Annotated in this window: 53 protein-coding genes and 1 tRNA gene; 23 read left to right on the forward strand and 31 right to left on the reverse strand. The window is 67.4% G+C overall.

What is annotated here, in order from left to right; genetic code table 11:
* Window positions 1-163: 163 nt before the first annotated feature.
* The gene (gene yccS / locus BM144_RS19935) at window positions 164-2,476 is read right to left on the reverse strand and encodes a YccS family putative transporter (RefSeq protein WP_092956590.1); all 2,313 of its coding nucleotides are present in this window, start codon (window positions 2,474-2,476) and stop codon (window positions 164-166) included.
* Between the two features lie 106 nt (window positions 2,477-2,582).
* Complete coding sequence (ppc, locus tag BM144_RS19940) at window positions 2,583-5,441, reverse strand: phosphoenolpyruvate carboxylase (protein WP_092956593.1); 2,859 nt, start codon at window positions 5,439-5,441, stop codon at window positions 2,583-2,585.
* A gap of 112 nt (window positions 5,442-5,553) precedes the next feature.
* On the opposite strand from ppc, the gene hemC reads away from it, so the two are divergent.
* The 4 genes from hemC to BM144_RS19960 all read left to right on the forward strand — a co-directional run bounded on the left by hemC (window position 5,554) and on the right by BM144_RS19960 (window position 9,753).
* Window positions 5,554-6,513, forward strand: coding sequence for a hydroxymethylbilane synthase (gene hemC / locus BM144_RS19945; protein WP_092956596.1), 960 nt, complete (start codon window positions 5,554-5,556; stop codon window positions 6,511-6,513).
* 87 nt (window positions 6,514-6,600) lie between these two features.
* On the forward strand, window positions 6,601-7,374 hold the full coding sequence (locus BM144_RS19950) for a uroporphyrinogen-III synthase (RefSeq protein ID WP_092956778.1): 774 nt from the start codon (window positions 6,601-6,603) through the stop codon (window positions 7,372-7,374).
* Window positions 7,371-8,450: a uroporphyrinogen-III C-methyltransferase gene (locus BM144_RS19955; protein ID WP_092956599.1), complete on the forward strand. Its 1,080-nt coding sequence runs from the start codon at window positions 7,371-7,373 to the stop codon at window positions 8,448-8,450. The genes BM144_RS19950 and BM144_RS19955 overlap by 4 nt, the downstream gene beginning before the upstream one ends.
* Window positions 8,451-8,475: 25 nt before the next feature.
* Entirely contained in the window at window positions 8,476-9,753 is a 1,278-nt protein-coding gene (locus tag BM144_RS19960; protein ID WP_092956602.1) for a heme biosynthesis HemY N-terminal domain-containing protein, read from the forward strand.
* A 50-nt stretch (window positions 9,754-9,803) separates the two neighbouring features.
* Here the strand turns inward: BM144_RS19960 and BM144_RS19965 are convergent, their stop codons facing one another.
* Complete coding sequence (locus BM144_RS19965) at window positions 9,804-11,507, reverse strand: ABC-F family ATP-binding cassette domain-containing protein (protein ID WP_092956605.1); 1,704 nt, start codon at window positions 11,505-11,507, stop codon at window positions 9,804-9,806.
* 253 nt (window positions 11,508-11,760) lie between these two features.
* Here BM144_RS19965 and BM144_RS19970 point away from each other — a divergent pair, with 253 nt between their 5' ends.
* From BM144_RS19970 to galU, 3 genes are all read left to right on the forward strand, one after another.
* Window positions 11,761-12,390, forward strand: a complete 630-nt coding sequence (locus BM144_RS19970; protein WP_092956608.1) for a VOC family protein — start codon at window positions 11,761-11,763, stop codon at window positions 12,388-12,390.
* A 144-nt stretch (window positions 12,391-12,534) separates the two neighbouring features.
* Complete coding sequence (locus BM144_RS19975) at window positions 12,535-15,420, forward strand: valine--tRNA ligase (RefSeq protein WP_092956611.1); 2,886 nt, start codon at window positions 12,535-12,537, stop codon at window positions 15,418-15,420.
* Between the two features lie 110 nt (window positions 15,421-15,530).
* A complete protein-coding gene (gene galU, locus BM144_RS19980) occupies window positions 15,531-16,418 on the forward strand; it encodes a UTP--glucose-1-phosphate uridylyltransferase GalU (RefSeq protein WP_092956615.1) in 888 nt (295 codons plus the stop codon).
* Window positions 16,419-16,611: 193 nt separating this feature from the next.
* On the opposite strand, the gene BM144_RS19985 is transcribed toward galU, so the two are convergent.
* The 3 genes from BM144_RS19985 to cysM form a co-directional block, all read right to left on the reverse strand.
* Window positions 16,612-16,839, reverse strand: a complete 228-nt coding sequence (locus BM144_RS19985) for a sulfurtransferase TusA family protein (protein WP_092956781.1) — start codon at window positions 16,837-16,839, stop codon at window positions 16,612-16,614.
* A gap of 32 nt (window positions 16,840-16,871) precedes the next feature.
* A complete protein-coding gene (locus BM144_RS19990) occupies window positions 16,872-17,417 on the reverse strand; it encodes an NUDIX hydrolase (protein WP_092956618.1) in 546 nt (181 codons plus the stop codon).
* A 91-nt stretch (window positions 17,418-17,508) separates the two neighbouring features.
* Window positions 17,509-18,420, reverse strand: coding sequence for a cysteine synthase CysM (cysM, locus tag BM144_RS19995; protein ID WP_092956621.1), 912 nt, complete (start codon window positions 18,418-18,420; stop codon window positions 17,509-17,511).
* Between the two features lie 43 nt (window positions 18,421-18,463).
* Here cysM and BM144_RS20000 point away from each other — a divergent pair.
* Window positions 18,464-18,548, forward strand: a tRNA-Leu gene (locus tag BM144_RS20000).
* A 91-nt stretch (window positions 18,549-18,639) separates the two neighbouring features.
* Here BM144_RS20000 and BM144_RS22955 read toward each other — a convergent pair.
* From BM144_RS22955 to BM144_RS22960, 4 genes are all read right to left on the reverse strand, one after another.
* Window positions 18,640-19,137: a hypothetical protein gene (locus BM144_RS22955; protein WP_139225784.1), complete on the reverse strand. Its 498-nt coding sequence runs from the start codon at window positions 19,135-19,137 to the stop codon at window positions 18,640-18,642.
* A 160-nt stretch (window positions 19,138-19,297) separates the two neighbouring features.
* Window positions 19,298-27,043, reverse strand: a complete 7,746-nt coding sequence (locus BM144_RS20005) for an LPD5 domain-containing protein (protein WP_139225785.1) — start codon at window positions 27,041-27,043, stop codon at window positions 19,298-19,300.
* Between the two features lie 145 nt (window positions 27,044-27,188).
* Window positions 27,189-27,626 (reverse strand): hypothetical protein, encoded by a 438-nt coding sequence (locus BM144_RS20010; RefSeq protein ID WP_139225786.1) that lies wholly within the window; start codon window positions 27,624-27,626, stop codon window positions 27,189-27,191.
* Window positions 27,623-27,820 carry a hypothetical protein gene (locus BM144_RS22960; protein WP_139225787.1) on the reverse strand — a complete coding sequence of 66 codons (198 nt, stop codon included), beginning with the start codon at window positions 27,818-27,820 and terminating at the stop codon, window positions 27,623-27,625. Before BM144_RS22960 ends, BM144_RS20010 begins: the two co-directional genes overlap by 4 nt.
* Before the next feature lie 290 nt (window positions 27,821-28,110).
* Here BM144_RS22960 and BM144_RS20015 point away from each other — a divergent pair, with 290 nt between their 5' ends.
* Window positions 28,111-28,362 carry a hypothetical protein gene (locus BM144_RS20015; protein ID WP_245783750.1) on the forward strand — a complete coding sequence of 84 codons (252 nt, stop codon included), beginning with the start codon at window positions 28,111-28,113 and terminating at the stop codon, window positions 28,360-28,362.
* A gap of 2 nt (window positions 28,363-28,364) precedes the next feature.
* On the opposite strand, the gene BM144_RS22965 is transcribed toward BM144_RS20015, so the two are convergent.
* From BM144_RS22965 to BM144_RS20100, 17 genes are all read right to left on the reverse strand, one after another.
* Window positions 28,365-30,662 carry a hypothetical protein gene (locus tag BM144_RS22965; protein ID WP_139225788.1) on the reverse strand — a complete coding sequence of 766 codons (2,298 nt, stop codon included), beginning with the start codon at window positions 30,660-30,662 and terminating at the stop codon, window positions 28,365-28,367.
* A 213-nt stretch (window positions 30,663-30,875) separates the two neighbouring features.
* Window positions 30,876-31,547, reverse strand: coding sequence for a phage adaptor protein (locus BM144_RS20030; protein WP_092956638.1), 672 nt, complete (start codon window positions 31,545-31,547; stop codon window positions 30,876-30,878).
* Between the two features lie 6 nt (window positions 31,548-31,553).
* Entirely contained in the window at window positions 31,554-31,904 is a 351-nt protein-coding gene (locus tag BM144_RS20035) for a hypothetical protein (protein ID WP_139225789.1), read from the reverse strand.
* Between the two features lie 74 nt (window positions 31,905-31,978).
* Entirely contained in the window at window positions 31,979-32,380 is a 402-nt protein-coding gene (locus BM144_RS20040; protein WP_092956645.1) for a hypothetical protein, read from the reverse strand.
* A gap of 65 nt (window positions 32,381-32,445) precedes the next feature.
* Window positions 32,446-33,549: a N4-gp56 family major capsid protein gene (locus BM144_RS20045; RefSeq protein WP_092956648.1), complete on the reverse strand. Its 1,104-nt coding sequence runs from the start codon at window positions 33,547-33,549 to the stop codon at window positions 32,446-32,448.
* A gap of 172 nt (window positions 33,550-33,721) precedes the next feature.
* Window positions 33,722-34,702: a hypothetical protein gene (locus BM144_RS20050; protein WP_092956651.1), complete on the reverse strand. Its 981-nt coding sequence runs from the start codon at window positions 34,700-34,702 to the stop codon at window positions 33,722-33,724.
* A 31-nt stretch (window positions 34,703-34,733) separates the two neighbouring features.
* Window positions 34,734-34,910, reverse strand: a complete 177-nt coding sequence (locus tag BM144_RS23240) for a hypothetical protein (protein ID WP_175526089.1) — start codon at window positions 34,908-34,910, stop codon at window positions 34,734-34,736.
* A gap of 16 nt (window positions 34,911-34,926) precedes the next feature.
* Complete coding sequence (locus BM144_RS20060) at window positions 34,927-37,026, reverse strand: portal protein (RefSeq protein WP_245783751.1); 2,100 nt, start codon at window positions 37,024-37,026, stop codon at window positions 34,927-34,929.
* A gap of 2 nt (window positions 37,027-37,028) precedes the next feature.
* Window positions 37,029-39,704, reverse strand: coding sequence for an LAGLIDADG family homing endonuclease (locus BM144_RS20065; protein WP_139225790.1), 2,676 nt, complete (start codon window positions 39,702-39,704; stop codon window positions 37,029-37,031).
* 5 nt (window positions 39,705-39,709) lie between these two features.
* Window positions 39,710-40,510 (reverse strand): terminase small subunit, encoded by an 801-nt coding sequence (locus BM144_RS20070; RefSeq protein ID WP_092956664.1) that lies wholly within the window; start codon window positions 40,508-40,510, stop codon window positions 39,710-39,712.
* A 413-nt stretch (window positions 40,511-40,923) separates the two neighbouring features.
* Window positions 40,924-41,418 carry a hypothetical protein gene (locus tag BM144_RS20075; RefSeq protein WP_092956667.1) on the reverse strand — a complete coding sequence of 165 codons (495 nt, stop codon included), beginning with the start codon at window positions 41,416-41,418 and terminating at the stop codon, window positions 40,924-40,926.
* A gap of 31 nt (window positions 41,419-41,449) precedes the next feature.
* Window positions 41,450-42,277: an ATP-binding protein gene (locus BM144_RS20080; RefSeq protein WP_175526090.1), complete on the reverse strand. Its 828-nt coding sequence runs from the start codon at window positions 42,275-42,277 to the stop codon at window positions 41,450-41,452.
* Entirely contained in the window at window positions 42,261-43,286 is a 1,026-nt protein-coding gene (locus BM144_RS23245; RefSeq protein ID WP_175526091.1) for an LvrA C-terminal domain-related protein, read from the reverse strand. Before BM144_RS23245 ends, BM144_RS20080 begins: the two co-directional genes overlap by 17 nt.
* A gap of 54 nt (window positions 43,287-43,340) precedes the next feature.
* Window positions 43,341-43,730: a hypothetical protein gene (locus BM144_RS20085; RefSeq protein ID WP_092956673.1), complete on the reverse strand. Its 390-nt coding sequence runs from the start codon at window positions 43,728-43,730 to the stop codon at window positions 43,341-43,343.
* An 8-nt stretch (window positions 43,731-43,738) separates the two neighbouring features.
* Window positions 43,739-44,128 (reverse strand): hypothetical protein, encoded by a 390-nt coding sequence (locus BM144_RS20090; protein ID WP_092956676.1) that lies wholly within the window; start codon window positions 44,126-44,128, stop codon window positions 43,739-43,741.
* A gap of 435 nt (window positions 44,129-44,563) precedes the next feature.
* Complete coding sequence (locus tag BM144_RS20095; protein WP_092956679.1) at window positions 44,564-45,058, reverse strand: hypothetical protein; 495 nt, start codon at window positions 45,056-45,058, stop codon at window positions 44,564-44,566.
* Window positions 45,051-45,299 (reverse strand): transcriptional regulator, encoded by a 249-nt coding sequence (locus BM144_RS20100; RefSeq protein ID WP_092956681.1) that lies wholly within the window; start codon window positions 45,297-45,299, stop codon window positions 45,051-45,053. Before BM144_RS20100 ends, BM144_RS20095 begins: the two co-directional genes overlap by 8 nt.
* A 107-nt stretch (window positions 45,300-45,406) precedes the next feature.
* Between BM144_RS20100 and BM144_RS20105 the strand changes: the two genes are divergently transcribed.
* The 6 genes from BM144_RS20105 (at window position 45,407) to BM144_RS23250 (ending at window position 47,786) form a co-directional block, all read left to right on the forward strand.
* Window positions 45,407-46,075 (forward strand): helix-turn-helix domain-containing protein, encoded by a 669-nt coding sequence (locus BM144_RS20105; RefSeq protein WP_092956684.1) that lies wholly within the window; start codon window positions 45,407-45,409, stop codon window positions 46,073-46,075.
* A 60-nt stretch (window positions 46,076-46,135) separates the two neighbouring features.
* Window positions 46,136-46,558 carry a hypothetical protein gene (locus BM144_RS20110; protein ID WP_139225791.1) on the forward strand — a complete coding sequence of 141 codons (423 nt, stop codon included), beginning with the start codon at window positions 46,136-46,138 and terminating at the stop codon, window positions 46,556-46,558.
* On the forward strand, window positions 46,555-46,794 hold the full coding sequence (locus BM144_RS22970) for a hypothetical protein (protein WP_139225792.1): 240 nt from the start codon (window positions 46,555-46,557) through the stop codon (window positions 46,792-46,794). The genes BM144_RS20110 and BM144_RS22970 overlap by 4 nt, the downstream gene beginning before the upstream one ends.
* Window positions 46,791-46,976, forward strand: a complete 186-nt coding sequence (locus tag BM144_RS20115; protein ID WP_092956690.1) for a hypothetical protein — start codon at window positions 46,791-46,793, stop codon at window positions 46,974-46,976. Before BM144_RS22970 ends, BM144_RS20115 begins: the two co-directional genes overlap by 4 nt.
* Before the next feature lie 64 nt (window positions 46,977-47,040).
* Complete coding sequence (locus BM144_RS20120) at window positions 47,041-47,646, forward strand: hypothetical protein (protein WP_092956693.1); 606 nt, start codon at window positions 47,041-47,043, stop codon at window positions 47,644-47,646.
* Entirely contained in the window at window positions 47,643-47,786 is a 144-nt protein-coding gene (locus BM144_RS23250) for a hypothetical protein (protein ID WP_175526092.1), read from the forward strand. The genes BM144_RS20120 and BM144_RS23250 overlap by 4 nt, the downstream gene beginning before the upstream one ends.
* Before the next feature lie 157 nt (window positions 47,787-47,943).
* Here the strand turns inward: BM144_RS23250 and BM144_RS20125 are convergent, their stop codons facing one another.
* Window positions 47,944-48,402 carry a toxin-antitoxin system HicB family antitoxin gene (locus BM144_RS20125; protein WP_139225793.1) on the reverse strand — a complete coding sequence of 153 codons (459 nt, stop codon included), beginning with the start codon at window positions 48,400-48,402 and terminating at the stop codon, window positions 47,944-47,946.
* Window positions 48,403-48,503: 101 nt separating this feature from the next.
* On the opposite strand from BM144_RS20125, the gene BM144_RS23745 reads away from it, so the two are divergent.
* From BM144_RS23745 to BM144_RS20165, 8 genes are all read left to right on the forward strand, one after another.
* Complete coding sequence (locus tag BM144_RS23745; protein WP_092956699.1) at window positions 48,504-48,692, forward strand: toxin-antitoxin system HicB family antitoxin; 189 nt, start codon at window positions 48,504-48,506, stop codon at window positions 48,690-48,692.
* A gap of 78 nt (window positions 48,693-48,770) precedes the next feature.
* Window positions 48,771-49,637, forward strand: a complete 867-nt coding sequence (locus tag BM144_RS20135; protein ID WP_139225794.1) for a hypothetical protein — start codon at window positions 48,771-48,773, stop codon at window positions 49,635-49,637.
* Window positions 49,638-49,828: 191 nt separating this feature from the next.
* A complete protein-coding gene (locus BM144_RS22975) occupies window positions 49,829-50,437 on the forward strand; it encodes a hypothetical protein (RefSeq protein ID WP_139225795.1) in 609 nt (202 codons plus the stop codon).
* A complete protein-coding gene (locus tag BM144_RS20145; RefSeq protein WP_092956708.1) occupies window positions 50,430-50,861 on the forward strand; it encodes a hypothetical protein in 432 nt (143 codons plus the stop codon). The genes BM144_RS22975 and BM144_RS20145 overlap by 8 nt, the downstream gene beginning before the upstream one ends.
* The gene (locus BM144_RS20150; RefSeq protein WP_092956712.1) at window positions 50,858-51,439 is read left to right on the forward strand and encodes a hypothetical protein; all 582 of its coding nucleotides are present in this window, start codon (window positions 50,858-50,860) and stop codon (window positions 51,437-51,439) included. The genes BM144_RS20145 and BM144_RS20150 overlap by 4 nt, the downstream gene beginning before the upstream one ends.
* Entirely contained in the window at window positions 51,436-51,786 is a 351-nt protein-coding gene (locus BM144_RS20155) for a hypothetical protein (protein WP_092956715.1), read from the forward strand. Before BM144_RS20150 ends, BM144_RS20155 begins: the two co-directional genes overlap by 4 nt.
* Window positions 51,783-52,007 (forward strand): DUF4224 domain-containing protein, encoded by a 225-nt coding sequence (locus tag BM144_RS20160; protein WP_092956718.1) that lies wholly within the window; start codon window positions 51,783-51,785, stop codon window positions 52,005-52,007. The genes BM144_RS20155 and BM144_RS20160 overlap by 4 nt, the downstream gene beginning before the upstream one ends.
* A complete protein-coding gene (locus tag BM144_RS20165) occupies window positions 52,004-53,029 on the forward strand; it encodes a site-specific integrase (protein ID WP_245783752.1) in 1,026 nt (341 codons plus the stop codon). Before BM144_RS20160 ends, BM144_RS20165 begins: the two co-directional genes overlap by 4 nt.
* A gap of 347 nt (window positions 53,030-53,376) precedes the next feature.
* On the opposite strand, the gene BM144_RS20170 is transcribed toward BM144_RS20165, so the two are convergent.
* The 3 genes from BM144_RS20170 to BM144_RS20180 form a co-directional block, all read right to left on the reverse strand.
* On the reverse strand, window positions 53,377-53,601 hold the full coding sequence (locus tag BM144_RS20170) for a hypothetical protein (RefSeq protein ID WP_092956721.1): 225 nt from the start codon (window positions 53,599-53,601) through the stop codon (window positions 53,377-53,379).
* Between the two features lie 727 nt (window positions 53,602-54,328).
* Window positions 54,329-54,559: a hypothetical protein gene (locus tag BM144_RS20175; protein WP_092956724.1), complete on the reverse strand. Its 231-nt coding sequence runs from the start codon at window positions 54,557-54,559 to the stop codon at window positions 54,329-54,331.
* A 146-nt stretch (window positions 54,560-54,705) separates the two neighbouring features.
* The gene (locus tag BM144_RS20180) at window positions 54,706-55,605 is read right to left on the reverse strand and encodes a LysR substrate-binding domain-containing protein (protein ID WP_092956727.1); all 900 of its coding nucleotides are present in this window, start codon (window positions 55,603-55,605) and stop codon (window positions 54,706-54,708) included.
* Window positions 55,606-55,658: the final 53 nt, after the last annotated feature.

Raw genomic sequence — 55,658 nt, forward strand, 5'->3', positions numbered from 1 at the left:
CCTCGGCCGCCGGGCCGAGACCCGGCCCCGGGAAACAAACCCAAAACAAAACTCCGCCATAGCGCAGAGCCAAAGAGCCCAACGTAACCAACAATCAACTACAAAAACAATAGCAAACTATCCAATGAATCCGGCGGCATGAGGCCAAAAACTCCATAACCCCTCACCCCACCTTCACCCCCCACTCCCCCACCACCCCCTCGATCACCCCCACCTGCCGGCACACCAACGCCACCTGCATCTGCAGCGTCCTCAACGTCTGCGCCGCCGCAGACTCCCCCTCCCCCACTGCATCCGCCGCCCGCTCCAGGGCCTGCGCCATGCCCTCGCCCCGCCCGGCCTCCGCAGCGATACCTTCTTCCACACCCGCCTCCCCCCGCAGCCCCGCGGCCAGGGCATCCAGCCGCCCGGCCGCGTGCGCCCCCGCCGTGTGCGCCAGGTCGGCCTCGGGCCCCGCCGGCCCGGCACGGTGCGCGCCCAATGCCGAGAGATAGTTCAGCAGCGTGTGCGATGCCACCAGCATGCGCATGCCGGCCAGCGAGTGCGAGCGCACGTGGCGCGGCTCCTGCAGCAGGTGCGATAGCGTGGTGGAGAGCGCCGCGTCGGCGTTGTGCGCGTTGCGCCGCGCGAGGCGGTAGTCCAGGTCGTCGGCCTTGCCGGTGGCGTACTGCGAGAGGATCTCGCGCAGGTAGTGGGCGTGCGCCGCGAGCGCCTGGGCCGCCACCGACGCGAGCCGGCGGCCCTGCCAGTCGGGCAGCACCCAGAGCATCGCCACGGCCGCGATGGCGCTGCCGATCAGGGTGTCGAGCAGGCGCGGCAGGATCAGCGCGTGCGCCTCGCCGGTGGCCTGGTTGAAGCACATGAGCACCAGCAGCGTGATGGCGGCCGTGGCCGTGAGGTAGCGCGTGGTGCGGGTCACGAAGAACAGCACGCCGGCCGCCACGGCGAAGAGCGCCTGCAGCGGCAGGCTCGGGAACAGCCGCAGCAGCGCCCAGCCCACCACCAGCCCCACGGCCGTGCCCGCGATGCGCTGCGCCACGCGGGCCAGCGTGGCGCCGTAGGTGGGCTGGCACACGAACAGCGTGGCGAGCGGGATCCAGTAGCCGTGCACCGGGTCGATGAGCTGCATCGCGCCATGGCCGGCCGCGAGCGCCAGCGACAGCCGCGCGGCGTGCCGGAAGAGCGGCGCGCCGGGCCGCAGTTGCGCACGCACACGCTCCCAGGCGTCGGCCAGCGAGCGCGGCGAGCGGTCCAGCAGGCTGCTGTCGCCGGCGCGCTCGCCGCCGCCCTCGGGGTGCGCGGCCGCGTCGAGCTGGGCATCGAGCGTGGCGAGGTTGCGCGCCAGCGCGCGCAGGCTGCGCAGCGGGCGCTGCCATTCGGCGCGGCCCTGGGCCTCCAGGTAGGCGATGGCGCCGCGCAGGTCGTCCATGGCGCGCGCCACGGAACCATCGCGCACGAACGGCTGGTGCCTCTGCAGCGCCTGCGCGATGCGCGCGCATTCGACGCCCTGCAACTGCAGCACGCGCTGGCAGCGGTAGAGCACGTCGCTGTGGAAGAGCACGTCGGCCCACTCGCTGTAGTGGTGGTGCGAGGAACTCGCGCGCTCGTGGATGTCCTGCGCGATGAAATACAGGTTCAGGTGCCGCAGCATGCGGCCCGCGGGCAGGGCCCGTGCCCTGCCGCCCGGGCCCGTGCCCCAGCGGCTGAAGATGCTTTCCTTGGTGGCGTTGAGGGCCGCCACCACGCGGCCGTTGGTCTGCGCGAGCGCGAGGCGGCGGCGCTCCACGTCCACGCCGCGCACGGGCTCGAACAGCCGGGCCTTCAGGCGCAGGTAGGTGCCGAGCTGGTCGTAGAGCTGCGCGAGGTTCTGGCGCACCGGCTGGTGCGGGAACAGCGCGCACCAGAGCAGCGAGAGCAGCGCATACCACGCCGCCCCCGCGAGCAGCAGCAGCGGCACCTGCCACGCGCCGCCGGGCGCCTCCTGCGCGGGCGTACCCGACGAAGCGCTGATCGCGGCATAGAGCGCCAGGATCACCGTGGCCGAGGCGATGGCGCGGTAGCGCTCGCCGAGGGCGCCCAGCATCGTGAAGCCGAAGGTGGAGAGCGCCAGGCCCGCCACGAACCACGCCGGGTGCGGCAGCAGCACCTGCACGGAGAACGCCGCCAGCGCGAAGCACGCGAGCATCACCAGCACCGCGCGCAGCCGGCCACGCCAGCTGTCGTCGGTCTCGGCCAGCGCGCTCGCGATGATGCCCAGGAAGAGCGGCGTCACGAGCGCCACCTGGTCGCGCCACCAGCACAGCGCCATGGCGCCGCTGAGCGCGATGAACACGCGCAGGCTGTAGACGAAGGCGTCCTGCGCCCAGAGCCGGCGCAGCCAGCCGGCGCCCTCCGGGCCCGGCAGCGCGGGGTCGGCCGCTGCCACCGCCGTCGTTGTCGTCTTCTTCGCCGTTTCCGTTGCCGTTGCCGTTTCCATCACCACGCTTTCAGGGCCGTTCGCTCCGCAGGCGGCGCACAGCGGCCGCCCGGCGTGGCCTGCAAGAAGCGGACCCGCCGGGCGTCCGGCCCGCTCCGGGCGCCGTTCATCCCGTGTTGCGCAGGCCCGCCGCGATGCCGTTGATGCAGATGTGGATACCGGTCTGCACGCGCTCGCTGCCCTCGCCCGCGCGCCAGCGGCGCACCAGCTCCACCTGCAGGTGGTGCAGCGGATCGATGTAGGGGAAGCGGTGGCGGATGGAGCGCGCCAGCGCCGTGTTGTGCGCCAGGCGCTGCCGGTCGCCGGTGATGCGCGCGAGCGCGTCCACCGTGCGCTGCCATTCGGCCTCGATCGCGCCGAACACCTTGCGGCGCAGGCGCGCGTCGGCCACGAGTTCGCTGTAGCGCGAGGCGAGCGCCAGGTCGCTCTTGGCCAGCACCATGTCCATGTTGGAGAGCAGCGTGCGGAAGAACGGCCACTGGCGGTACATCTTCTGCAAGAGCGCCATGCGCGCCTTGGCGTTCTCGCCGGGCGCCTTCACGAAGGCCTCCACGGCCGACCCGAAGCCGTACCAGCCCGGCAGCGTGAGCCGGCACTGGCCCCAACTGAAGCCCCAGGGGATGGCACGCAGGTCCTCGATCTTCTGGCTGGGCTTGCGCGACGCGGGGCGCGAGCCGATGTTCAGCTCGGCGATCTCGCGGATCGGCGTGGCGTTGAAGAAATAGTCGGCGAAGCCCGGTGTCTCGTACACCAGCGCACGGTACGCCGCCATGCTCGCCTCCGAGAGTTCGGCCGCGGCATCGTGGAAGGCGGGGGTGGCCGACTTGGTGGGCTGGAGCAGCGTGGCCTCCAGCGTGGCGGCCACCAGCGTCTCCAGGTTGCGCCGCCCGATCTCGGGGTTGGCGTACTTGGAGGCGATCACCTCCCCCTGCTCGGTGAGGCGGATCTGCCCGCGCACGGTGCCCGGGGGCTGCGCCAGGATGGCCTGGTAGCTCGGGCCGCCGCCACGCCCCACCGTGCCGCCGCGGCCGTGGAAGAGGCGCAGGCGGATGCGATGGCGCGACTCCAGCGTGTCGAACAGCTCCACCAGCGCGATCTCGGCGCGGTACAGCTCCCAGTTGCTCGTGAAGATGCCGCCGTCCTTGTTGCTGTCGGAGTAGCCGAGCATGATGTCCTGCTCGGCGCCGCTGCGCTGCACCAGGGCCGCGAAGCCCGGCACCTCGTAGAGCGCACGCATGATCGGCTGGGCGTTGCGCAGGTCGCCGATGGTCTCGAAGAGCGGCACCACGATCAGGTCGGCGCGCGCGTCGGGCGCATCGAGCGTGCCGTGCATCAGGCCCACTTCCTTTTGCAGCAGCAGCACCTCCAGCAGGTCGCTCACCGTCTCGGTGTGGCTGATGATGTAGTGGCGGATGGCCTGCGTGCCGTAGCGCTCGCGCATGCGGCGCGCGGTCTCGAAGATCGCGATCTCGCCGCGCGCGTGCTCGGAGTATTCGGCGCCCACCACGCGCAGCGGCCGCGCATCGCACAGCAGGCGCACCAGCAGAGCCTCGCGCTCGGGCTCGGGCAGAGCCGCGTAATCCTCTTCGAGCCGCGCCGTGGCCAGCAGCTCGGCCACCACGCGCTCGTGCTGGTCGGAGCTTTGCCGCAGGTCCACCGTGGCGAGGTGGAAGCCGAACACCTCCACCGCGCGCACCAGCGGGTGCAGCCGCTGCAGCGACAGCGCCGTGCCGCCGTGCGAGCGCAGCGATGCCTCGATCACGCGCAGATCGGCCAGGAACTCCTCGGACACCGCATAGGGGTTCTGCGGCGCCACCGCGTGGCGCGCGGCCTCGCCGCCGGTCAGCTCGCGCAGCGTGGCCGCCAGGCGCGCATAGATGCCCGTGAGCGCCCGCCGGTAGGGCTCGTCCTGGCGGTGCTCGCTGGTGTCGGGCGAGCGCTCGGCCAGCTGCTGCATCTCGGGCGAAACCTGCACGAGCCGCGCCGACAGCGACAGCTCGCCGCCCAGGTAGTGCACCTCGGTCAGGTAGTGGCGCAGCGCCACCTCGGCCTGCCGCCGGAGCGCGAGCGACAGCGTCTGCGCGCTCACGTTGGGGTTGCCGTCGCGGTCGCCGCCGATCCACTGGCCCATGCGCAGGAAGCTCGCCACGGGCTGGCTGCCCAGCGCACGCTCCAGGTCTTCGTACAGCCTGGGGATCTCGCGCAGGAAGGTCGATTCGTAATAGGAGAGCGCGTTCTCGATCTCGTCGGCCACGGTGAGCTTGGAATAGCGCAGCAGCCGCGTCTGCCAGAGCTGCGCCACGCGGGCGCGCAGGCGGGCCTCGTTGGCGGCCAGCTCGCGCGGCGAGAGCGCGTCGCGCGCGGCCTTGTAGAGCTGGGCGCGGGCCTGGATCTCGTCGCGCTCGGCCAGCAGCTCGGCGATGTCGCGCTCGGCGTCCAGGATGCTCTTGCGCTGCACCTCGGTGGGGTGGGCGGTGAGCACCGGCGCCACGTAGCTGCGCGCCAGCGTCTGCGCCACCGCGCGCGGCGCGATGCCGGCCCAGCGCAGGCGCGCCAGGGCCACCTCGATGCTGCCCTCCTGGGCGCTGCCGGCGCGCTCGTGCACGGTGCGGCGGCGGATGTGGTGCCGGTCCTCGGCCAGGTTGGCCAAGTGGCTGAAATACGTGAAGGCGCGGATCACGCTCACCGTCTGGTCGCCCGAGAGGCCCTTGAGCCGCTTCTTGAGCGCCTTGTCGGCCTCCTGGTCGGCATCGCGGCGGAAGGCCACCGAGAGCTTGCGCACCTGCTCGACGAGGTCGTAGGCCGCCACGCCCTCCTGCTCGCGGATCACGTCGCCCAGGATGCGCCCGAGCAGGCGGATGTCCTGGATCAGCGGCTGGTCCTTGTCGGTGCGGCGCCCGGCGGGCTGCGCGGGCGCGGCTTCGGGCGCGGGATCGGTCGTCTTGCGGGATGGCGTCGCATTCATGCGGAAGGGTCTCCTGGAGCGCTCGCGGACGAGGCGTGGGTGCTGCGGCGCAGCATGCTAGCATCCCCGCCAGGGCCGCAGAGCCTCTGCCCGGCCGGCCGCCAACACCGCGATGCAACCACCCGTCTCCCCCTCCCTCCCCCCCGCTTCTCCCGCCCTTCCCCCCATCGTCATCGCCACGCGCGAGAGCCGCCTGGCGCTCTGGCAGGCCGAGCACGTGCAGGCCCTGCTGCGCGCACGCGGCCACGACGTCGCCCTGCTGGGCATGACCACGCGCGGCGACCAGATCCTCGACCGCACGCTCTCCAAGGTGGGCGGCAAGGGCCTCTTCGTGAAGGAACTGGAAGTCGCCCTGCAGGAAGGCCGTGCGCACATCGCCGTCCACTCGCTCAAGGACGTGCCGATGGAGCTGCCCGAAGGCTTCGCGCTGGCCTGCGTGATGGAGCGCGAAGACCCGCGCGACGCCTTCGTCTCGTCCCGCTACGCGCGCCTGGCCGACCTGCCGCACGGCGCGGTGGTGGGCACCTCCAGCCTGCGCCGACAGGTGCTGCTGCAGGCCGAGCGCCCCGACCTCTCCATCCAGCCGCTGCGCGGCAACCTCGACACCCGGCTGCGCAAGCTGGACGAGGGCCAGTACGACGCCATCGTGCTCGCGGCCGCGGGCCTGAAGCGCCTGGGGATGGAGGACCGCATCCGCGCGCTGTTCGAGCCGGACGACATGCTGCCCGCCGCCGGCCAGGGCGCGCTGGGCCTGGAAGTGCGCACCGACCGGCACGACCTGATCGAGGCGCTCGCGCCCCTGGCCCACCTGCCCACCTGGCTCACCGTGGCCGCCGAACGCGCCGTGAGCCGCGCCTTGGGCGGCAGCTGCTCGGTGCCGCTGGCCGCCCACGGCCGCTGGACCGATGCCGCCACGCTCGCCCTCGACGGCGCCTGGGGCGATCCGCAAGGCCGCCTGCCGCTGGTGCGCGTGCGCGTCGCGGCCCCTGTCTCCACCCTGGCCGAGGCCGAGGCCCTGGGCACCGCCGTGGCCGCGCAGTTGCGCGCCGCCGGTGCGCAGGTGCCGGCCTGAAGCCCTGCGCCCTCCGCCGTGCTCCACATCGATCCGGACCCCGCCACGCCGCGCCGCGCCATCGTCACCCGGCCCGAGCGCGACGCCATGCAGTGGGTGGTCCACCTGCATGCGCGCGGCATAGACGCCCAGGCCCTGCCGCTCATCGCGATCCGCGCCTGCGCCCACCCCGAGGCCCGCGCCGCCCTGCAGGCCGCGCGCGACGGCTGGCGCCAATGGCGCGCGGTGATGTTCGTCAGCAGCAATGCCGTGCACCACTTCTTCGAGCCCCAGGGGCCCGATGCCGCCGTATTCATTGAAGAGTCTGCTATCAAAACGAGAGTATGGGCACCCGGCCCCGGCACGGCCCAGGCGCTGCGGCAGGCCGGCGTGCCGGCCGCATCGATCGACCGCCCGGCCGCCGACGCCACCCAGTTCGACTCCGAATCGCTCTGGGCACAGGTGGCGCCGCAGGTGCGCCCGGGCGACCGCATCCTGATCGTGCGCGGCGCCCAGGCCGAGAGCGGCGGCGCGGACGGCACGGCGGGCTCGGGCCGCGAATGGCTCGCGCAGCAGATCGCCGCCGCCGGCGGGCACACCGACTTCGTCGCCGCCTACGAGCGCGGCGCGCCGCAGCTCACCCCCGCGCAGGAGGCCCTGGCGCGCACCGCCGCCGCCGACGGCTCGCTCTGGCTGTTCAGCAGCTCCGAAGCCGTGGCCCACCTGCAGCAGGCGCTGCCGGACCAGGACTGGGCACAAGCGCGGGCGCTCGCCACCCACCCCCGCATCGCGCAGGCCGCGCAGGACGCGGGTTTCGGGGCCGTGCGGCAGTGCCGGCCCGCCCTGAGCGACGTGGTCGCATCGATAGAATCCCACCCATGAGTTCCGAGCCTTCCCTCGCACCCTCCGCGCCGCCCGCCGCCACCCCTTCCGGGGCCCCCGGCGTGCAGCGCGCCGTGATGCTCCTGCTGGGCGTGGTCGCCGTGGCGGGCCTCGCCACCAGCATCCTGCTGTGGCAGCGCCTGGGCAGCATCCAGGAGCAACTGGCGCGCCAGTCGGCCGATGCCGGCGCGCAGTCCATCGAGGCGCGCACGCTCGCCAACCAGGCCCTCGACATGTCGCGCGACGTGTCCGCCCGCATCGCCGTGAACGAGACCCGCGTGAGCGAAGTCGCGCTGCAGCGCAGCCAGCTCGAAGAACTCATGCAGAGCCTCTCGCGCTCCCGCGACGAGAACCTCGTGGTCGACATCGAATCCGCCCTGCGCCTCGCGCAGCAGCAGGCCCAGCTCACGGGCAGCCTGGAGCCCGTGGTGGCCGCACTCAAGAGCGCCAACCAGCGCATCGAGCGCGCCGCCCAGCCCCGGCTCGCTCCCGTGGCGCGTGCCATCGGCCGCGACATCGACCGCGTGGGCGCGGCACAGGTCACCGACACCGCCGGCCTGCTGGCCCGCCTGGACGACCTCATGCGCCAGGTGGACGAGCTGCCGCTGCAGAACGCCGTGGCGCAGGCCGCCGCCACGCGCCGCATGAACGCCGCCGGCAGCCGCGCGCCCGACGGCGGCGCTGCCGACACCGCGCCGATGCCCTGGTGGCAGGCGACGCTGCAGCGCGGCTGGGAAGTCGTGCGCGACGAGGCGCGGCAGCTGCTGCGCGTGACCCGCATCGACCGGCCCGAGGCCATCCTCATCGCGCCCGACCAGGCCTTCTTCCTGCGCGAGAACCTCAAGCTCCAGCTCATGAACGCGCGGCTGGCCATCCTGGCGCGCCAATACGAATCGGCGCGCGCCGACCTGGCCTCCGCGAGCAATGCGCTGGGCCGGTATTTCGACCCCGCCGCGCGCCGCACCCAGTCGGCCGCCACCGTGCTGCAGCAGGCGCAGATGCACCTGAAGGGCGCCGCGCTGCCGACGCTGGACGAGACCTTCGCCGCGCTGGCCACCGCCGCGGCGGGCCGCTGAGACCGCGCAGGAGGCACCCCGACCCATGCGCGCAGCACTCTGGTTCCTGGCACTTTTCGGCGTCGCCGTCGCGGCGGCGCTTTTCGCGGGCAACAACCAGGGCACCGTGACCCTGTTCTGGCCGCCCTACCGCGTCGATCTGTCGCTCAACTTCGTGCTGCTGCTGCTCATCGGCGGCTTCGCCACGGTCTATGCCGCACTGCGTGCGCTCTCGGCCCTGCTCGAACTGCCGGGGCAGGCGCGCCGCTGGCGCGTGCAGCAGAAGGAACGCGCCATGCACGCCGCGCTGCTCGACGCGCTCTCGCAGCTGCTGGCCGGGCGCTTCCTGCGCTCGCGCAAGGCCGCCATGGCCGCGCTCGCGCAGGAAACCGCGCTCGAGGCGGCCGGTGAAGCCGTGCCGCACGGCCGCCAGCTGCGCACGCTCTCGCACCTCGTGGCGGCCGAAAGCTCGCACGCGCTGCAGGACCGCGCCACGCGCGAGGCCCACCTGCGCAACGCGCTGGACAACATCCCCGCCCGCGCCCCCGTGAGCGAGCTGGAACTGCGCGAAGGCGCCCAGCTGCGCGCCGCGCGCTGGTCGCTCGACGAACGCGACGCCGCCACCGCGCTGGAACACCTCGCCGCGCTGCCGCAGGGCGCCGCCCGCCGCACCCTGGCGCTGCGCGCGCGGCTCAAGGCCACGCGCCTGTCGCACCAGACACAGGAGGCGCTGGAGACCGCGCGCCTGCTCGGCAAGCACCGCGCGTTCTCGCCCGCCGCGGCGCAGAGCATCGTGCGGGGCCTGGCCATCGAACTGCTGAACGGTGCGCACGACCCGGTGCAACTGCAGCAGGCGTGGATGTCGCTCGAGCCGGCCGAGCGGGCCATGCCCGAGCTGGCCATCCACGCGGCCCAGCGCCTCACGGCCCTGGGTGGCGACCACGGCCAGGTGCGCACCTGGCTGCTGCCGGCCTGGGAACGCATGGTGGGCGGCACCGATCCGCTCTCGGACGCCCAGGCGCTCAAGCTGGTGCGGGCGCTGGAGAGCAACCTCGACGCGCTCGACCCCGCGTGGCTGGCCCGCATCGAGGCCGCCCAGCAGGCCAACCCGCGCGATGCGCGGCTGCAGTACCTCTCGGGCATGGCCTGCCTGCGCCGCCAGCTCTGGGGCAAGGCCCAGCAACTCTTCACCCAGTCCACCCTGCAGCTGGACGACGGCACGCTGCGCTGCCGCGCCTGGCGCCACCTCGCCGAGCTGGCCGAGCAGCGCGGTGACGCCGAGGCCGCCGCGGCCGCCTGGAAGCACGCCGCGCTGGCCTCCTGAGGCCTGCGGCCCCTCCAGCGCCCCTCCCGCGCCGCGCCGCGCCGCGCCCGTCACGGCGGCAGCGCGGCCGCGAGATCCCATCGCTCCCCATCGCTGGTCCAGGCCACCTGCGGCGCCAGCGCCCGCAGGAAGGCCGGATCGTGCGACACCACGGCCAGCGCGCCCGTGAACGACGACAGCGCCTCCTGCAGCGCCAGCACGGCCGCCATGTCGAGATGGTTGGTCGGCTCGTCCAGCAACAGCATCTGCGCGGGCGCCCCGCCCCAGAGCGCGCAGGCCAGCGCGGCCTTGATGCGCTCGCCGCCGCTCAGGCCGCCGGACGGACGGTGCACGCACGCCGCGTCCAGGCCGAGCTGGGCCAGGCGTGTGCGCAGGGCCGCCGGGGCCAGCGGCGAGCCGGTCTGCGCCAGCCGCTCCAGCACGCTCAGCGCAGGCGGCAGCAGTTCCAGGCTGTCCTGGTCGAGCCATGCCGTGCGCACCGCGCATCGCACCCGCCCTGCCGACGGCGCCAGTTGCCCGGCCAGCAGGCGCAGCAGCGTGCTCTTGCCGCTGCCGTTCGGGCCGCTGACGGCGATGCGCACCGGGCCGCTCCACACCCCGTCCAGCGCCTGCCGCGGGCCCCACGGCGGCACCATGCCTTCCAGGCGCAGCACCGGCTTGCCGGCCGGGATGGCGCTCGCAGGCAGCGGCAGCGCGATGGTCCGCGGCGGCGGCGCCCGCTCGAACGCCTCGCGCACCGTGGCGTCCAGCCGCTCCCGCACCAGCCCGCGGCGCACGCTTTCGCGGCCGGCATGGGCCTCGGCCTGCTCCTTCTTGCGGTCCAGCAACAGCGGGGACTGGTTGGCACCCTCGCGGGCCGCGGTGCCACAGGCGGTCCGCCGGCCCTGCGCGTCCTGCTGCTGCCGCAGCGCGCGCAGCGTGCCGGAGCGCTCGGCGCGCGCGTGGCGCAGGGCCTCCCGGGCCGCGCCGGCCTCGGCGTCCCGCTGCGCCGCGAACGCGGTCCAGTGGCCGCCATGGAGGCGCAGGCCGCGCGGCGAGAGCTCGGCGATCCGGTCCGCCGCATCCAGCAGCGCCCGGTCGTGGCTGGCCACCAGCACCGCGCCCGGCCAGACCGAGAGCGCCTGCACGAGCCATTCCCGCGCGGGTGCATCGAGGTGGTTGGTGGGCTCGTCCAGCAGCAGCACCTCGGCCCCCGACAGGAAGGCACCGGCCAACGCGACGCGCGCCCGCTCGCCGCCGCTCAGGCATGCGGCATCGCGGCGCGCGGACAGATGGCCCAGCCCGATGCCCTGGAGGATGCGCTGCCACCGGGCCGGCCAATCCCAGCGCCCCTCGGCGCGCAGCAGATCGGCGGCATCGCCCTGGCCCGCCTCCAGGCGCCGCAGCGCCTCCAGCACATCGCCGATGCCCGCGACGTCCGCCACCGTGGCGCCGGGGCGGTGCTGGCCGACGAAGTGCAGGCGGCCGGCGCGCTCCACCACCCCGCAGGCGGGTATCGCTGCACCCGCGGCCAGGGAGAGCAGCATGCTCTTGCCGCTGCCGTTGTCCCCCACCAGGCCGGTGATGCCGGGCGCCAGGGTGAAATCCAGCGGCTCGGCCCAGAGGGGCTCGCCGCCGGGCCGCAACCATTGCAGTTGCCGCAGGCGCAGCGCGAAAGCCCCGGTGTCCGGGGGCGGAAAAGCGGAAAGAGAGGGAAAAGCGGCAGCGGCGGATGCGCTGCGGGGCGGACGGCGGTCCGCATTGAATGTCGCCATGGTCGAGCCGGCTCCTTGCCATCGTGATCGGCCGCACTGCCCCGGGGCTTGTCTCGGGCAAGGGTGCGGAACGGACGGGAGGGGGGCTCAGTGGCGCAAGGGTGAAGACTCTCCGAAGGGGATGGCAACGGGGCCGGGGCTGGCACGCCGTGGCGGCCAAGACTATAGACGCCGGGACTGGCCTGCGCAAATCTCCCTAAAAGAAATCGATTACGGATAGTACAATTTTCAGAACCATCCGAAGGAGACTCTCATGCCTGTCCTTTCCGCGCCGGAACACGCCGCCCTGCCCCAGCCCGCCGCCGTGCAGCAACTGCACCACTACGCCTACCGCGCGCGAGACGCCGAGGAAACCCGCCACTTCTACGAAGACATCCTGGGCCTGCCGCTCTACCACATCATCCAGAGCGACTACGTGCCCAGCACGGGCGAGTACTGCCCCTACACGCACTTCTTCTTCCGGCTGCAGGACGGCTCCTTCATCGCCTTCTTCGACCTGGGCGACGACGTGAAGGCCGAGCCCTCGCCCAACACGCCGGCCTGGGTGAACCACATCGCCTTCCGCGTGAACACGGTGGAGGAGCTTGCCAACACCAAGGCCCGCCTGGAAGCGCACGGCATCGAGGTGCTCGGGGTCACCGACCACCACATCTTCAAGAGCATCTATTTCTTCGACCCCAACGGCATCCGCCTCGAACTCGCCGCGCAGCTGGCCGACGAAGAGCACATGGCCCGCGACAGCCAGGTGGCCCACGAGCGCCTCGCGCAATGGACGGCGCGCAAGGAGCAGTGGCGCCGCGAGCGCGCCGAGGGCAAGGGCGCCGCGCCGCTCAAGCCCCAGGCCAACGACCGGCCGGAGTACGTGCCCGGTACGCGCGGCTGAGCCCGCGCCCACGGCCGGGCACTGCCTGCGGGGCGCGGGCAACGCCTGCGCGGGGCGGGTGCGCATGGCCCCGTAGAATCGGGCCATCCCCCTTCACTGCGACAGCGCCCCTGCAGGGCGCGGCACCTTCCTTTGTCCACGCCCATGAGCTCGCCCCTGTCCCAGCCCGGCCTTGAAAGCCTGTCCAAGTCCTTCGAACCCTCCGCCCTGGAAGCCCACTGGGGCCCCGAGTGGGAACGCCGGGGCTATGGTGTGGCGGGCTTCCGCGGCACCTCGGCCCCCGATGCCGCCGCCGCCGCCCGGCAAGAGAACTTCTCGATCCAGTTGCCGCCGCCCAACGTGACGGGCACGCTGCACATGGGCCATGCGTTCAACCAGACGATCATGGACAGCCTCACGCGTTACCACCGCATGCGGGGCTACAACACGGCCTGGATTCCGGGCACCGACCACGCCGGCATCGCCACGCAGATCGTGGTGGAGCGCCAACTGCAGGACCAGGGCGTGAGCCGCCACGACCTGGGCCGCGAGAACTTCGTGAAGAAGGTCTGGGAGTGGAAGGAAAAGAGCGGTAGCACCATCACCACGCAGATGCGCCGCCTGGGCGACAGCGTGGACTGGTCGCGCGAATACTTCACCATGGACGACAAGCTCTCGAAGGTGGTCACCGACACCTTCGTGCGCCTCTTCGAGCAGGGCCTGATCTACCGCGGCAAGCGCCTGGTCAACTGGGACCCGGTGCTGCAGTCCGCCGTGTCCGACCTGGAGGTCGAGAACGAAGAGAAGGACGGCTCGCTCTGGCACATCGCCTACCCGCTGACCGACGGCAGCGGCAGCCTCACGGTGGCCACCACGCGCCCGGAAACCATGCTGGGCGACGTGGCCGTGATGGTGCACCCCGAGGACGAGCGCTACACCCACCTGATCGGCAAGACGGTGACGCTGCCCCTGGTGGGCCGCGAGATCCCCATCATCGCCGACGACTACGTGGACAAGGAATTCGGCACCGGCGTGGTCAAGGTCACGCCCGCGCACGACCCCAACGACTACCAGGTGGGCCAGCGCCATGGCCTGCCGATGATCGTGGTGCTGACCCTGGCGGCCACCATCAACGACAACGCGCCGGAGAAGTACCGGGGCCTGGACCGCTTCGTGGCCCGCAAGGCCGTCGTGGCCGACCTGGAGGCTGTCGGCGCCCTGGTCGAGACCAAGAAGCACAAGCTCATGGTCCCCATCTGCACGCGCACGGGCCAGGTGGTCGAGCCCATGCTCACCGACCAGTGGTTCGTAGCGATGACGAAGGTGAGCGAGCAGGACCCCACGGGCAAGAGCATCGCGCAGAAGGCCATCGACGCCGTGGCCTCGAGCCAGGTGGAGTTCGTGCCCGAGAACTGGGTCAACACCTACAACCAGTGGATGAACAACATCCAGGACTGGTGCATCAGCCGCCAGCTCTGGTGGGGCCACCAGATCCCTGCGTGGTACGACGAGGCCGGCAACGTGTACGTGGCCCGCGACGAGGCCGAGGCCCGGGCGAAGGCCGGCGCGGGCGCGAAGCTCACGCGCGATGCGGACGTGCTGGACACCTGGTATTCCGCCGCGCTGGTGCCGTTCTCGTCGCTCGGCTGGCCCCAGGCGCTGGATGACGGCTCCGCCACCAAGGACTACGACCTCTACCTGCCTTCCTCGGTGCTGGTGACGGGCTACGACATCATCTTCTTCTGGGTCGCCCGGATGATCATGATGGGCACGCACTTCACGGGCCGCGTGCCGTTCAGGCACGTGTACATCCACGGCCTGGTGCGCGACGCGCAGGGCAAGAAGATGAGCAAGTCCGAGGGCAACGTGCTCGACCCGGTCGACCTCATCGACGGCATCGCCCTCGAACCCCTGCTGGAAAAGCGCGCCACGGGCCTGCGCCGCCCCGAGACCGCGCCGCAGGTGCGCAAGAACACGCAGAAGGAATTCCCCGAGGGCATTCCCGCCTATGGCGCCGATGCGCTGCGCTTCACCTTCGCGGCGCTCGCGAGCCTGGGCCGCAGCATCAATTTCGACTCCAAGCGCTGCGAGGGCTACCGCAACTTCTGCAACAAGCTCTGGAACGCCAGCCGCTTCGTGCTGATGAACTGCGAGGGGCACGACTGCGGCCTCTCCGACCACACGCAGGCCGACTGCGACGGCGGATACCTCGACTTCAGCCAGCCCGACCGCTGGATCGTCTCCGCCCTGCAGAAGGTCGAGGCCGAAGTCGCCAAGGGCTTCGAGGAGTTCCGCCTCGACCACGTGGCGCAGGCGATCTACGAATTCGTCTGGAACGAGTTCTGCGACTGGTACCTGGAGATCGCCAAGGTGCAGATCCAGACGGGCACCGAGGCGCAGCAGCGCGCCACGCGCCGCACGCTGATCCGCACGCTCGAGACCATCCTGCGCCTGGCCCATCCGCTGATCCCCTTCATCACCGAAGCGCTGTGGCAGAAGGTGGCGCCCGTGGCCGGCCGCGGGGGTGCTTCGGTCAGCATCGCCGCCTACCCGCAGGCCCAGCCCGAGCGCATCGACGAGGCCGCGGTGGCCCATGTCGGCCGCCTGAAGGCCGTGGTCGATGCCTGCCGCACGCTGCGCGGCGAGATGAACGTCTCGCCCGCCACGCGCCTGCCGCTCTATGCCGTGGGCGATGCCGATTTCCTGCGCACCGCCGCTCCGGCGCTGCAGGCCCTGGCCAAGCTCAGCGAGGTCAGGGTGTTCGACGACGAGGCCGCCTGGGCCGCTGCCGCGCAGGCCGCGCCCGTGGCCGTGGTGGGCGACGCCCGCCTGTGCCTGCACATGGAGATCGACGTGGCGGCCGAGAAAGCCCGCCTGTCCAAGGAGATCGCCCGCATCGAGGGCGAGATCGCGAAGGCGCGCGGCAAGCTGGGCAACGAGGCCTTCGTCGCCAAGGCTCCCGCGGCCGTCATCGAGCAGGAGCAGAAGCGCGTGGCGGATTTCGGCAGCACGATCGAGCGCCTGCGCGACCAGCTGGCCCGGCTCGGCTGAGGCCGTAGGACGGTGGCGCGCCCGTGTGTAAGCAGGTGCACTTTCGGTTGAATGCCCGCGTCCGCGCCCCCACCATGCTCCGATAACGATCAACTCCTCCGAGGAACTTCATGAGCGATAACTCCGCGATCCGCAAAGCCGTCTTCCCCGTGGCCGGTCTGGGAACCCGATTCCTGCCCGCCACGAAAGCATCCCCCAAGGAGATGCTGCCGGTCGTGGACAAGCCGCTGATCCAGTACGCCGTCGAGGAGGCCTATTCGGCCGGCATCCGGCACATGATCTTCGTCACGGGCCGCAGCAAGCGCGCCATCGAAGACCACTTCGACACCGCCTACGAACTCGAGAACGAGCTGGAAGCGGCAGGCAAACAGGAATTGCTGCAACTGGTGCGCTCGGTCGCCCCGAACGACATGGACTGCGCCTTCGTGCGCCAGCCGCGCTCGCTGGGCCTGGGCCATGCCGTGCTGTGCGCCGAGCCGCTCGTGGGGCGCGAGCCCTTCGCCGTGCTGCTGGCCGACGACCTCATGGTCGGCGCGCCCGGCGGCCAGCCCGTCATGGCGCAGATGGCGGCCGCCTTTCGCAAGCAGGGGCGTTCGCTGCTGGCCGTGCAGGAAGTCCCGCAGGACCAGGTGCGCCGCTACGGCATCGTGGCGGGCGAGCCCGCCGGCGGCCCGCTGATCCGCATCGACCGCATCGTGGAGAAGCCCGCGCCGGAAGACGCGCCCTCGCGCATGGGCGTGGCCGGCCGCTACATCCTCACGCCGGGCGTGTTCGACGAGATCCGCAACCAGCCCCAGGGCGTGGGCGGCGAGATCCAGCTCACCGACGCGATCGCCCGGCTCATGGGCCGCGAGGCGGTCTACGCCTTCCGCTACGAAGGCAAGCGCTACGACTGCGGCAGCAAGGAAGGCTTCCTGGAAGCCACGGTGGAACTCGCGCTGCAGCATCCCCAAGTGGGTACCGCATTCCGCGAGTACCTCAAGACCGTCGAGATCTGAGCCCGGCTCCAACCCTCCGTGCCCACTGGGGCCGGCCGCTCCTGAACGACAAAGGCGCCCCGATGGGGCGCCTTTTTCATGGGGGGCTCCGTGCGCTGGCGCTACGGTTGCCGCCGCCGCTGGCCAGCGACGAGCGCAGGGCGATCCGGGTGGTGTTGCCTGCCGGGCGTGGCGCCGGGCAGCCGGCTTGGTGTCAGCGGCGCCGCAGCACGTGGATGAATTCCTCGCCTTCGGTCGCCTGCTCCAGCAGTTCGTTGCCGGTCTGCTTGGCGAACGCCTGGAAGTCGCGCAGCGAGCCGTTGTCGGTGGACACCACCTTCAGCACCTCTCCGCTGGCCATCGCAGACAGCGCCTTCTTGGCTTTGAGGATGGGCAGCGGGCAGTTCAGACCGCGGGTGTCGATTTCCTGGTGGATGTGCATCGTCGTCGGCTTCTGGAGCGAAGAGGAGGATTCTACGCAGCGGGCGACGCGCTGCGCCCCGGCCATTCCGCGAACGTGGGCTCGATGCCGCGCCCACGCAGCCAGTCGGCCAGCGCCTGGCCCGTGCCCGACGGCCAGCACCGCACCGCCTCCGGCGCGATGAGCCGGTAGTCCACCAGCTCGGGCGAGAGCTTCACCTCGCCATGGGCCACCGCGTGGTACGCCACGATGACCTGGTTCATGCGCTGGAAGTCATACACGCCGATCAGCGAGAGCGCGCTCACCGCCAGGTTCGTCTCTTCCCGGATCTCGCGCACGATGCCGTCCTGCGGCGTCTCGCCGGCCTCCATGAAACCCGTGATGAGCGCGAACGCCTTGTGCTCCCACGCGGCGTTGCGCGCCAGGAGCACCCGGCCGTCCAGCTCCACCACCGCGGCGAGGACGGGCGTGGGATTGTTCCAGTGCGTCCAGCCGCAGGCAGGGCAGCGCAGCCGCTGGCGTTCCCCGCCATCTTCCAGCGCGGTGACCCACGCCAGCGCGGTGGCGCACTGCGGGCAGAAGCGGGGTTCAGGCGTCATGCAATCGTTTCGCTATTTTTTTAATAGCAGAAAATCCAATGGATACGGCGGCATGGAGCACATTCGGCATCCAATCCGGTGGTGCATGCCGTCAGGCCGGAAACACGCCGGTGGACAGGTAGCGGTCACCCCGGTCGCAGACGACGAAGACGATGGTCGCATCGCGCTCGCGGCGTGCGATCTCCTGGGCGGCCCAGCAGGCCCCCGCCGCGGAGATGCCCGCGAAGATCCCCTCCTCGCGCGCCAGGCGGCGGCACATGTCCTCGGCGTCGTCCTGGCCCACGTTGACCGTCTCGTCCACGGCGCGCGGATCGTAGATCTTGGGCAGGTATTCCTGTGGCCACTTGCGGATGCCCGGAATGCGCGAGCCGTCCTTGGGCTGCGCACCCACGATCTGGATCGCTGGGTTCTTCTCCTTGAGGAAGCGCGACACACCGGTGATCGTGCCCGTGGTGCCCATGGCGCTCACGAAGTGCGTGATGCGACCGCCCGTCTGCTCCCACAGTTCGGGGCCCGTGGTTTCGTAGTGGATGCGGGGGTTGTCGGGGTTGGCGAACTGGTCGAGCACCACGCCCTTGCCCTGCTTGACCATGTTGTCGGCCAGATCGCGGGCATATTCCATGCCGCCGCTCTTCGGAGTGAGGATCAGCTCGGCCCCGAAGGCCTTCATGGTCTGGGCGCGCTCCACGGACAGGTCCTCGGGCATCACCAGCACCATGCGGTAGCCCTTGATCGCCGCGGCCATCGCGAGGGCGATGCCGGTGTTGCCGGAGGTGGCTTCGATGAGCGTATCGCCCGGGCGGATCTCGCCGCGCTCCTCGGCACGCCGGATCATCGACAGCGCAGGCCGGTCCTTCACGGAGCCGGCGGGGTTGTTGCCCTCCAGCTTGCCCAGCACGACATTGCCGTTGGCAGTGTTTTCCTGGGCGCCGATGCGCTGCAAGGCGACCAGGGGCGTGCGGCCGATGGCGTCTTCGATGGTGGGGTAGGTCGTCGTAGGCATAGCGCGCTACTGTGCCATAATCCGCGACTTCCTTCTTTGCGTCGCCCGGGTGGTGAAATTGGTAGACGCAGGGGACTCAAAATCCCCCGCCGCAAGGCGTGCCGGTTCGATTCCGGCCCCGGGCACCATGGCTGCAGCGCTATGGTTTCAATAGCTTGTTCCGCGCTCGGTTCCGCGCATGTTCCGCAACACAGGGTTTCCGGAAGCAGGTGATGCAGATCAACGGCCGGGAAACTGCTTCCTGCGTCTACCTGGATCGATCCCTAAGTTCTCTGACACTTTTTGCCGGGACTCTTCACTGTCCCGGGTTACACGCGCCAGGAAGCTCACTGTCTCGTCGACTGTCGCCAGTTCCAACAAGCCACGGAACGGAAACGAATCTGGCGGGCTGCCCTCTGCAGATTCGAGCCAAGCCCCATCAATTCTTAATGTGCCAGTCGTGCGCTCAGTCACCTCGATCTGCAGCGCCGACTTTCGGACCCATTGACGAGATGATTCACTGACGGCCGTCACAGCGTCAGTCTGCTGCACCCCATTTCCAACACTCTTAGTCCTGCCCTCAAGACGCCACTTCCCATCCGCGCCCCAAGTTGTAACCGCCCAGACATATGCGCCGGACTCATCCTCAAGGCAGTGGATATGTATGCTCTCTTCCGGCTCGGCGGGATACCGGGCGATGCCAGAGAAAAGCACTCGCTTGGCTGCTCTTTCTTCCATGGAAACTTCCTCAAATTCGCATCACGGTTCACAACTGCTCTGGTGATCACGCACTGGACAGGAAATTTCTTCACCTTCCATCGACGAACTAGTGCAGTCCTCCGGACAGCATACTTCGTCGGCTTGCTGTTGAGGTGCCGTTTCGCCGGATTTTCGCCCGTCATGGAGCGATCGACAGCGCGCTCATCCGATGCCCGATCTCAGCCCGCAGCCGCTCGATCGTGTCCAGGCGCTGGCGCTTCTCCTCGCCGCTCATGCTCGGGTCGGCCGTGATCGCCTTGGAACGCTGGTTGAGCGCCGCCAGCCGCTCGCTGGCGTTGTTGAACGCGGCGCGGTGCTGGAGCTTCGGCGCCTCGTCGCGCATGATCTCCTGGGCTTTCTCCAGGTCGCCCCGCTTGAGCGCGTCCCGGTAGGAGGCGTAGGCCTGCTCGACTTGCTTGGCCTGCTCGTACATCTGCGTGACGTAGCGGCTGCTGCCCGACGGCAGGCTCTCGGCGAAGTTGCCCACTACGAACACGTCCTTGAGGCGCATGTCCGGCCGCTCGCCGCGGTCGAGCGCCGGCCGTGCGATCGCATCCGCTGCAGCCACCGCGGTGGTGCCGGCCCAGGAAAAGTACCCGCGCAGCAGGTAGTCCACCTGCTTCGGCGACAGGTCGGCCCATTCGCCCTTCAGCAGCCGGGCCGGGTCGGGCAGCCCCCAGGAGCCCAGCATGCGGGCTACCTCGGAGGTGCGCTCGTCGTAGCGGTCCTGGGAGCGCAGGCGCTGGTCCGCCTGACTTTCGATCGCGCGGCCGGTGAAGCTGTCCTTGTTGGAGTAGATGTCGATCAGCGGCTTGAACGCCTGCGGCATCGGGTCGAAGGAGAAGGTCTGCGACACCATGTGCGCCAGACGCTGCCGGAAGCGCTCGCCCGTCATCTCGTCGGACATCATCAGCTCCGCGGTGCGCTCGGCCAGCGTCCCGATGGCCCCCACCTCGAAGGGCTTGGGGATGCGGTAGGCCGTGCCGCCGATCTTGAACCACCAGTAGCTGTCCCGGTCCCAGTCCTCGCGCTTCTTCCAGTCGTCGTCATCGCTGTAGGCGGCCATCAGGCCCAGGCTGGCAAGCGACACGGCGCCGGCCACCATGGCGAAGCGGCGCGGGTTGTCGTGGGCAGCGCGGCCGAGCTTGTACAGCCCCTGCAGCCGGGCATTCAGGAACGGTACGGACTGGGTGAGGAAACGTACCACGGCGTGGTTGCCGGACATGCTGAAGTCCATCAGGTCGCGGGCCATGAAGGAGGCTTCGGCATGGCTGTGTCCCTTCGCCACCAGGCGATCGTAGAGCGCGGCGCGGTTGACGTTCTCGGCCCGGTCGCCCAGTTCGCTGTAGGCATTCCAGACGGTGGACAGTTGGCCGGTCAGCTTCTTCCAGCCCTGCCGGTCCAGCACCACGCCGCCCAGCTTGGCCACCTGGTCTCGCAGCCGGTCGGTGTTCTCCTGCGTGCCGAACTTGATGATGCCGCCGGATGCCAGCATCGAGGCGTAGGTCTGGCTGTCGCGCGCCGTGAGCTTCCAGCCGCGCGCCACGTTGGCCGCCGGGTTGTAACCCAGCTCGGACTGCGCGATGGCCGAGAGGCTGTCCCGGATGAGGTTGCGGATCTTGAACGTCGGGTTCACCGTCACGCCGAAGGTCAGCACCTGCTTCATCTTGGCCAGGGGCTTCATGAGCGGGCTCGCGGTGTAGTTGAGCGCGCTCACAGCCTCCAGCAGGTACGGATCCTCGATGGTCCAGTGCTGCGCCTCGCCGTTGCGCATCACCTTCACCGCTCCCTTCGTGCCCTCCTGCACCGGGTAGGCCACGCCCAGCTTTTCCGCTGCGTCCATCGTGGCGAGCGCGGCGCGGTTGCGTGCGGCTGCGGCGTAGAGGTGGCTCCAGTTCAGCAGCGTGTTCTGCAGCAGGTCGGCGTTCAGCTTCTCGGTCCCACCCTTGAGCTTCTGCCAGGCCTTCTGGTTCACCAGCCCGGAGCTGAAGCGCCGGCCCTGCATCTCGCCGTCGGCCATCAGACGGTAGAACGGGACGTAGGGCTGGTCGCGGAACAGGTCATAGGCGCTCTGGTCGATCAGGCCCGAGTCAAGGGCCATCTTCAGCACGCCCTCGTTGAAGCTGTTGAGATCGGCCATGGCCTTGGCGTACACCGGGGCGCGGTTCGTGCCATCCGCCATGTTGCCGGCGTTGAGCGTCTTGAGCACTCCGATGTCGTCCACGCTCATCAGATTCTCTTTGCCCTCGGCCTTCAAGCGCCCGGCCCGCTGGGCGGCCACCCACCACAGGAAACGGTCCTGCTCGCCCTTCAGGCTGGCGAGCACGTTGGCGAAGCCGCCCTCTTTCACGTTCACGTCGGGCACGCCGTCGCGCAAGAACGGCCGGCCGTAGAGCATGGCCGCTTCCATGGTGCCATCGGCGCCCTTGGACATGCGCGCGAGCATGTACGCCTCCTGGCTCACGTCCTGGATGGGGGCGAACTGGTCGACCAGCGCCTGCTTGGCGCGCACCGCGAAGTTCTGGCGCAGGGCTTCGGCCCGCTGCTTGAGCGTGGGGACGGTTGCCGTGCCGGCCACCTTCTTCCACACTTTCTCCTGCACCGGGGTCATTTCGCCCATGCTCGACTCCACTGCAGCGGCGGGCGCGGTGCGGTAGCGCGAGATGTCCGGGCCCACGGTGGCGGCGCCATTCAGCGGCGCGCTGCCGGCGTTGTCGATGGCCTTCATGACGAAGCGCTCGGCCTCGTTGTAGGTCATTTTCCGGATGGCCGCACCCAGGCGCTCCATGCCCAAACGATCGGCCACGCTCGCAAGCCAGTTGGCCAGAGTGCGCACCCGCAGGCCCATGCGCGTGCCGGCCTGCTTCTGGGCGCGCAGTTCCTCCGCCACCACGGCCAGACCCTCCTCGATCGACAACGCTTCAAAGTAGCCATTGAGGGTGCTGCCTTTGTGGCCGGCGGCCTTCAGCGCCTCCAACTGCGCGGGCGCATCGGGCGAGAATTGCTTCCACCGAATGGCGTACTGCTGCACGCGGCTGTCCCGCTTGGCCAAGTCCAGCATGGTCTGCACGTAAACGGGGTCTGCCACAATATTGCGCAAACCTTGATGGAACAGCTCATGAAAGACAGTCTCGACGACATCCAGGGGGCTGGAGTGAGCGGAAGCGACGACGGCAAGCCGACCGTCAGGCATCCTCACCCCCTTCACGTAGTCCGGTTCCCCTTGCCCAAGGTCAGCGGCCCTCAGCACGACATCAACTGGTGGCGGGTTCCGGAGCCCCGCAAGGGCCTGCTTCACCGCCTGCTGGGCGTCTTCAAGCGATAGGCCACGGCCGGGCCCGGTGTCGCCCGTGCTGTAGAGCGACACACTGCCGTCGCCCTCCTGCCGCTTCTCCACCGCCTGGAAGAACGCATCGAACGCGCCGCGGATCTGCGGCATCTCGCCCGCCGTGGGGTACGGGTAGGCACCCTCCAGTGCGAACACGCCCGCCGGCACGATGTTCGCCAGGTAGTCGTTCCCCGCGCTCTGGTCCTGCAGCTTCGCCACCACGTAGCTCTCGAAGGCCCGGGCCGACATTTCGGGCTTCGTCGTCCAGTATTCCTTCGTGCGGCGATCGTCCAGCTTCTTGCTGCGCTCGAGCATGCCGGTGCGGTTGATGGCCGAGCGAACCTCGCGGAAGGCGGTCCGCATCTCCTCGCGCACGCCCTGCCCTTGCCGTTCCTCCGCGGTCATGTAGCCGGCGCCGTCGCCGCGCTGCCGGGAGAAATAGTTGTCCAGCGCGTGCCACCATTCGTGAGCAAGGCTGCCGGCGCCCTCACGCTTGGTCAGGTTGATCACCACGCTGCCCGGCTCGTAGTGCGCCGCGGCGGCGTTCTGCCCGCCGGAGCCACGTGCGCCGAAGGCCAGGCCCAGCCGGCCACCCAGCGACAGCGCCCGGGGCGGCAGGTTCAGCACGCCGGCCAGATCCATCAGCGCGTCATAGGCGCGGTTCAGATCCTGCTGGCGCCGCGGCCTCTCGACGTAGTTGCCGAACTGCACGCCGCGGAAGCCGAAAGCCTCCTGGAACTGTTCGGGCGTGGCATCGCCTCCCTTGCGGTAGTCCTGGCCGATGCGCGGCGCGTTCTGGCTGTTGCGCACGGGCGGCACATCCTTGTAGCGCTGCAGCAGGTTCTCCAGCTCCGTCTGGTTGTCGGCCAGGTAGGCGCGGGCGGCCTTCACGTCGGGGAAGCCGGTCTTCAGCTCTGCCACGTTGCGGCCGATCTTCTTGCCGACGAAGAACTCCCGCGCACCGCCGGCCCGCTTGGAGTAGATCTCGAATGACGCACCGCGAACGGGCGCGCCCTGCTCGGCCAGCAACTCGGCGGATCGGCGCTTGAACGCCTCGATGGCGGTCTCCCGCGTGTCGCCCTTCGCCAGCTCGCGAGGCCAGTTGTTGAAGCTCGAAGCCTTGGCCGCACGCGAAACCGTCCAGATCGTGCGCGGCAGGTCGTAGGCCACGCCCTCATACATCGAGTACCGCCCGGCATCCAGCTTGATGTCCTTCAGGGAACGCTCATGGCCCACGGCCTCATAGAGCGCGGCCTGATTGGCGATGCCCCGGGGGATGCTGTCCCGGTGGAGTTCGGCCCGCACCGCGGCGGGATCGTTCCGGCCGGAGAGCAGATCGTCAGCGAAGCCGCGCAGCATGGTGACGCGATCCGACCAGCCGCGCAGCTTCCACGTGGATTGGGGCTTGGTGGGCACCGCGTCGCGCAGCGCCCGGGCGAGCGCCACGGTATCGGGAGCCGTGCCGCCTTCCAGCAGCTTGGCGTAGTCGGGCTCCGGCCAGGTCTTGGAGAGCGGGTGCGCCTTCACGTCCAGCTCCTTCGCCTTGGCCATGCCGTCGGCGTAGGCCTCGGCGTAAAGCATCTTCCGCGCGCCGGGCAGGGTCTCGCCGAAGTCCTCGATGCGGCCGGACTGCTGGGCGGCGGGAGCGGCTTCGGGAAAACCTACAGATCGTCGGTTTTGACCAGTGGACACATCCGCCGGACGCGCTGGGCCTGAGCGATCCTGCTGCTGCTCGCGTCGCTGAGGGGCGCTGCGCTGGTCCACCGCGCTGGACTTATCGGCGCCGGCCATGACTGTTTCGGGAGCATTTGCGGCCATGGGCGCCTTGGTGCTGCTCGCTCCGCTCTGCCCTGCTGCTCCTTCGCCTTGAGTGACCTTTTCGGAAGTGCCGCCTTGGGGCCGGTCGATACCAAGCGTACGGATTACGTCCGGCTGGTCCTGCCGGGTCCGGGCAGCATCGGCAGCATCCACCGCGGCCACCATCCGCTGCAGACTCATGCCGCGCACGTCCAGATCCAGGGAGCGGGCCACGCGCGCCGCCTGCAGCGCATTCGTGCGCCAGTTCGGTGCTCTCTCGGCCTGTCCTTCAAATGCGGGATTCCCCCGCATTTGCGGCGCCGGATCACCACGGCCTTTCTTCTGCAGCACGTACCCGAGCGAGGCATCACCGCTGGCTGGCACCACCTCATGGCTGCCCGTTAGTTCGCGGCGCTGCAGCTCACGCTGTGCGGCCTGCTGCGAGGTGAACGGCGCGCCGCCCGCGCTGGTCACGGTATCCGGCACGGGCGTGGGCTCGTTGGCCCGGTTCACCACCTCGGCGCGGCGCTCCTGCCGCACACCGTCCGCGCCTGCCAACATACGGCCCGTGGGCGCGTTGTCATAGGCCAGTGCCGGCGTGGTCGGCTCCGCGGGCAGCGGGCGCACGGGCGTGATGTTGCTCATGCCCAGGTCGGCACGGCGCTGGCGCTCGGCCTCCAGCGCCAGGCGCTCTGCCTGGGCGGCGTTGATTCGCGCCACCGCCTCAGCCCGCGTTTCGGGGCGGACGCCTTCAGGCCCGGCCACCATGCGGCCGGTAGGAGCCGGGTCGAACGTCAGGGCGCCGGCTTCTGCAGTGGCGGGCACCTGATTGCGCTCTTGCGGGCTCAGGCGCAGCGTGGGCTGCACGTCGAAGCCCCGGCCGCTCGGGTGAGGCACCACCGATACCGCGATCCCATCCTGTGCGGCACGCTGTCGCAGCGCATGGGCTTCGTTCAGCCGCATCGGCTCGCCGGGCGTGCGGCCATCCGCCACCGCCAGGGCCGCGATGCGGGCTGCTGCCGGATCTTCCCGGCGCGCTTCGGTGGTGAAGTCGATGCCGTTCCCATAGCTGGGAGCCGCGACGGGCTGCAGGCTCAGGCGGGCATCGGGGTTTGCCTGCCGGGCGCGCTGGTACGCAGCCGGGGCGAAGTTCGCATGCAGTGCGTTTTCCGCCTCCGACCGCACCGACAAAGGCAGCGTCTGGTCCTGGGCGGTAGCAAGCGCTTGGCGGAACGCGGGCTGTGCCTCGGGCCGCACCATGCTGTCGATGAGACCGGCATAGCTCGCCACGTCGGAAAGGTCGGCCGGCTGGGGCTCGAAGGTGCGCACTACGCGGCCCGACTCCATTCCGGCCAGCACCTCCTGGTCGGAGGGCGTAGGCGCGGGAATGAGCGCCCGGGCTTCGGATTCGCGCATGGCCCGGACACCTGCGGGAAGGTCCGCTCGCTCCAGGTCTGCGAGGGTCATGCGTGCCGCGCGCTGCTGTTCGGGCGACAGCTGATCGAGTGCCGCCCCCAGTTGCTGCCGCACATCCGGCGCTGACGGCGGCGCGGGCGGAGTGATGGGGGCGAGCCCCAAGTCGCCGGCCATGACCGCAGCCTTCGACATCGGGCCGTCCGCCGGATTGATGGCGGGTGGTGCTGCTGGTGCTGTAGCACCAGCAGGGTCGGCAGTCGGTGCCGCGGCCTGCGAACGCTGGAACTGCTCCGGGTTGAATGCCTGGTGCAGGGCGTCCGCTGCCGCCTTGCGCTCCTCGGCCGGGCGCTGCTCGTCCAGGGCGCGGGCCAGAGTGTCGCGGTACTGCTGCTGGTTCTCGGGCTTCACCATCTGGTCGATCAGCCCGCCGTACTCTGCGACATCGGGCAGTCCGGTGCTGGACGTGGGGTGCAAATCCTGCACCCCATCCCCGACGCTCTGGGACGCCGACGCATCCACGGAAGCCTGCTGATCGGCGGCCTTCTGCTGGCCGCGGGCCCGCGCTCCGTCCACCACACCAGCACCTGCCCCCATGACGCCACCGCCGATGGCGCCCATTGCCGCGGACAGGGCCGTGTCTTCCAGGTTTTCGCTGGTAGTGGGGTTCTTGAATGCACCCCACTGCTCGACCATGTTCTGGGCGCCTTCGGTCGCGCCCTCGCGCACGGCGCCCTTGCCCATTTCCTTGAGGATGGTGCTGGGCTTGCCGGGGATGCCCTTGATCACATCCAGCATCTTCCCCATGCCCACGCGCTCGAGCGCTGTGGCGGGGATGGCAGCGGCCAGGGCACGGGCTTTGTCCTCCTGCCCGGATGCCTGCTGCTCCTGGCGGATGCCGCCGTATTCCTGCGTGAAGATGGGCACCAAGCTGCCCACGGCGCCGCCGATTGCCGCGCCAGCCGGCCCGAACACTCGCCCTGCCCGTGCACCAGCCGCCCCACCAGCAGCAGATGCTGCGATTTGCGGCGCGAACTGTGCCGCCGATTCCTTCACCGCAAGCCACGGGCTGTCCACCAGGTCGCGCAGGCTGCGGATACCGGCCGGGTTGCGGTCGATGATTCCCTGGCCCGTCTCCTTTACGGCCCGGGTCGCCGTGTTGGAACCGATCACGTCCTCGGCCGCGGTGGCTGCCGTGGTGAGCATTTGGCCACCGGTGCGCTTGATCGTCGAGATGACGCCGGGAGCGGCGGGCCCAGGCGCTGGCGCGGCGCCGGTCTCAACAAGAGTGCCGCCAAACGCGTCGGTGTTGGGGATGAGGTCGCCGCCAAATTGATCTTGTGCCATCTGGCAACTTTCCACCTATAGCGGTGGCAGGTCTAACCCCAGCAGGGGGGGCGTGCAGACAGCAGTTTGGGAGGCTTTGCACGGGGCCCAGAAACGACAAAGCCCGCCGAAGCGGGCTCTATGGCAGAGGCGTTGCGCTTTGATCTCACTCGTCTTCAGATTGATTGTTGCGCTTCCGGCTTTGCACTACAGCCTTGGTGCCGTAACCACCCAGGAAGAACGCTATGTATTTCACTATCTCGACGACAAAAGCCTCTTTGTCCAGCAGCAAGGCCGTCATGACCGCCACAGCCGCAAGCAAGGCGATCAAACCCCAAAAGATGTAGCGCCACGCAATGGCGCGCCGCATCACCTCTTTGTGCTCACTGTTGGCCTTGGAGTTGTACTCCATCGATTTCAGAGCGAGCTCCTTGTTCTGGGCTGTCTCGCTCTCAGTGATGTCAAGCTGACGGCTGTCCAGCTCCAATCGCTTCTCTTGGATGTCGAGCATGCGATTCATGATCGCCATCGGCGGGTAGCCGTTTTGAGCAGTGTGCTCATCCCCAGGCTTCGGGGTAGGAACCGACAAGTTCGGATCGCTCATGCAGGCTTCAATACAGGTACTTTGTACTGAACCTCGAAGCGTCCAAAGTCCTTGCTACCCAGCTTGGGCGGCACGAACCGTGACTTGGCAATGTTCAAGCGATCGGAATCGACGAGAACCAAAAACTCCTCAGCCGACATGCGTTCTACTCGCCGCGGCACGAGAACTGGTGTAGGGGAAGTGTTGGCTTTCATGCTGTAAATAATAGCACTCTGGTGTAGTTCAGGGGACTCCAGGGGACTATAGGGGAACCCACTGGGTCTTTAAGGGGAATCATAGGGACCGAAGGTGCCCAAAAGGCCTTTGTTTCGGGACGCGGCAAATGTGTTCGTGGCGACCATCGGGCCCGACCATGTGTGAGAGGGTGTTGCTCTCCTGATACATTCGGACAATGCGCCGCTCGTTAGCAACCCTGCTCCTACTCTGCGCGCCTGCTGCCTGGGCCGGTGACTACGCCACGTGCATCCTGGACAAGGCGCCGGGCGTGGCGAACGAAGCTGCTGCCGCCGCAGTGCACCAGGTGTGCCTTGAGGAGAACCCGGGCGGCCTGCAGGCTGTCGCCCAGGGTTCCGGCCGCGGGTTCTTCGGCTTCAAGTCCGGCGCCGAGTGCACCGCGAAGAAGGCTAGCGACACCCGGAGTGCCCGGGCGGGCTTGCTGATCAGTGGGGCCTGCCGGCGCCTCTATGACTCCAGCAATGATCGCTTCGGCGGCGTTTTGGTCAACCCCACCCAGTAGCGCTACGGCTTGCGATAGGTCCGACCGTCTTCTCCGGTGTACGTAGCGCCCTTCGGCAGAGCATCGAACTGCGCTTTGGTCGTGACGCGATCGGCACCTGCTTGGCCGGTAGGCATCCGGCGCATCTCCCCCGTGCGCTCGTTGACCGCTCCCAGGATGCTCTCGGTCTTGTTGCCCATGGCGTCGGTGCCTCCCTGCAGCGCAACGGCCTTCCACTGATCGTCGTGCGCCTTGCCGGCCAGGGCCAGGAGGCGATCACGAGCCGATGCGCGCTGCGCTGGCGTGGCGGCCTGCTCGTAGGCCACCTGCGCGTTCTCCATGCGCTGGGCCGCCCGATTCTGAAAGCCGGCGGCGTTCTGCTCGATGGCGAGTCGGCCGGCTGCGATCCGGTTGGCGTCGTCGGCGCGCTGGGCCGACAGGTTGGCGCGGGCGTTCTCGCCGATCTGCAGAAGCCGTTCCCGCGCCGATAGGCCGCGCTGGCGCTGGCCCTCCTGCTCCAGCCCGGGCTGGGCCTGCCGCTGGGCGATGTCGTTGGACAGCATGGCGCGGTAGTCCTGCATGGCCACGCTGTTGTCGGCGTTCTTGCCAGCCCACCGTGGGTTGTTCGTGATGCTGCTCGCCGCGGTGCGTGCGTTCTCCAGTTCCTTTCTCGCGGCCCAGTCATTACCGCTGTGGCGGGTCACAGGGGTGGCCTGCTCCTGTGCCGGTGCGTCGTTGCCGATCGCCAGCAGGCGAGCGCGGGCGGCATCCATGGATGCGGAGGCAAGGTTGTTTCCCGCCTCCATGTTCTGAGCGCTGATTTGCCCGCCATTCCGGCTGGGTGCCAGGCCCGAGTCCTGCCGCGGTGCGGAGTACGACGGAGAGCTGGGCAGGGCCGTAACAGGCTGAGGTGCCGGCGCCGCCACGTCGGGAGCGCTTGCCGCGGTCGCGGGCGTCGTCGCCGCCTGAGATGGCGTGGGAATGGCCGAGCCACCCACAGCAGCGGTTCCAGCTTGGACCAGTCGGGAGACGATGTCGGCCGCACCGCTGATTGCACCGCCCGTGCGAACGACAGCGGGCAGCGCTCCGGCGACGCCAGGCAGCGCGCTGGCCGCATTCACGACGTTGCGCCCCACGTCCGTATTCGTCCAACGATCCTGCGACCCATCGGCAGCAGGCGCAGTCATGCCGCCGGTGGGGATCTGGGCCACCAGAGCCTGCCGTTGTTCGTCATCCTGCACCATGCCTCCATCAGCATAGCCCGGCCGACCATAAGCAGTACGCACGCCGAGTTGCGTCACACCTGGATTGGTCGTGGCCGCAGCCGCATCGCCAAAGCTGTTGCGTGCGGTCGCGGGTTGCGGAGCTGATGGACGCCCAAGCTCTGCCACCCCGCGGGATCCGATGGAAGCGCCGAGCCCAGATAGCTTGGCAGTGTTGCTTGCGGCGTAAGGATTCGCTCCGACAGTCGTGCTCCGTGGATCGTTGAAGGCGTTCATGCGTGTCCCGCCGGGGGGCGCCATGGAACTCAATTGCATCTGGGCAGCATCCCGTTCGCGGCTGGGCTTTATGGAACTGGCCGTCACTTCCAGGCTGCGCTGCGCGTTGCGCTCGGCCCAGCCCTGCGGCGCGGCCTGTTGTCCTGCAACTGCGGGAGTGCCTGGGGCCGGTGCTGTTGTCGCCGCGGCAGGCTGCATGGTCGCTGCAGTTGCAGCAGGAGTTCCAGGTTGCGGAGCCGCGGGCGCCGCCGTGGTGACCGCAGTAGCGGCTTCTGGAGCGGGGGCAGCAGGAGTTGCCGGTGTCGGCGTTGCCGAAGGGACACTGGACACCGTACCGCCAGCGGCCGCGCCGTTGATCGAAACATGGCCGCCCACGTTGCCGCCGCTGTAGCCATTGCCCTCGCGGGTGACATCGCTGACCATCCCGCCGTCGGCGAGCCGCAGGAGACGATCCCGTGCGCTCATGCGCGGCGCGGGGCCGGCGGGCTTGTGGGTCGCATCCTTCATCTGGTCGAGGGCCCGCACACCGATCGCGTGCACCTGCTCAGGCGACAGCTTGTACTCACCATTGCTCAGGCGCACGAGGATGCGCTTCCCGCCCTCGTCTTCCGGCATGAGGTTCCGGGCCACGTCTTTGAGGGTGCGCGGGCCGATCTTCTCGGTGGTGTCCGCAGGCACGATGTAGCTGCCGGGCCGCACCTCGTCCAGGACTTCATCGGACGTGCCAGTGCCAGGTCCACGCACTGGCCCGCCGTCGCGGTACTTGGGAAGGTTTGCCAGGGACAGTAGGCGGCGACGGACGTTGGACATGCCGGTGTTCATGGGGGAGCCTTTCAGGTCAACTGGGGTGAGTTTTCATCGGGAGCTTCCGCAATGGAAACCCCGGCCGGGGTGGATAGACTGGTGCTCCCAACCACAGGAGGAGCCGACATGCACGCAAGCAACCCACCCAACCCGAACTGGCCCAGCAAGGTGCCCAACGTCCCATCCGGCGGGGGCCGCGGAAACAACCCGCCGAAGAAGTAATCCCCCGCCCTACCACGCGCAGCGGACGATCGGCGGTTGCCGGTCGGCCCGCTTGCGCTGCACGTTGGCATCGGGCCGCTCTCCGAAGGCTTGCTCGAACAGCGTCAGCGATTGCGCCGCTTTGCTGGCGTCGAAGGAATCGGCGTCCTGCTTCAGATAGGCCCGGTGGTACATCCAGTCCAGCAGCCGCGTGTGGTAGCGGGCTGGGATCTCGGGAACGTCGGTGGGCCTGCTGGCGGAGAGCGGCTTGAGCGCGTCTCGGTAGACCGTCAGGCCCACAGTGCCCACGGCCGCGGGGATCGAGACAAGTTGCAGATGAGGCGCTGCACGGCCGATGGCCTGCTCAAACAGGAACCGACGAGGCGTGCCCACGCGGGTCTCCCAGCGTGAGGACTCTTCGTCCAGATCCTCCACGCTGGTTTCGTGGATCAGCGCGCCATTGAGGGTAGCTCGCTTGATGAGCAGGACGCTGGGGTGCAGGGCGTAGCGCGCTTGGCCGGCGACCACTGCCAGGGTGCACACCGCGGGCGTGTTCCGATCCTCGATCAAGTTTGCACGTTCGCACGCTTCCTGCACCGCCTCATTGAGGTAGCCGACGACAGCGTCATCCGACCAGAAGTGCGGCGCGTGGCAGTCGCCCACCGTGTCCCGGAACTGGCTGATGATGTCGCTGACTTGCATGGCTGATTACTTCGCCGGCACCGCGGCCAGGAAAGCCGCATCAGCCTCCTCGCGCGTAACGGTAAAACCGGCCCGTGCCTTCACTTTGGTGAGGTTCGGCTTGCCGTCGGCGGTGAAGTCTTCAGGATCGCTGCCGTCCAGCATGGCCTTGATGACGGCGGCGATAGCGGCTTGGCGGTCCACAGTGGATTCGCCGACAGTGGAGGCCGGACCTTCATCGAAGGCAATGGCGCCGCGCGCGCTGGCTTCCTTGTGGAAGATGGCTGGCAGCTCCACGCCCTCGGGAGTGATGAGAGCCGTGTGACCCGTCAGCAGGCCCACGTGGATCGGTTCGTCGGAAGGGGAGCGGAATTTCATGATGGTGTCCTTCAAGAAAGACCCCGACGGCACGGGCCGCCGGGGGAAACGGCCATCGCTGGCCGGACCACAGATCAGCCCTGGCTGAAGGCCGCGCGGCCTTCAACGTAGTAGTGGATGCAGATGCGGGCAGAGCCGGCCGTGGCTGCAGCGCCGGTCTGAGCGATCAGGGCATTCAGGGTGCCAGCCGTCAGGTACTTGAGGCCGGTCACCGTCAGCGCCGTGCGGCCCGCCGTCTTCAGGTCGATGGCAGCGGCGGTGTAGCGGTCGTCGTCAGCAGCATCGCCCAGCTTCAGCGTGGCGGTTGTGGCGCTGTTCCAGGCCGTGCCGACCAACACGTCGCCGCCCGCGATGATGGCGTTCGCGGGCAGATCGAATGCGGCCTCAGCGGTGCCGTAGGTGGTGGGGTCGGCGTAGCCGATGGTGAGGTGCGCCACGATGAGTTCCTGGCGGCCGGAAATGCGTTTGATGGCCATGTGAGGCTCCTTTCAACATCAGGGGGAGAAAGCCGGCGACACACCGCGCGCCGCCGGCTGATGGATCACTGGAGGTAGTGGTCCACGGCCACCACGCCGAAGTCCTCGGTGGATTTGTCGTAGATGGAGGGGAACTTCGGCTTCAGCATGCCGAGGATCTTGTCGATGTTCAGACCGACCTTGTTGTCGTAGTCGAACAGCTTCTCCACCCAGTTGCCGGGGCCCAGATCGGCCATGGCCAGGGCTTGCGCGCCGCACAGCAGCGAGCGCGTGCCGTTGACGTTGCCGCCTGCGCCCCACTTGGCACCAGCCGCGGCGCCCTTGGTCGTGTACACCAGGTTGTGCTCGTGGAGCACGGCGCCGTCCACAGTCACGGTCGCACCCGTGAACCAGGGCGAGTCCATGCCGGCCTTGGCCGCCACCTGCACCACAGCGCGCTGGTAGTCGGGGTCCTTCTTCAGCGCGGCCAGGGAGCCGGGGGCGAGGAACAGCACGTAGTAGGGCTTGCCGCCGGCCATCAGCGGCTTCACGCGGTGCTCTTTCGCGTAGGCGATGAGGTCCACGATCATCGTGTACTTCGGTACGTAGGCCGTCGTGATGCTGCCGGTGTTGGAAAACTGCAGGCTGGTGCCGTCGAACATCAGCGACCTCTTGCCCGTGGGTGCGCTCACATCGGAGGCGAACTCCAGGTTGGGCAGGTTCGAGTTCACCCGCGGCGAGCCGTCGTTGTTGAAGGTGTAGCTGATGCCGGAGAGCGTCAGGAAGGCCGCTTGGTCGCACCGGTTGGCGAGCCAGTAGGACAGCTTGTCGCGGCCTTCCTCGCGAAAGTTGATGACAGTGCGCTGCTCGGCCATCTTGCCCTTGCTGCGCACGCCGTGGCTCAGTTGGTCGATGGTGATGATCTGGCTGTGCGAGTCCATCGCCTCTTCGTTGCCTTCGCGCTCATCGTCTCCGGTCACGCCGTCGCCAACCAGATCAGCCACGAGTTGGAAGATGCAGGCCTCGCCCTTTTCGGTCTTGGTCAGCTCGGTGATGCGCTGGATCACGTTGTTCGAGCCCTTGCCCATGAACCGGCTGATGAACATCTGGTCGCGCGCGGCGCTCCAGGTCTCGCGGGCCCAGTTGAGTTTCTGTTGCGGCGTCAGTGCCGCGAAGTTGGTTTCTGCCATGTCAGGCTCCAAAAAGGTGGATTTCTTTTCGGGACATCACGCCGCCCAACTGCGAGACATGGCTTGGGACGCGGCCAAGAGCGCAGGGCCCTTTAACGCCTTGCCCAGGGCGAATGCACCCGGTCTGTTGGCGCCGCCGAGGTGGGTGATTCCTCGGCGGTCGGATTGGCTCTCAGTCCCCGCGCGCCTTACGGCGTTCGGCTTCCGGGAGCGCCATGTACTCGTCGTCGCTCAGCTTCGACGTGTCCACGTTCGGAGGCGTGGCACGGTTGCCCATGCCGGCTGCCGTGTTCGCGGGCTGCATCAGGGAATGTGCAGCGCCGCGTTCGATAGCTCTCTGAGCCCGTATATCAACAGATTGGCCCCCACCTTGACCACCCCCAGCCGGGGGGGCAAAGCGCGGCGCAATCCGCAGAGTTGCATCGCGCAGCGCTTCAGCAAGGGGCATGCCCTGTTGCACCTTCATGAAGGCCGATGCTTCGATGAGATCCAGCGCCTCCTGGCCGTCCTCGGTGCCCAGCCATGGGTGCTGTTCCAGAAGGTCGTCTACCGTCTGGATCGCAACTTGCTGGGACTGCTGTGACGCGGTGGACAGCGCCATCCGGTTGAAGGCGGACACCTCGATGGCCTGGTTGATCTGCCGGCGGACCGCTGCTGCTGCCTTCGTGTCGCCCTCCATCAGCAGTTCGGCGTATTGCTCTTCGGCCTCGTCCACATCGAAGGCCGGCGCCGCTGCGGCAGCCGGAGCCTGCGCAGATGGAGGACGGCCCGCTGCCAGCTCAGCGAGTTGAGCACGCAGTCGCGCGTTGTCCGCTTCCATGGCCTGGGCCCGCTGCTCTGCCTCACGGCGCTGCTGAGTCACCTCGTTCAGGCGAGAGCGGGGAATGCCGGGGCTCGCCCCTTGATGCGCGTTGTCGCCCTCCTCCTCTTCCGACCGGGCAACCAGCGCCGCGAGAGCTTCAGGATTGAGGCTGTCGGCCGGCTCATCGCCGGTGTCGCCACGCAGGCGCTGGCGTTCTGCCAGGGACAGGCTCATGTAGCTGTCGTCGTCCTCGCGGGCGGGCGCGGTGTCGGCGCCCGCGGTATCAGCGCCGTCTTCGCCAGCGGGCGCGTGGAGGCGGGACAGTAGATGCGTCAGCAGCAGGGAATGCATGGGTTGGTCCTTTCGAGTTGCTCGTGGTGGGTCACTTCTTGGCGGCGGCCTGCATCTGCTGCAGCGCGGCCATCTTTTCCTTGGCCTTCGCCAGCGCGGCCTTGTAGCGGGCCGGGTCGCGGCGGATCTCCTCGGCTTCGGTGAGCGTCTTCATGTCGCTTTCGGCCTGCCAGTCCTTGTTCATGCCGATGGCGGCGTTCTTTGCCATGTCGTTCTCCTTGAGGTCAGGTGCGGATGCCATCGGCTTCCAGGGTTTCGATGCCCGCCTCCTCGCCTCTCGCAGGACTGGCGGGGGTGAGTGGGTCCGTGTTGCGCGGCATGTCCAGTGCGGGCAGCGCGCCGGCCGGCTGGGGCACGATGGGCGCGGCGTCGTGGTCCTTGTAGTTGGCCGAGCGCAGCAGGCTGTCCGCGAGCGGTGCCACCGCCGGGTTCTGGGCGATCACCTGGGCAGTCTGCGCGCCGCTGTACTGGGTCTTCACGGCGACGTCCGTGGCCTGGGCATCGGTCTTCCGGGTCTGGGCATCCAGCAGGCGGACGCGCGCCTCCTGCGTCGGATCTGCCGGCGGTGTCCCGGCCTGCTGCATGGAAGCCAGGATCTCCTGCTTGTCGGCCAGGTTGCTGTACCGCAGCACTGCGGGATCCGGAATGGCGATACCAGCCTTTCGCATCTCCAGCGCCTGTTGGAACTGGCTGTTCTGGAACGTCACCTGCATGGGTTGCTCGGTGATGACCACGTCGTAGGTGCCCACGGTCACGTCGTTCAGATAGCGGCCGGTGGCCGGGTCGAACTTATTGATCTCGATGACTTTTTCCTGCGGCTTCCCCGTCATCGGGTCCGTCTCGGTGATGCGGAAGATGCGGTAGCTGTCGTAGTACCGCTGGATCAGCTTGACCAAGCGCAGGGCCAGTAGGTGGCGCGTGTAGTTCAGGTTGTCTAGCGGGACGGCGAGCTGCTGCTGCGCGGCGAACTGCTTCGACTGGATAGCCACGCCCGACACTTCGGGGCCCTGCTGCCCACGCATGGCATCGGGCACCGTCACGTCCTTCAGCGCCTTGTCCGCCCGGTCGATCAGCCGATCCACGCCCGTGGGCACCTGATTGGGCTGGATCTTCTGCGGCGCCTTCGAGCCCTTCTTGTATTCCAGCACCAGCCCGGTCTGACCGCCGCGAGCCTGCAGCTCGTCCAGCTTCATGTTCGTCAGGGAGTTCTCCTCCACCGCCCAGCCGCTGTTGGCTGCCGTGTTGACGATGTGGATGTACTGCGAGACGGCCTTGTTCAGGATCTCCTGCGGCCCGATGGCGTCATCCACCATCCCGCTCGTCTTGCCGCGGCGGAAGTAGGCGAAGTACGGCACCACGGTGTAATGCTCATAGGGGCTGTAGGTGTCGTGGAGCGTGGCGGTGAAGGTAGTGACGGTCCACTTCACGCGGCGCTGCATGCGGCGGGCCCGCACCGCGCCATTCTGCAGAGCGTCCAGGATCGAGTCCGGCGCCATCACCTCCTCCACCTGCACGTCGCCCGTGCGCGGCCAGACGATGCAGTCGGTCAGCTCGTACACGAACCGCTGCCGGTCGAGGATGCGGTAGCGCTCTAGCCCATCTTCCTTCTTCGCACACGCATCGAAGAAGTGGCCCATCCGGTCGCGCGAAGCGAACTTGCTGCGCTCCACCTCGTCGTCGATGTCTCCGAAGTCCTGGCCGGCGTCGTGCGATTCCTCGGCCGCCTTGCGTGCCTTCTTCCCATAGCGCTGCTCGATCTCGTCCAGGGTCAGCCACCGGGAGACGATGACGTCGCCCCAGTCGTCCGGGTCGTAGCTCTTCGCGTCCGGGTCCGGCACCACGTCCATGGGATCCAGCGTGGACACCTCGATCTCGCCCTGGATGTTCCGGTTGAAGTCCATGCGCACGTCGTAGTAGCCGCGCTGCTGGATGACCCCATCGCTGAACATCTGGGTTTCGTGCCAGTGCAGATTGCACAGGTCCGCCACCTGCATGACCACCTTGGAAAGGATGGTGGCCGTGTCGAGGTCGCTGTCCCCGCCGCGGGGCTTCAGCGCGATGTCGAGCCGGTTGTGGATCTGGTAGCCCACGGCGCTGTTCACGCTGGGCTTGATGCCGTTCAGTTCGTAGCAAGGACGGCGCTCCGATGCGAGTTGGGCCCGTGCCGCATTGGTCCACTGCCGGCCGCCGCCCATGTACATATCCTCGCAGCGCGCGGCCTGCATGAGGTAGTCCAGGTGCCCCCGGTCCTTCCCGTACTGGTAGCGCTGCCAGTTGGAGCGCGCGGCGTCGTCGCCGGTGCTGATGACGGGTGTGCTGTTCATGTTCATCCTGCTGCTTGGTCCCAGCCGGCGGCGCCCTGGGAAGTGAGACGGTCACGCCAGGACCGCTTCTGCGGCTTGGGCGCGGGGGAAGGGATGGCGGCGTCGAACGTCATGGCCACGCTGTCGCCTTTGTCCGGACTGCGGCCCAGGATCTCGCGGATGTCGTCCTTGCTGCTGATCTGGATGGCGGCCTGTCGGCCCAGCGTGACCACCTTGTATCGAGGGGCTGCGAGGTCGCCGATCAGTTCGGGATCGAACGGAAGCGCGATCGGGTCCGGACCGGTGGGGTCCAGGGCTTCGCGCAGGCGCCAGTACATCTCGGCCCGCTTGTTGCGGAAGCGCAGTTGGCCGGCCTTGTCCATCAGTTCGCTCGCGGATGAGCCCACCACGGGATGCACGTTCAGGCCCAGGCCGACGAGGAAGTCGAGAGCGCTGGAGCCGATGCCGATGGAGTCCACGCAGATCGGGGCACTGTCGCGCACTAGGGGCGTCACGAAAGCCGCAGCCGTCGGGCCGTCCTTCGTCACCACGCCCGGGGCGGTGACCACCTTGTCGAACCAGTTGCCGTGCCGGCGGGCAGCCGACGACTTGTCCTGGCCGCCACGGGATGGATCGAAACCCAGGGCCGTCATCGGTCCCTTGTGCTCGCGGTCCTTCCAGCGCGCCTGGGCGGCCTTGAGCCATTCGGTGGGGATGAGCTGCCACACAGGATCGCTGGAGCCCGCGTTGAAGTCGCCGCGCAGCATTTGCGAGCGGAGCGGCTCGGGCAGCGCCTGCAACGTGGCCTTGTACCCAGTAGCCATCAAGAAAAGGTTGTCATCCACGCGGGAGGGGATGAATGTGCGGCTCTTCGGCTGCATTAGCTCGTCGCCCACCATCACGGGCGTGGAGTCGGACACCTCTTGGTCCTCACCCTTGGCGTTGGTCACGTACCAGCGCAGCTCGCCTGGCTTGGCCGGGTTCGGGTGGTTCGGGTCCAGCCAGGCGGCCCAGTACCGCTTCACCCATTCGCCTTCCGGTCCGGTCGGCGGGTTGCCGGCTGCCACCACACGCTGCCGCACCTTGGGATTGTCCGTACGCATCCACGCGATGAGCGTGCGGAACTGCGTCTCGGTGAAGTGGGCGACCTCGTCGAAGCCCTTGAAATCGTGCGGGCGGCCCTGGTACTTGATCCAGTCGCCGGGCATCTGCACGCTTCCAAGCTCCAGCACCTTGCCACCTGGCAGGCGCCACAGATGGTCCTGGCCGTTGTAGCCATTGCGCGAGCCTAGGATGGTGGCCATCCGCTCTTCCAGGCCGATCAGCTGCACGGCCTCGCGGCGGAACACGATGCTTCGCTCCTGCTCGGTGAGCGGCAGGCCCAGCAGCAGGTCCGTGTTGTGCGTGGCCACCATAGCATCGCCAGCCAAGAACTGGCGGCTGGGGCTGTCCACGCTGATACAGCGGGTGAGCACGCTTTCGATGGAGCTGCACTCCACCAGATACCGGAAGCCCGTGGTGCGGCGCGTGCGCGATTTCATGCGCGCCAGATGCCGCGGCAGGGTAAACACCGGCATGCTGGTGGTGAAGCAAACCCGCCACCTGTCGCTGATCACCTCACCGTTCAGCATGGCCTTGCCCTTGGTCAGCGTGGCCTTGATGCCGAGAGACCTTGCCAGCTCCAGCACGCTCCCTGCGATTCCTTGATGCGTGGTGGTGAACTCCGCGCCGCCGTCGGAGGCCACGTAGCCGTCGGTGTCCATTAGGCCCTGGAGCAACTCCAGGCGCTGGCGCGCGCTGCCGCGCAGGTACACGGGAGGAACGTGTTTGTTGTGCAACAGGCCCACGCAACGGAGAGCCTGCAGGAGGCCGAGCACGTTGTGCTGGTTGTCCGCCCATTCGTAAGTGCGCACCTCAAAGCCATCTGCGCGGATGCGCGCGACGATTTCCAGGTCTTGTGCCGTGATCTGGGAGTTGGCGGACGCCCCGTGCCCCAGCCAGGCGCCCAGCGTGTATGGCGCAATGGGAAGAACCAGCTCCGGCAACTGGAACGGTGCATTCAAGGCGATGGCGTGATTCGCACGGCCAGAAGCAGTTCGGAGCGTCGCGGCCAGCATCACGGTGTCACGCATGGTTCCACGAGGAATGTCCGGTACGTGCGATTCAGCTCTGGCCCTGTTTCTCTCGATGAGGGCTGCCGTGAAGGCGGGAGACTTGTTTCCGCTGATCCGGGACGGGCGCGAGGCTCTGCGCTTCGCGCGCCAGGCCGGCGCCATGCGCGTGAGGGAGGTCAGCTCTGCGGCACTGAACGTGACCCAACGGTGCACGTCATCGGCCACCAGCTCCGAGCCATCGTCGAACCGGAGCTTGAAGCACTCGCGCTGCTGAACAGGGCTAACGCCAGTCACACGGCATGGCGATCCGTCCGGGTCGATCAAGAAGTCACCGACCTGCAACTCTCCCATCGTCGTCCAACCGGTGGGCGTGGGCAATGGCGTGCCCAGGGCGAGTCCCTTCCCGCCTCCGGCACTCCCGCCGTAGAACAGGATGTCGGCCTGCGAGTGGAATGCGGCCGACTGCGGGCCGGCCTGGGGCACCCAGATAGCCGGGTTCGCCATCATCAGGAAGGAATCTACGGCGGCGCGCTGCTCGGGCGTCAGGCCCTGCAGCGCTTTCATCAGCTCCGCGGCGTCAGGCACCTGGCTCACTGCATGCCCCCGGTGCCCACCAGTTGAGCCAGCGTGGAAGCCAGCGAGGGATTGGACGACAGCACCGCGTGCATCCGGACGGACCGCTCGGCGTCGGTCATGTTGCGCAGGGCCAGCGGATCGGACTTCTGATGGTTGTCCTTCTCGTACATCCCGAGGTGCCGCGCCAGCTTCTCCAGAGCGTCCATCTTCGAGTGCATCTGCACCTCGATGCCGTTCCTGCCCGTCTTGGCGCCCGCGTACAAGGCCGCGGCATGCGGGCTCAATGCTCGCGTGTCCTTCAGCACAGTCCTGGGAAGCCCGTCGCCGCTGCATTCTGGGCAGTCTGGGTGCGGCGCGCGCAGAGAGTCGAATCCAATGCCGCCCTCCTCGTCCCATTCCTCGTCCGGCTTGCCTTTCGCTCGATGAGCTTCCCCGTCCTTGTTGTACTCGGCCAAGGTGCGCTGCCGCTTGTGACCCTCGCTGTGGCAGTGCCGGCAGCAACCCACCTTCACCTCCACCAACTCGCGAGGGTCGGCCGTGGCGATCAGGGCGAGATGGCGCAGCACGGTGTCCGCGTTGATCTGCAGTCGAATCTGCTGCTCTTGGCGGGCTGCGGAGACTGCTGCCTGGATGTTAGGGCGTGCTAGTAGCTGGGAGGCCTGAACGTTCGCGCAGTTGGCGCTGTAGCCTGCCCGGATTGCCGCCTGGGCGCCGTTCAGGTCGATCAGGTACTCGGCGACGAACCTCTGCTGCAGCGGAGAGAGTTCCAGGGCTTGCGCCGTGGCGCCTTCTCTCTGGACCGGCGGGGGCGCCACAGCAGCCGGGCCGGCCTTGGGAGGGACAGGAGTTGGGGCGGGGACAGAGGCAGGTGCTGCAGCATCACCCTCGGGACGCTGCCAACCTTACTGGCGGGCGCGCTGCGAGACTGCGGTGTGCGAGATGCCATGGGCTGCTCCGATCGCGCGCGTGGATGCGCGAGTGGTGCAATAGGCGATCTGGACCGCATCCCAGTCCACCCGGGATTTGCGGTCCGCCTTGCCCTTGGGTTCGGGCGGGGAGTTGCCGTTGCTTGTTTCCACCCCTGGAATGTTTCCGCATAGGGCGGAAACCCGGAAACCCCAGCCGGGGGACTGCGATCCAGCACGGCAAGGTTTCAGACGGAAGGATTCAGGTAAATGTCCCGCTGCGAGACATTTACAAGGCCACAAAGGGCACAGTCGCCCCGCGCTCACCTGCCAATGTCGCGGCGGACTGCTTTCAAACCTTCATGTAGTTCGGATACCAATTGGTTCAGGTCGTGATTCGCCTGGATGCTGGTGAGCTGCATGAACTGCCCCGCCATCAGTGCCCCAGCCTGGCGTGCCTCACGCGGCTGCATCACCACCTTTTGGTCGCCCACCTCCAGCACGAAGAATCCATCGGTGGTCATCGATCCGTACACAGGCCGCGGTGGCTCATATTGGGGGATCGGCACGAACAAGCCGGCACGAACTCGGCGTAGCCGCCCGCACTCAACCATCCGGGTTACGTGATCATCGATGATGGTCATCTTGTAGCCCGTTGCCTCAACCAGCACTTCGCGCGTTATCGCCTGTTCTGCGCTGTGGAGGTCGACAATGGCTTGCCAGATGCGCTGCCCAGTGGCCGCGGCCGGCGCGCCCTTTTCCTTGTCTGGCTTCCGCTCCACCGTCGCCGGGATGCCGGCCAGCCTCGTGTCGTTCATTGGTAGGTCTCCTCGGTTTTAAGATGCGAAGTCAGCGTCCACGGTGGCTCGGCCAGGTGCAAGTCAGTACCCGGGCGCCCTCACGCAGTCGGTCGAAAGAGCGCTCACCGAGCGCAGCGCGGATCCCGTCCACATCCAGGTTTGAGATCAGCACCGTCGGAAGACAGTGCTTGTAGCGCAGGTCGATGATGTCGAAGAGCTGGGTTTGCTCAGCGCTGGAATTGAAGCCGGTACCGATCTCGTCAAGCACAAACAGGCCTGCCGTGCCCACGAAGTCGATGATCTGGTCCTCGGTGGTCGGCTGCCAGTCGGCGCCCTCCGCCGGGGCGGAACTCCGATCCCAGCTGGCTCGAAGCATGCGCACCAGCTCCCGCGCGCTGTAGATGCACGCCCGCTTGCGTTCCGTGTTGATGACGTGGGACACCATGGCGCTGCCCAGGTGGGTCTTGCCGGTGCCCGGCAGCCCCATCAGCCACAATCCGCCGCCGTCTTCGGAAGCCAGTGGCGATACGAAGCTTTTGCAGGCCTCTAGGACAACACGCTGCTCCGGGGTGTCGGCTTGGAAGGTGTCGAAGCCAGATCGGAGCATGCGGCCCTCTAGCCCGCTCACCTTCAGCCGGTTTGCGCGCACCCGTTCGGCGTGAACCTCCGCCTCCTGCCTCCGCTGCTCAGCCTCTTCAGCCTGCCGCTGAAGCGCGTGCTCACGCTCGCAAGCAGGGCAGCCGGTCCACAAGCGGCTGCCGGGCCAGCGCTGGAAAGACTCGTACTCGCCATGGGTGTCGCACAGCTGCTGCCGAGAGACCGCAGCAGTTGCTGCTTGTGCCTCGGGCGCGCCAACGGGGCTAGAGGATGCGTCCATCTTCACTGACTCCTTTCGAGTAATCGAGCTGGTCGAAGCCGGCATGACGGGCACGGCCATTCGGAGTTGGAGGTTGCGCTGGCATGCTCCAGTCGCTTTCGAAATGCCGGTCGGGTCCCAGGAAGGTGGCGGCGTGCTTCACGTACTGCTGCTCGGTCCCACACGCCTTCACATAGCCGGCATATCGAACGATGCCCGCATGCATGTCCGCCGCGGTGTGACCGGACTTCAGCCTGGCTTGCCAGGCCTTGAACGCCTCGTGCTTGGAGTGCCCACTTCGGGATGGATACGCAGCCCACGCAGCCTCGAATTCCTCGCTGTAGCCCAGCCTCACCTGCTTCCTCCCTGTCTCCGATTTCGCGTCAGGTTCAACTCCTTCCAACGGAACCTGAGACGGAGACGGAGACGGAGACGGAGACGGAGACGGAGACGGAGACGGAGACGGGGCACTGCCAGATGGTGCTAGTGGCATGCAGGCAGCAGATTCTGGCAGTGCTAAGGGAGTGCCACTAGCACTGCCCGGGACTGCCTCTGGCATTCCGGTGGCACCGGCTGGCGGTGCGCTGGCATCCTTGCGGGATGCTGCTTTGCGCTCCTGGAATGCCCGCTCCACCCGGGCGGCATACTCCGGCATCATCCGGGCCGCCTCATCGCGGCCGTGCTGCTTGATCAGGGCCGCCCAGGACGCCTTTTCAGACCGGGCCCCGCTACCAGCTGCCCATGGGTTGTGCTCCTGCCAGTCATGGATGACCCGCGCGCCCTCCTCGCCGTCGAGGAAGCCCACGGTCGCCAACGTTTGCACAAAGACCCCCTCATCGCCATCCCAGTCCACGGCCAGCTCGATGTCCTCGTCGGACATGCCTGACAGATCGCCGTCGCTGCGATGTGCGGCAGCCCACAGGAACAGGCACACCAGTCGCCACCCCGCACCGGCGCCCAGTCGGCGCACCAGCTTCTTGGTCTTCGGATGGGAGGGAAGACCCGTTGAAAGACGCGCATCAGTTGCCACTGGCCGTACCTCGGTGATGTCTGCTACGAAATGCTCGCGAACCGGTGGCCCTGGTCATGCCACCGCCCTGATCCCGCCACGGACCTTGAGTTGCTCCATGGCCCGCACGGCGCGATTCATGGTGTCGGCCGCCTGGTTGATCACCTCGACGAGCTTCACGGCCTCGTCCTCATGTTCATCATCCGGCTCCCGTTTGCGGGGACGTCGCAGGCCGAGTTCGTCGCAGAGGAAATACAGCGGGTCGTAGCGCTCGCAGAACTGCATCAGCATCAAGAGGTGTCCCAGGGAAAGCCGCTGATCTCCAGCGGCACTGCAGCAGGCCTTCAGTCGCGCGTAGGCGCTCGCTGGCTTCATGTCAGGAAAGACGTGCGCGGCCACGAGCTTGAAGGGCTTTCCGCTATCAGCGATGGCCAATGCGATGGCCTCGAATTGGTCTTGATACATGCGTTGAATCACGCGACAGCCCTCACATTGACCCGGCCTGCCGCGCGCTCGATACGCTCTGCGATCTTGGCCTGAGCGTTCACGGACTCAATGAAGGCACGTTGCAGTTCGGCGATCTCGTCCTTGGGTTCGATCGGCTGGGCCGGCGCGCAGCTGAGTTCCCCGAGCATGAAGTCGATGCCAACCAGACAGCCCTTGTCGCGTGCCAGGCGCAGCAGCATCAGGAGGTGCTCGGGCGACAGGCGCTCGGGCTTGTCCTCGTTCAGGCAAGCCAGGAGATGGCGCTGGGCCGCATCCACGGCCTTTTCCGGCCATAGCTTGTGACCCACCACCTTGCTGCCGCCAGCCACCTTCACGCACTCGATGAGTGCCTGGTTGAAGCTCTCGTACTCACCCATGGTGTGCTCCGAAAAATGCGCCCTTCGCACCCCTTCCCAAAAGTTGGGAACGCCGAGGAATGACATTGAAGGGACGAAAAAAAACAATGCGAGGCATGAAGACATCACGCCCCTCCTCATCAGCCCTGGCCACCGGCCAGCCCTTCCACTCGTCCAGCCGTACTGGCTTTTCCCTGAACGTGGATCCCGCGACTGGGCTGTGCACCCAGGTCATGAGCACGGCGAAATTGGAGATGCGGTGGATTGCTGGCGAACTCCGGTTGGAGTACCGGGCCGCCCAGGCTCGCTCAGAGGGGCATTCGCCACGTCGGCTGCAGCAGCGTCCTGACCGAGGTGCGTCGTGATCGCAAAAGGTGCCCGCCCTCTCCCGGGCTACGATGGAAGTTCCTACATAACAATCACCGGGAGGGGCCGGCAAAAATGCTTTCAGAGCTTTCACAACTCATTCCCATCGGCGGAACGATCAAGAACATCGCGACCGCTCTTGTCCAAGAACGCGACCGCGAGAAACTTGCGGCCCTCAAGATCGAGCTCACGGACAAAATCCTCGACCTCCAGACCAAGCTGCTGGAGGTACAGAGCGCCGTCGTCCTCGAACGTGAAGCCTTTCGGGCAGCGCAGGATCGCGTCCGCGAACTGGAAAGCGACGAGCGGGAGAAAGCCCGTTACGAGCTTGCAAAACTTGGCACTGCTGGGGATGTCTTCGCGTACCGCCTTCGTGCGCAGAGCGAATTGCTCGAGCGTCAGGGCGAGCCCCCGCATTTCCTCTGCCAGCCTTGCTTCGATGTCCGCAAGCAGAAGGCTGTCCTTCTCATCAACACAGGGGAGGCTTACTGCCCTGCTTGTCAACTGCGTGTCGCCCTGCAAGCAGGCAAAGGTCGGCAGCGGCTCAGCGCGGGTATCGACTGACTGTCCGTGCTGCTCAGCCATGGCTCACCTCGGTAGGTGGGGCTATCTCGCCACGCAAGACGCTCCACTCGATGTCGGGTCTGAGCTCCTCACAGCGGACAGCGCCCGCTGTAAGACGTTCAATAACGGGGCAGTGCTCGGCAGGTACCCTTCGACCTGCCTCCTTCCACTGGCCCACCGCGCTCTTGCTTACTCCAAGTGCTGCAGCAAGAAGGGCTTGTGTGCCCACTATTTCGACCGCTCGATCCACAGGGGGGGTCATCGTCACTCCAGTTTTTCAAGCCAACAAAGCCAGAAGTCTAGCTATTCTGGATCAAGTTGGAAAGAAAAACTGGAAATTCTCTTCCAGCAAAACTCTACTATCGAATCATGGAACTTAAAGACTGGGTACGGCTGGCCCGCAAGCACAAGGGATGGACGCTCGCACAAATGGCGGAGGCCATGGGCCGGTCCAAATCGAACATCGGGCTCTGGGAGCAGGGCAAGCACTCTCCAGGCTATGACCAAGTCGTGCAGATCGCGGCCGAAACTGGATTCCCCCTACCCCACCAGGTCGAACTCGACGAAAAGGGGAGGCCTGTGGCGATCCCTCGCGTCGGTGAGGGCTTCCTTGGTAGTGTGAGCGTTCACGGAGAGGCGACCATCAACGGCTCCGTGTTTGCTTGGGACATGAAAGGGTTAAGCGGATCGCTACGGGGACTGAACGCACCGGGAGCCTTTGCGATTCGCATCAAGGGGGAAGGCGGGAGTCCGGTCGTGAAGCATCATCAGTTCCTGGTGATAGTAGAAGAGGGTCGTCCCGGTTTCGGAGAGCTTTGCTTAGTGGACTCAGAATCGCAACCCACTCAGTTGCTGGAGTTCCTCGCAGAGCAGGGGTCGTCTTGGACCTTCTCCACACTTCAGCATGAACGAGTGACGATCGATAAACAGGACATCCTGAAGGTATGGCCCGTCATCGCCGTTGCATCCCAGTCGCTCTGGTACCCCGACAGCATAGAAATGCTCAAGCTGCAAGAGAAGATTTCCAGTTTTACTTGACTTTGATTTCCAGTTTATCTATACTTCACTCCATGCCTCATCCCGGGGCGTGGAGTGATGATGCCGACCACCGAACTTGCCGCCTTACTTCAGGCAGCCCCTGAGTCCCACAGCCGCCGCTGCGCGCTGGCACTGCATGCCACGGAGTCGCGACGCTGGCCAGCCGCCGTATGCGAGCTCCGCACGGCCTCCGCCGCCGCGGAAGACTGGGCACAGCGTGCCCGCGCGCTGGCCGATTGGTGCGATGCCCAGACCGAGAGCGGCCGGGCCTACTCCGCCGTCCCCGTGCCGATGCCGGCCGACTGTCAGGCAACTGCGTTGCTGCCGGTCGGCGCACCCACGCTCGAATCGCTCGAAGCCGGTCTGATGGCGTTGGCCCACAGCCTGGGCCGCGAACACGCCCTGCGGGTGCGCCGCGCGATGAACGGCGTGCTCTCTGCACAGCAGCGGGACACCGCAGCACCGGCAGGGGCGGCAGCATGATCCCCAACCCGCTGTTCCCCTCCCCCTTCGCTGGAGGCAAAGACCTCTGGGCTGATGTCGATCTCGAAAGCATGCCCCCAGCCACGCGAAAGATGGTCGAGCGCGCACGGCTCGCAGATGCAGTTCATCACGCCGATCAAGCAGCGACCATCGCCGCTTTGGCAGCGCAACTCCTTCGCGCCACGGCCATTGCCAGCGAGTTCCAGCTGAAGCTGGAGCAAAAGGGCGCGTCATGAAGTCCAGCACCCTCCGCGCCCTCTTCCGCCTCACCGCCATGCGACGCCGCGCCGGCGCCAGCGTGCCCGCTTCGCTGGTCTGGGCCGCCGGCGTGCTGTGGCGCGACCACCAGATCACCCGGCGCCGCCGGCACATCGAGCGCCGCGCCGAGGTCGAGCGCGCCGCACGTCACCGCCTGTAGCCGCCGACGTCAATCCACAGGCTGCGGATTGCCCCGGAGTCACCGTCCACAGGAAACTGAACCAATGAATCTTGAAATCACAGGCACCGAGACCGCCGGCCAACTCATCAAGCAACTGGTGGCGCTGCGGCATTTCGCCCGCCGGGTCATCCGAGGCCTGGATGCCAATCACAGGCATCGCACCCACTTCGAGCGCTGTCGAGACAACGCTGCCGACGGGGCCATGAAGGCCAGCGCGATGGCGGAATTGGCAGAAATCGATGAGCGAGAACTGATGCTGAGGTCGGCAGAGGTAGAGATCGGCTTGTACCTACTCCCGCTGTGTGACGCCTTGGATCGCAAAGCAACGCGCGCGCAAATCTTTGACGCGATCAACACGAATCCAGCCGACCGGGATACCGACCTGGTACGCAAGTACGGCGAGAAGAGCCACCGGTTGATCTGCGTACTGGCTCTGGAGAACTCAGCTAGCACACGCAAAGACGAATGGACTGAGCCTCTGTCCCAGCCACTGAAGTGGTGCCACACCATGGCGTTCATGCGCGAGATGACGACCAACGCCAAGTTCGACCGAGCCATCCACGATGAAGCAAACGAGTTTTTCGGTGGCGCTTTCGGCGAGTACCGCGAGCGCCCGCTGATGGAACGATTGGCAGGAAAGGCTGTGTGACGACCGTGAGCACCGACCTGCACCAACTCACCCAGCGCGCCATCAAGCTGCACACCGGCAAGCTGGGCGCCCAGCAGCCCGCAGCCGATCTCAGCGGCGTCTTGGCCGTGACCGCGTGCTGCCCGCCAGCCGCGCACTGAAGCGTCTCAAGCGCTGGCCGAAGGAAGTGGAGTAATGGCAACCATGGTGATTTCCGCCACGGCCGGTCACTACGGAATTTTCGTAGTGACGTCAGGCTGTCCGGGTTCATCCACCGCTGGTGGTTGGGTCGGTCACTACAAAAGTGCTGTAGTGGGGTCAGGGCTTGGGCTTGCGCGCTTTCGCGTCGGCTTCGTGCTTTGGAACGGACCCTGGTCCGTAGTTCGCAAGCGCTTCAAGTTTGAATTGCTGAATGGACTGCTCGCACAACGCGATTTCGTGTCTGAGGATTTCGAGACGCGCCGTCGTCGAACGGAGATCGTGCATCGGGGTGTCAGTCCGGGCAGACAGGTACATCCTGAGTTCAAGGATGGCTTTCTCGTTACGGAGCTTGTGGAGTTGCGCTATCGAACTCTGCAGGTCGTGGCGAAGAGCACTGCCTTCCGGCAACACCTCGAGCGCCGCCGATTCAGTGTCGTCAGGAACGGATGCCTGCAAGCGCCCAATGATCTCGGCGTTCAAGCTCTTCGACGTTCGCTCTGCGGCAGTGGTCAGCACCTGATGCAGATCCTTCGGAATGCGCAGCGTGATGCGGGTGTAGCGGTCTTCATCGTCCATGGCGCGGATTCTCCACCAAAACAGTGTCATAGCCTATTGACACAGAAACAGTGTCATGCGCAAAATTCAACACGACACAAAAACAGTGTCACAGGAAAATCATGAACCAACCATCTCAGCATGAGCGGATCACCCTCCGGATCCCCCGATCTGTGTATGCCAAGGCCAAAGCCGGCGCCGAGGCGGAGCACATCAGCCTGAACAGCTTCATCGTGCGAGCAACCGCCCGCGCAACTGAGAAGAGGCCACGAAAAATCGAACCCTCAACGCTAGCCACTGCGCCGCAGTAGCTCAGAAATGGCGAAGCCCCGAAGCAGGTGAGAGCGCTTCAGGGCTTCTAGATCCGAAACCGTCCAAGGAAACGAACCATGACCGCGATTATCTCGCGCTCCCAGGAGAGCGCAACCCAAGCCACGCCCGCAGCACGGGAACGCACGCAAGATCGGCGACCGGCGGCTGTCCTGCCGATCAATGCTTATCCTGGAGTCGGCACCCAGCCGGAAGTTAACTGGCTCCCCTCGGCGCGTGCCGCGCTCGCGGTGATCGCCAGCCTGCTGGCCGACATCGAAGAACCGCCAGAGGGCTGGACCCCCTGCGACACGCCGTGCGAACTCATCACGATCGTGGCGTGCCGTCTGCACAACCTTCCCGACGATGAAGGTAGCGAAGCATGGCAATCGCGGACCGACCTGCTGCATGAGTTGGTGTGGCCGCGGGAGAGCTTGCGCGCTGCCGTCGAACTGGGTGTTTCGCGGGGCTGGTCGCTCACCACGCCAGGAGCCTTCGGCCACCTGATGGCGGCCACCAACAAGCTCGGGGCGCTCTGCGCTGCGCTGGAAGAGCCCAACGATGTTGCCCGCCAACTCCAGTTCGCAGCTATCTGCTCGGGCCAGGATCATGCTACTGCACCGCCGTCTGCAGCCGCCAAGCCATTTAGCGATCCGCCCCGACCACCGATCCGACGCGAGCCGGCGGCGTCTGTGGATGACAGCCAGAGGGTATTCAACGAACTCGCACAGCACGCGTCCACGCTCCGCGACTTCCTGCTCGACGCCCGGCGCGATGTTGAAAGCACCGGCGACAAACGGAAGGCCGCGAACAACTTTCTGATGGCGGAGTACCTGTGCACATTCATGGGATCGGTCTGCGACCAGATGGTGAACTACGGCATCGCTGGTGGCCCGGCCGAGTGGGCGATCAACCGCAGCATCCAGACCGAAGGGGGTGCAGCATGAGCGCCGCAGGCACCACCACCCGCCGCGGCGCGAAGGCTGGTCGTCCCGCGGTGCCGACTCAGGCCGCTCCCGCCCCGACAACACGGCAACAGGCCCGCGTGTGGCTCGCAGATTTGGCGACGGCGCTCAATGGTGCAGCGCGTGCCGACTGCCCCCACCTGTACTCGGGAGAAAGTGACCGACTCCTGCGCATGGCATATGAGCTCTCCGAACGCCTCGCCAACAGTTCCGACGCGGAGCTGGATGGTCCGGCGGGAAACGAACCCTTCACCGTTGCAGCTCTGGTGAAGGCCGCACTGCAGGTGCCGGGGGATTGCCATACCCCCGAGCGCCTTGCCTTCATTGAACAAGCTCGCGCGCCGCTGATTGGGCTGACCGAAGATGCCACTGTGCTCGACGGCTGGGAAACCTACCCGCGCACACCAGCTACCGCGGCGCCGCCATCGCCTGCACCAGTTCCAGCGCCGGCACGTCCACGGGACTTCCTGGGTGACGTTCAGGCAAAGGTCGGAGAAGCCTTGGCGGTGCTGCAGTCGCTCGCCGAAGACTCCGGAGACGAGCCGACCTGGGGGTTAGTCCGGCTTGCAGAATGGGCGGCCGTTGGAGTGCAGGCCCGCGCGGACGAAGAGCAAGTTTCAGTAACGACCTTCTGCCGCTGCGCTGCGGATATCGCGGTCGTCCTGTCCATTCTGTACCTCGTGGCCGAAAACGATGACAGTGTGCTGATCCATGCCGCAGCCTCGCTCCTCGAAATGGCCGCCTCTTACTGCGAATCCGCTCAGGAGGCCGGCCATGCATGAAGCCATCGAACTTGTTCCGGCGCGCACTGCGCCGCACCGCGCACTCCCCGCACGGGCCGTGGAAAAGGTGGTCGACGTGGGCAAACTGGGCCCCATCTTCGGCCTGCATCTGATCCAGGTTCAGGCAACGCTGCTGGCGTCGGAGATCGAAGCCGGGGATTGCATCGAGGTGGACTTCGACCGGCGTGCGGTTGCCTATGACGGCCTGTACCTGGTCGAGATCGACCACGCCGACGGAAGCCGATGGCATTGCGCGCGCCGCTTCCAACGCATCCCCGGCGAGAACGGAATTGAGCTGTGGGGCTGCAACGTCAGCGCTGAACGCTGGGCGCGGGTGCCTCCAGAAATGCTGCCTCGCATCACTATCCACGGCGAAATCCGGGAAGTCTTCAAGCCCATGAGCAAGCAGCGGAGTATCGTATGAACGCACACCAGCCCAAGTCCCGAAGCCTGGTGGCCGCCATGATGGCGGACGAAGCTGCGAAACGTCAGGCCCGTTCTGCTGCCGAAGCTCTGGCCAACGTACCCGAGATCGTTGATGTCGCGGCCTGGTATACGCAGCACACCGCCCTGCTCCACCAGCTCCTGCACCACGCGATCAAGCGAGTGGCCGCTGCCCCCGTGAGCAAGCAAACCCAGCGGGTGATCCAGTCGCTGGGCCGGACGCATGCCGATTTGCAGGCGCACACCGCGAAGATCGCCGGCCCGGCCGTGCCGCGAGTGCTCGCCCGTGATGGGGTGCACACCATCGAATACGACCGCCTCGCCGAAGCGCGGGCGAAGGTCCAGGTGCTGACCGAAGAACTGGAGAGCATGCGCGCGGAGAAGGCATGGCAGCCGCAGTTCAATGTCATGTCGCCGAAGCAGGAGACCCTGGCCCTGCAATTCTGCCTTGAGATCGCAGGCCGGCGGGGCGAGCCTGGGGCGCTGCCCGACCCCGTCCGCCTGCTGGAGATGGCCCAGGCTCTGTACGAGGCCGAGCGGGAGGAGTGCGCACCATGACCGAAGCTATCTCTTTCACCAAAGAAGACACCGTGGCTTTGTGGCACGCCGTGGAGTGGATGGCAGAAGTCGTGCGCGTGACGCGCGACGATGGCTCGAAAGACGAGCAGGCCCGCGCGCAGTACGAAGTCGAGCTAGGCCGCCTCATCGCCGCCAAACGCGCCCTGCGCAAGGCCAACGCGATCCGCAAGAGCCAAGCACAAGCTGCGAAGTTGCGCAATTCAGCAAACTGCAGTTCTGCCGAGGGTTTGCAGGCCGACCGGAAATCTGCCGGCCGAGCGGAAACACGCAGGACAGGCAAGAACCTGCAGGCCGACCAGCAAACAGCAAGAGGTGCAGGAGGATGAAGCCCGACCCGCTCTCCACCGAGCTGCTTCAGCCAAAGGAGTTGGCCGACCTGACGGGCACGGCGAACCTCGACCAGCAAGAGCGCATCCTGACCCAGGACGGCATCCCCTACCGCCGGCGCGGCAATCGCATATTGGTCAGCCGCTACCACGCACGCGAGTGGCTGTCCGGCCGCGTGGTCACGCCGGCCCGCGGCGTGAACCTCGGACTCGTGACATGACCAATACCTACCCTCGGCTTCGATCCCACACCCGCAAGCGTGCCAATGGCAAGGTGGTGGTCTACTACTTCTACGACATGCGACACCAGGGGACGCCAGACATACCCCTGGGCACGGACTACGAGGCTGCGATCCGGCGCTGGAAGGAGATCCACTTCGAGACGGGCCCGTCAATTGCCGGGACGCTGGAAGAGGCATTCGCCGCGTGGGAAATCGAGGTGCTTCCCACCTACGAAAGCAAGGTCACCAAGGCCGGATACACCAAGCACCTCCGCCGGATCCGGCCGGTGTTTGGCCCGTCCACCTGGGATCAGGTCACGCTGCCGATCCTCAAGGCCTACCTCCGCAAGCGAACCGCCAAGACACAGGGCAATCGCGAGATGGCGCTACTGTCGCTCATCTGGAACTGGGCTCGCGTCGAAGGCTACACGGCACTGCCATGGCCTGCGCATGGCATGGAGCGGTCGAAGTGGAAGAACAAAGAGAAGCCGCGCAAGATGAAGGTGCCCGACCACCTGTACGCCGCCATCTACTCTCAAGGCGACCAGGTGCTGCGGGACTGCATGGATCTGGGATCAGCGACGGGCATGCGCCTGACCGATTGCATCACGGTGTTGATGCCTCGCGGAGACGTGCTCCACCTGGAGGCCAGCAAGACGGGCAAGGAGGCAGAGTGGGACCTGAGCTTGTCGCACACCCTCCCAGGCCTGCTACAGCGCAGGCGGGCGACGCCAGCGAATCACCTGATGCTGCTTTCCACCCCGGACGGCAAGCCCGTCAACTTCACCAAGCTGCGCTACCGCTGGGACATTGCCCGCGACCAAGCCGTGGTGGTGGCCGGCCTGGCAAACGATGACGAACTGGTGCGTGCAATCAAGGCGCTCTACTTGCGGGACATGCGCAAGCGCGCTGCTCAGAAATCGGAGAGTCTGGACGCCGCATCGGAGCTGCTGCAGCACGCAGACAAGCGCATCACGGAGCGCCATTACGGCGGCGTCAGAAAGCTCAAACCTGTAGGCTGATCGCGTTCCGCATGGGCCCTTTCTCAGAGGGACCGAAAACACACCGATTTGCGGAACGGATCGCCCGCAAACCCGCGCCAATCCTCATTTTCTCTCAGGACTCAAAATCCCCCGCCGCAAGGCGTGCCGGTTCGATTCCGGCCCCGGGCACCAGCGCTGCAGCCACTGCGGTGCTTCATAGACCTCCGGCTTCCTCGCCAGCCACGGGCGCAGACCGATCCGGCAGCGGTCTTCCCTTCCAAACACCTTTTTTTCTCGCACGCAGCCTGCTGCCTTCCGCCGACCCCGAAGGCTCACTGGCCACGCACGTTCGCGTGTGCTGGAAAAGCGTGTTCAGTTTCAGCAATTCACCGCGACCATTTGCGGTCGGGCTTGGGCTCGACGGTGATGTCCACGTGCTTCTGGACTTCCGGGCGGCCGGTGCGCGGGTTGGTGTCCACGACGTCTTCCAGGGAGATCTTGCTGACCTCGCTCTGCGTCTCCGTCTCCAACTGCTCCAGGACCTCGCCCACGCGCTTTTCGGCGGCGTCCACCTGTTTCTGCGATGGGGCGGCGGGGGTTCTGCTCAGCATGATCTACGGGTCCTTTTGTTCGAATGGTCACCCCGTCGCACGCTGGAGGCCTGCAACCGGGTCTCAGGCGATGCATTCAATACGGCGGGGCGTCGGCCGGCTCCGGCGCGGGCGCGGGCACATCGGGTTCGACCGGCTGGTCGCTCTTGTCTGCAGGGTTGCGGTGGATGCGAGGCATGGCGAAGGCTCAGGGTCCGGGCGGGTGCCCGCTCAGAGGCCGCTCATCATCGAGGCGGCGAAGTAGGCGATTCCGAGGCTGGAAAACAGCACGAAGCCCGCGACGACAGTCAGTGTTTCTTTCATGTTCATCCCTCAATCGGAAAGGACCATCGGAAGCAGGCAATGAAGGAATCGGCCAGTGCCCAGGACAGCAAAAAGGATCGGGAGGTATCGGGGCGGAAGCCGCTCGGCCCGGCGCGGAACATCGGAGAACATGCCGTCGGCTTGAAAGGAGCCACTCCGACGCCGGAGTGTCTGCAGCCGCTGCGGGATGTTCACCGGGGTCCGCAGGCTCTGCTGCTCCCTGGGGTGGCCTGGATCGAGGAGGGGAACAATTCCCGTCTCTTGCGAGGCACAGCGGGCAGTTTAGAAAAGAGGAAGATTCCGCGGTGTAGGACGATGGCGGTAACGCTGTCGGACGGCGCTGGGTGGGCCGCGGTCGAGTTGCCTGCCCCCCCTGCACGCCGCGCCACCGCCCCTGGCGGCGTGGCGGGCAGAGAGAACCGCGTCAGGCGTCCTGGCGGCGGATCACCGCGCGCCCGCTGTCGGTGATGGCCAGGTCGCCCGAGGCGTTCTTGGCGACGTAGCCGCGTTCATAGAGCCTGCCCGAGAGGTGGTGGCGCAGCGCCTCGGGCACGCTGATGGCGCGGCCGATCTCCAGTTGCTTGAGGGTTTCGAGTTCATCAACCGTCGGGTCGAAGTAAGGGGCGTGGTACGTGCCGCTCGCGTTGTTGTTCATGGTGCCGGTACTCCTTGTGACGATAGGCAGAAAGAAGGCGCAAACGCCTGCTGCGAAGGCGCACTGGGCGGCCCTGGCTCTACAGCAGGTGGCTAAAGCCTAGCCCGCGCACCCGGCAGGCGCAACCGGACAGGGCGCTGAGCGGCTCAAGTCGCGGCCATGTCCTGCAACCACGCCGCGAAGGCCGCCACGACGGGCGGCTGCGGCTGGGCCGGCGTAACCAGGTAATAGCCCCGGCCGCCCCGCGGTGGCCGGTCGCAGGCCGGCACCAGTTCACCGCGCTGGCGCTCGGGCTCGATGAGCATCAGGGGCACCAGCGCCACGCCCAGGCCGTGGGCGGCCGCCACGGCCGACATCGAGAACAGTTCGTAGCGCGGCCCGTCCAGCGCATGCTGGGGCGCATGCACGCCCATGGCCTCGAACCATTGGCGCCAGGCCAGCGGCCGCGTCGTCTGCTGCAGCAGGGGCAGCGCCGCCAATGCGTCGGGGGCCAGGGGCCGCCCGCCCGGCAGCAGCGCGGGGCTGCAGACGGGCACCACGTCCTCCTGCAGCAGCCACTGAGACTGCGTACCCGGCCAGTTGCCCACCTGCTCGGGCGTGCCCGCATAGAGCGCCGCGTCGAAGCCCTCGTCCGCGAACAGGAAGGGGCGCACGCGCGTCTCGATGTGCACGACGATGTCGGGGTGCCTTTCTGCCAGCCGCGGCAGGCGCGGGATCAGCCAGCGCGTGGCGAAGGTGGGCACGGCCGCGAGGTGGATGGAGCCGCCCTGCCCCTGGTGGGCCATGACGTCGAGCGTGTCGCGCTCCAGGCCCTCCAGCCAGCGGCCGACCTGCCGCGCATAGTGCGTGCCGGCCGGCGTCAGGGCCACGCCATGCCGCGTGCGGCGGAACAGCGCCACGCCCAGGAACTCCTCCAGCGCCATGATCTGCCGGGACACCGCGCTCTGCGTGAGGAACAGTTCCTGGGCGGCGCGGGTGTAGCTTTCGTGGCGGGCGGCGGCTTCGAAGCAGGCCAGGGCCTGGGTGGACGGCAGGGTGCGGCGCATGGTGCCATCCTACCCAGATATTCCATGGATTCATTTCTGGATGACACATCCTC

Origin of the sequence: Paracidovorax konjaci, assembly GCF_900112675.1 — a bacterium.
Classification (GTDB): domain Bacteria; phylum Pseudomonadota; class Gammaproteobacteria; order Burkholderiales; family Burkholderiaceae_C; genus Paracidovorax; species Paracidovorax konjaci.

What these genes read in the sequence shown, in the direction of transcription:
- yccS (WP_092956590.1), bottom strand. Translation starts at nt 2,476, where the DNA reads ATGGAAACGGCAACGGCAACGGAAACGGCGAAGAAGACGACAACGACG.
- ppc (WP_092956593.1), bottom strand. Translation starts at nt 5,441, where the DNA reads ATGAATGCGACGCCATCCCGCAAGACGACCGATCCCGCGCCCGAAGCC.
- hemC (WP_092956596.1), top strand. Translation starts at nt 5,554, where the DNA reads ATGCAACCACCCGTCTCCCCCTCCCTCCCCCCCGCTTCTCCCGCCCTT.
- BM144_RS19950 (WP_092956778.1), top strand. Translation starts at nt 6,601, where the DNA reads ATGCAGTGGGTGGTCCACCTGCATGCGCGCGGCATAGACGCCCAGGCC.
- BM144_RS19955 (WP_092956599.1), top strand. Translation starts at nt 7,371, where the DNA reads ATGAGTTCCGAGCCTTCCCTCGCACCCTCCGCGCCGCCCGCCGCCACC.
- BM144_RS19960 (WP_092956602.1), top strand. Translation starts at nt 8,476, where the DNA reads ATGCGCGCAGCACTCTGGTTCCTGGCACTTTTCGGCGTCGCCGTCGCG.
- BM144_RS19965 (WP_092956605.1), bottom strand. Translation starts at nt 11,507, where the DNA reads ATGGCGACATTCAATGCGGACCGCCGTCCGCCCCGCAGCGCATCCGCC.
- BM144_RS19970 (WP_092956608.1), top strand. Translation starts at nt 11,761, where the DNA reads ATGCCTGTCCTTTCCGCGCCGGAACACGCCGCCCTGCCCCAGCCCGCC.
- BM144_RS19975 (WP_092956611.1), top strand. Translation starts at nt 12,535, where the DNA reads ATGAGCTCGCCCCTGTCCCAGCCCGGCCTTGAAAGCCTGTCCAAGTCC.
- galU (WP_092956615.1), top strand. Translation starts at nt 15,531, where the DNA reads ATGAGCGATAACTCCGCGATCCGCAAAGCCGTCTTCCCCGTGGCCGGT.
- BM144_RS19985 (WP_092956781.1), bottom strand. Translation starts at nt 16,839, where the DNA reads ATGCACATCCACCAGGAAATCGACACCCGCGGTCTGAACTGCCCGCTG.
- BM144_RS19990 (WP_092956618.1), bottom strand. Translation starts at nt 17,417, where the DNA reads ATGACGCCTGAACCCCGCTTCTGCCCGCAGTGCGCCACCGCGCTGGCG.
- cysM (WP_092956621.1), bottom strand. Translation starts at nt 18,420, where the DNA reads ATGCCTACGACGACCTACCCCACCATCGAAGACGCCATCGGCCGCACG.
- BM144_RS22955 (WP_139225784.1), bottom strand. Translation starts at nt 19,137, where the DNA reads ATGGAAGAAAGAGCAGCCAAGCGAGTGCTTTTCTCTGGCATCGCCCGG.
- BM144_RS20005 (WP_139225785.1), bottom strand. Translation starts at nt 27,043, where the DNA reads ATGGCACAAGATCAATTTGGCGGCGACCTCATCCCCAACACCGACGCG.
- BM144_RS20010 (WP_139225786.1), bottom strand. Translation starts at nt 27,626, where the DNA reads ATGAGCGATCCGAACTTGTCGGTTCCTACCCCGAAGCCTGGGGATGAG.
- BM144_RS22960 (WP_139225787.1), bottom strand. Translation starts at nt 27,820, where the DNA reads ATGAAAGCCAACACTTCCCCTACACCAGTTCTCGTGCCGCGGCGAGTA.
- BM144_RS22965 (WP_139225788.1), bottom strand. Translation starts at nt 30,662, where the DNA reads ATGAACACCGGCATGTCCAACGTCCGTCGCCGCCTACTGTCCCTGGCA.
- BM144_RS20030 (WP_092956638.1), bottom strand. Translation starts at nt 31,547, where the DNA reads ATGCAAGTCAGCGACATCATCAGCCAGTTCCGGGACACGGTGGGCGAC.
- BM144_RS20035 (WP_139225789.1), bottom strand. Translation starts at nt 31,904, where the DNA reads ATGAAATTCCGCTCCCCTTCCGACGAACCGATCCACGTGGGCCTGCTG.
- BM144_RS20040 (WP_092956645.1), bottom strand. Translation starts at nt 32,380, where the DNA reads ATGGCCATCAAACGCATTTCCGGCCGCCAGGAACTCATCGTGGCGCAC.
- BM144_RS20045 (WP_092956648.1), bottom strand. Translation starts at nt 33,549, where the DNA reads ATGGCAGAAACCAACTTCGCGGCACTGACGCCGCAACAGAAACTCAAC.
- BM144_RS20050 (WP_092956651.1), bottom strand. Translation starts at nt 34,702, where the DNA reads ATGCATTCCCTGCTGCTGACGCATCTACTGTCCCGCCTCCACGCGCCC.
- BM144_RS23240 (WP_175526089.1), bottom strand. Translation starts at nt 34,910, where the DNA reads ATGGCAAAGAACGCCGCCATCGGCATGAACAAGGACTGGCAGGCCGAA.
- BM144_RS20060 (WP_245783751.1), bottom strand. Translation starts at nt 37,026, where the DNA reads ATGAACAGCACACCCGTCATCAGCACCGGCGACGACGCCGCGCGCTCC.
- BM144_RS20075 (WP_092956667.1), bottom strand. Translation starts at nt 41,418, where the DNA reads ATGAACGACACGAGGCTGGCCGGCATCCCGGCGACGGTGGAGCGGAAG.
- BM144_RS20080 (WP_175526090.1), bottom strand. Translation starts at nt 42,277, where the DNA reads ATGGACGCATCCTCTAGCCCCGTTGGCGCGCCCGAGGCACAAGCAGCA.
- BM144_RS20085 (WP_092956673.1), bottom strand. Translation starts at nt 43,730, where the DNA reads ATGTATCAAGACCAATTCGAGGCCATCGCATTGGCCATCGCTGATAGC.
- BM144_RS20090 (WP_092956676.1), bottom strand. Translation starts at nt 44,128, where the DNA reads ATGGGTGAGTACGAGAGCTTCAACCAGGCACTCATCGAGTGCGTGAAG.
- BM144_RS20095 (WP_092956679.1), bottom strand. Translation starts at nt 45,058, where the DNA reads ATGGCTGAGCAGCACGGACAGTCAGTCGATACCCGCGCTGAGCCGCTG.
- BM144_RS20100 (WP_092956681.1), bottom strand. Translation starts at nt 45,299, where the DNA reads ATGACCCCCCCTGTGGATCGAGCGGTCGAAATAGTGGGCACACAAGCC.
- BM144_RS20105 (WP_092956684.1), top strand. Translation starts at nt 45,407, where the DNA reads ATGGAACTTAAAGACTGGGTACGGCTGGCCCGCAAGCACAAGGGATGG.
- BM144_RS20110 (WP_139225791.1), top strand. Translation starts at nt 46,136, where the DNA reads ATGCCGACCACCGAACTTGCCGCCTTACTTCAGGCAGCCCCTGAGTCC.
- BM144_RS22970 (WP_139225792.1), top strand. Translation starts at nt 46,555, where the DNA reads ATGATCCCCAACCCGCTGTTCCCCTCCCCCTTCGCTGGAGGCAAAGAC.
- BM144_RS20115 (WP_092956690.1), top strand. Translation starts at nt 46,791, where the DNA reads ATGAAGTCCAGCACCCTCCGCGCCCTCTTCCGCCTCACCGCCATGCGA.
- BM144_RS20120 (WP_092956693.1), top strand. Translation starts at nt 47,041, where the DNA reads ATGAATCTTGAAATCACAGGCACCGAGACCGCCGGCCAACTCATCAAG.
- BM144_RS20125 (WP_139225793.1), bottom strand. Translation starts at nt 48,402, where the DNA reads ATGGACGATGAAGACCGCTACACCCGCATCACGCTGCGCATTCCGAAG.
- BM144_RS23745 (WP_092956699.1), top strand. Translation starts at nt 48,504, where the DNA reads ATGAACCAACCATCTCAGCATGAGCGGATCACCCTCCGGATCCCCCGA.
- BM144_RS20135 (WP_139225794.1), top strand. Translation starts at nt 48,771, where the DNA reads ATGACCGCGATTATCTCGCGCTCCCAGGAGAGCGCAACCCAAGCCACG.
- BM144_RS22975 (WP_139225795.1), top strand. Translation starts at nt 49,829, where the DNA reads ATGGCATATGAGCTCTCCGAACGCCTCGCCAACAGTTCCGACGCGGAG.
- BM144_RS20145 (WP_092956708.1), top strand. Translation starts at nt 50,430, where the DNA reads ATGCATGAAGCCATCGAACTTGTTCCGGCGCGCACTGCGCCGCACCGC.
- BM144_RS20150 (WP_092956712.1), top strand. Translation starts at nt 50,858, where the DNA reads ATGAACGCACACCAGCCCAAGTCCCGAAGCCTGGTGGCCGCCATGATG.
- BM144_RS20155 (WP_092956715.1), top strand. Translation starts at nt 51,436, where the DNA reads ATGACCGAAGCTATCTCTTTCACCAAAGAAGACACCGTGGCTTTGTGG.
- BM144_RS20160 (WP_092956718.1), top strand. Translation starts at nt 51,783, where the DNA reads ATGAAGCCCGACCCGCTCTCCACCGAGCTGCTTCAGCCAAAGGAGTTG.
- BM144_RS20165 (WP_245783752.1), top strand. Translation starts at nt 52,004, where the DNA reads ATGACCAATACCTACCCTCGGCTTCGATCCCACACCCGCAAGCGTGCC.
- BM144_RS20170 (WP_092956721.1), bottom strand. Translation starts at nt 53,601, where the DNA reads ATGCTGAGCAGAACCCCCGCCGCCCCATCGCAGAAACAGGTGGACGCC.
- BM144_RS20175 (WP_092956724.1), bottom strand. Translation starts at nt 54,559, where the DNA reads ATGAACAACAACGCGAGCGGCACGTACCACGCCCCTTACTTCGACCCG.
- BM144_RS20180 (WP_092956727.1), bottom strand. Translation starts at nt 55,605, where the DNA reads ATGCGCCGCACCCTGCCGTCCACCCAGGCCCTGGCCTGCTTCGAAGCC.